The following is a 55237-nucleotide window of genomic DNA, read 5'->3' as shown; positions in this document are numbered from 1 at the left end:
AAGACCAAATTAAAAGGGCTGAGTCCTGTGCAATACAGAACTCAGCCTTTGGCTGCCTAGCAATTAAACCGTCCAACTTTATGGGGTCAGTTCACAATGCCGGCATTTTTATGGGAACTGAAGAATGCCCTGATCAGCCTTCCAGCAGGCTGCGCAGCATCCAGGCATTCTTTTCATGCAGTTGCATACGTTGTGTCAGCAGGTCGGCAGTTGGCTCATCGGCAGCGGCATCGACGGTCGGGAAGATCGAGCGCGCAGTGCGGGTAACGGCTTCCTGACCAGCGACCAGTTGGCGAATCATTTCTTCGGCAGCAGGTACGCCTTCGGCTTCCGGGATCGAGGACAGCTTGGCAAATTCCTTGTACGAACCCGGTGCTGGATAGCCCAGTGCACGGATACGTTCAGCAATCAGGTCTACTGCCAACGACAGCTCGGTGTACTGACCTTCAAACATCAGGTGCAGCGTATTGAACATGGGACCAGTGACGTTCCAGTGGAAGTTATGTGTCTTCAGGTACAGCGTATAAGTATCTGCCAGCAGCTTGGACAGGCCATCTGCAATCTTCTTGCGGTCCTTGTCGTTGATGCCGATGTTGATCACTGCGACGTTCTTTTTTGCCATTGTCTTGCTCCTTGAGGTAATGGAATGCAACCCGGCAATTTTATGCCAAATTTTCTATGCTGTTCTAGTAGATCGTCGATATAGCGAGACGGTGAGTGCGACAGCGCACAGCGCGCCGATGGCGGCGAACAGAAAGACTTCTTCATAGCCGAACTGACCGACGATCAAGCCCGCCAGCGGTCCGGTCACGCCCAGTGCCAGATCAAGAAACACCGAGTAGGCCCCAAGTGCCGCACCACGATTGGAGGCTTCTACCAGACCGACTGCTTCTACGCCCAGCGATGGGAAGATCAGTGCAAAGCCAAAACCAGCCAGGGATGCGCCGATCATGGCAACTTCGGCCGAGCCGGCAAGCCATAGCGTGGTCAGGCCAATCGCTTCGACCAGAAACGAGGCAATGGCGACGCGGAAGCCACCGAAGCGATTGATCGCGTTAGCGAACAGCAGTCGTGAGCCAACAAAGAAGCTGCCAAACAGCGTCAGCGAGAAGGCCGCGTTATCCCAATTGTGGCTGGCGTAATACAGGGTGATGAAGGTGGCGATGGCACCGAAGCCGACGGTCCCCAGCGCCAGTCCCAGCCCATACGGCAGGACGCGCCGCAACACCAGCTTGAATGCCAGCCGTTCACCATGTACCACGGGTACCGAAGGACGTGGCCGTGCTGCCAGATAGCCAATCAGTGCCAGCCCCAGTCCGGCAAAACCAATCGCCGAGAATCCGAACAGATGTTGCAATGCCACGCCCAGCGGTGCACCCAATGCCAGTGCGCCATAGGTAGCGATGCCGTTCCACGAAATCATCCGTGCCGTATGGGTTGCACCGATGCGGCCGATGCCCCAGATGATGGCGCCGGTACCGACCAGACTTTCGGCAACGCCGAGGCAGCAACGGCTGATCAGCAGCAGGCTCAGGCTGAGCCAATGCAGTTCGCTGGTCCATGCTGCCAGCACCAGGAAGGCGCTGCTGATAGCGCAGCCCAGCATGCCGCGCATCACAGTCTGCTTGGGGCCGAGCGTATCGACCATGCGACCTGCCTGAGCACGGGTGGCGAAGGTGGACAGGTAATGCACACTGATTGCCAGGCCAGCGACGAAGGAGCTGTAGCCGAGATCCAGATGGACATAACCCGGCAATACGGCCAGTGGGATACCAATGGTCAGATAGGCCAGGAAGGTGAACAACACAGTCGATAGAATCTGTGAGATGACCGTACTTTGCGGTGCGTTGGTGTCGGGCTGCGCAGATAAAGTCGTCGCAGTGGCAGCTGGCGTAGCAGGGGAAGGGCGTAGGGCTTCGTCGGACATAGAGGTATGTGGTAGTACAGAAGGGACTGCGTGCTGATGCGCCACCTGCAAATGGAGGCAAATGCGGAGGATGCAGGTAAAGCTGTATGACAGCATTTTACTCTTGTTGATACTGGCTTGCAGAAAGCTGACAAAAACGATATCCGTGGTAGGAGCGAGAGTTGTCTGTAGGATGTCTGTATTTCAAGGGTGCAAAAGGTGGCGCTCATATTGAATCCCTCCTTCTTGACAGGAATCACCATGCCCGCTCCTATTGGTAACGCCAACGCTACCACCGTCCAACCGCGTTTTCCGACACATCACAATGCCCGGGGCCCTGAATTGGAACATTTCCTCACGGTGGAAGCTGTCTTCAGCACGATACAGCAACTAGACACCCTTCCGCCGCATGTGACCCGCCAGCCGCAGGTTGAGAGGCTTTTCCCGAATTGTTCAAATGTATGGGGCCCTGAACGGCCCTGTTCCCTCTCGATGAAAGCTGTTTCCAGCATGATGCCGAAACCAGAATTCTCCAAGGCTACCGGTATCCCTCAAGAGAATCCCTTGTTCCATTACGTGACGCCTCCGGGCGGTGAAATTGAGAGCGGCGTGCAGGTACAGGCTGTGCAGCCAGTGTTACCAACTGCAGATCTGCCTGCGGCTCTGCCAGCTGCAGAGCCGGGATGGCACGAGCTGGCGCGTTATATCAACCCGGATAACAGTCTGACGCAGGCGGGTATGGAGTTGGCGGCATCTGCAGAGAGCGAAGCACTGCTTTATATGGGCACTGAGCCTAGGGCGATTAACTTTCCGATCATGCTGGCTTGGATCGTCGAGAGACCGGAGACCATCTATCAGATTGAAGTTTTTCGCGGTCGTCACTTCATCACGTATACTCCCGCTCAATTCGTAGACCCGAACGCAGTATTGACGTCAAAAGGCGTTACTCGGGCATATGAGTATCTGGAAAAACCATTCAAGACCTTGAGGATCGAGCATATTGTCGATCTGATCAACCGACGTTGCTTTCGCCGGGAAGTCTTTACAGAGATAGACATGTTCAAGCATCACGGCGTCAATCCATTTGCATCGCGCCAGATAGTTTCTTTCCGTGCATCAGGCAAATACAGATTCACCGGGCGCGGCTTGCGCTGGATGAGCGAACGCGATCCCAACTTCAATCCGCTCAAGCCGTATCTGCCTGCGCAGTAAAGCGCATCTGTATAGGCATACAGTCGTATAATCGCGGGATGCAAAATCTTCTCCATAATCTCAACGAAGAGCAGCTCGCTGCTGTGACCCTGCCGGCGCAATCGGCTCTGATTCTGGCCGGAGCCGGTTCTGGCAAGACCCGTGTATTGACGACCCGGATTGCCTGGCTGATTCAGACCGGCCAGGTATCGCCTGCTGGTATTCTGGCGGTGACCTTTACCAACAAGGCCGCCAAGGAAATGCTGGCACGGCTGTCGGCGATGATGCCCATCAATACCCGCGGTATGTGGATCGGTACCTTCCACGGCTTGTGTAACCGTCTGCTGCGTGCACATCATCGCGATGCCGGCTTGCCACAGACCTTTCAGATTCTGGATTCCCAGGATCAGTTATCGGCCATCAAACGCCTGCTCAAGCAGATGAATGTCGATGATGAAAAATATCCGCCGCGCAACCTGATGTACTTCATCAACAGTGCCAAGGATCAGGGTTTGCGTGCCAAGGATGTGGAAGCGCACGACGACTATAACCGCAAGTTCGTCGAGCTGTATGAACTTTACGATCATCAATGCCAGCGGGAAGGCGTGGTCGATTTTGCGGAACTGCTATTGCGTAGCTATGAATTGTTGTCCCGCAATCAACCGTTGCGCGAGCATTATCAGCAACGCTTCAAGCATATTCTGGTCGATGAGTTTCAGGATACCAATGACTTGCAGTACAAGTGGCTCAAACTCATGTCGGGGCAGGGACAAATCAACGCCGGTGCGGTTTTTGCCGTGGGCGATGATGACCAGAGTATCTACGCGTTCCGTGGTGCCAATGTCGGCAACATGCAGGCATTCGAGCATGAATTCCGCGTCCAGAACATGATCAAGCTGGAGCAGAACTACCGCTCGCATGGTCATATTCTGGATGCCGCCAATATCCTGATTGCCAACAACAGCAAGCGTCTGGGCAAGAACCTGCGCACCGATGCCGGGCATGGCGAGCAGGTGCGTGTGTTTGAGGCCAGCAGTGATTTGCAGGAAGCGCAATGGATTATTGAACAGGTCAAAAATCTGATTGCCGAGGGTTGGTCGCGTAGCGAGATTGCGTTGCTCTATCGTTCCAATGCACAGTCCCGGGTGCTGGAGCATGCGCTATTCAGTTCCGCTATTCCGTATCGGGTCTATGGTGGTCAGCGCTTCTTTGAGCGCGCGGAAATCAAGCATGCAATTGCCTATCTGCAGTTGATGGACAATCTGCACAATGACTCCGCGTTCCTGCGGGTGGTCAATTTCCCGACCCGTGGTATCGGCGCCAAGGCGCTGGAACAATTGCAGGATGCTGCGCGTCAGCAAGGCTGCTCACTCTACGCGGCGGTGCCCTATGTGGCGGGCAAGGCAGGCTCTTCACTGAACGCCTTTATCAAGCTGATCGAAGGTGCACGTTTTGAAACCCAACATTTGCCCTTGCAGGAAATGGTCAAAGTCGTGCTCGATGCAAGCAGCCTGATCACGCATTACCAGAGCGAAAAAGAAGGTGCGGACCGGATCGAGAATCTGGAGCAATTGGTCAGTGCGGCAACCTTATTCGTGTCGGAAGAAGGGTATGGGCTCGATACCCCTGCCTTCCTCGGACCGCAGGCGCAGGCTGTCGCCGGAACCTCGATTACGACCGCTGATGGCGTCGAGATCATGGATGCTGATGCGCCATTGGCAGCGGTGATGTCGCCGTTGTCTGCCTTCCTGTCGCATGCGTCGCTGGAGGCGGGCGATAATCAGGCGCAGGTTGGCCAGGATGCGCTGCAATTGATGACCGTGCATTCGGCCAAGGGGCTGGAGTTTGATGCGGTGTTCATCACCGGTCTGGAAGAAGGGTTGTTCCCACATGAGAACAGCGCCAAGGAAGAGGGAGGCGTGGAAGAAGAGCGCCGTCTGATGTACGTGGCAATCACGCGTGCCCGCAAGCGGTTGTACATGAGCTTTTCGCAGACCCGCATGTTGCACGGTCAGACCCGTTATAACCTGCGCTCGCGCTTCTTTGATGAATTGCCGGATGAAGCCATCAAATGGCTGTCCCCCAAGATTGCCCAGCAGGCTGGCTGGTTTGCCCATCCCAAGGCTGCCTGGGACGAGGCTCCCGAGTCTGGCAACAATAAAATTGCGCAGAATTTCTCACGGCCTGATTCAGGCTGGCGCATTGGTCAGAACGTGGCACATGCCAAGTTCGGGGAAGGCGTCATCGTCAATATCGAAGGTGGTGGCGGCAGCACCCGGGCCCATATCAACTTCGGTAAATTCGGGATGAAGTTGCTGGACCTGAGTGTGGCCAAGCTGGAAAAACTTTAACAGTCATCAGCCGCAACCCGACTGGTGTTCAGCTGGTCGGGCCAATCAAGGTCTTGGCTTCTTCCCAGGTCGCCGCATAAGCGCCGGCGCGCGCTGCCGACAATGCCGCACTGGCCGCAGCATGGCGCAGGTGGGTCGCCACCGGCGCTTCTGGCTGGCGCAGTACGCTAGCCATCCAGCCGCCCATGGCTGCATCGCCGCAGCCGACGGTGTCAATCACAGTCACTGGATAGATCGCTTGCGTGACGACCTCATTTCCCTTGATCCAGCGCATGCCACCAGCGCCCAGCGTAAGCAGGATTTCTGCCTGTGGTGCCAGTGCTTGCAATGTGGCCAGTGCCTGTGGATCACCGGGGAACAGCTTTTCCAGATCCTCGTCCGAGACCTTCACATAATGCGACAGCGACAATAATTTGCGTAGCAGCGGCTGGTAATGCGGCTGGGCCATCAGCTTGCGCCAGTTCGGATCAAAGGCGATACGCTTACCACGCTGGGCCGCTGTGATCGCGATATCCAGCAGGCGCGAGGCGAGCGGTTCACGGGCCAGGCTGATGCAGCCAAAGTGCAGTATGCGTGCTGCATCGAGCCAGTCTGCGGGTAGCCGGGAAGGGTCAAAATGCAAATCAGCACTGTCGTCGCCGACAAAGAAGTAATCCGGTGGCGTGGTCGAGGTCACCATCGCCAGCAGTGGTGACTTGTCGACCTGTTGCAGATAGCGCATATCGAGTCCGGCCGCTTGCGTGAGGCCACGCAATTCTTCGCCAAACACGTCGCTGCTGATGGCACCTGCGTAGCCGGTCGTCACACCCAGACGCGCGGCAGCGCGCGCAACGTTCCAGCAGGCACCACCAGGGATGGCGCGCCAATGGCCCTCAGGCTGGCGGATGAAGTCGGTCAGTGCTTCGCCGAAGACGACGAATTCAGTGGGGTTGCTCATGGTGTCTCCGTTTATCGGTGTTTTTGGGTTGAACGAGCTAATGGGGCTGATGTATGCATGGCACTGCAGGTTTCAGTCATCCTGCAGTGCAAAGCGTGCGCAGTATTCATCGGTGACCAGCCCGGTCAGCCAGCCGCCGCGCAAAGCGGCGCGCACGGCCACGGCCTTTTTGCGGCCACCAGCCATGGCAATGACCGGCTTGCTGGGTGACTTGCTCAGTGGCGGCGTGGTGATGCGTGCAGCCAGCGGCGAATCAAGCATCCGACCTTCCGCATCAAAGGCGTGGCAAATCAGTTCGCCAACGGCACCTTGCTGCTGTAATTGACGTACTTCGTCACTGTCGATGAAACCGTCTTCATGCATCGCACCTTGCAGGGCGATGGTGCCGATCCCGAGGAAGGTGACATCGGCGCGCTGGGCCAGACCGGTGACGATCTTGTAAGCGCGATGGTTGCACCATTGCCTGCGGTCGGCGTCGCTCTCCGCTACACGCGGTGCGGGCAGCAAGTAGAAGCGGCTTTGCATCTTTTCGGCAGCCTGCAATGCCACGTCGTAGCGGTTGGCTGAGCCATCGGAAGCAAAGGCACCAATCATGGAGACGATCTGGTGTTGCGGCCGCTCCATCTCGGTAATTTTCTCAATGGCTGCCTTGAGCGTACGGCCCGAGCCGACATTAACGATCAAGGGCGCTTCCTGATGCAGATATTGCTCCATCAGTTCGGCACTGGCCACAGCCAGCATGCGCTGCACTTCCTGGGTATCGTCAATACCGTCGATGTCAGCGACATCGCCAGCATCGCTCTGTGCGGCTGCGGCCGGTACCACCCGGCAAACCTCCAGTCCATAGCGTTGCTGCAAACCTTGCGCCAGTTCCAGACAGGATGAGATGGGATGGGTGATCTGTACTTTGACCAGATTGGAGGCAGCGGCATGCGCCACCATCCGTTGCGCCATCTGGCGTGAAATGCCGAGGCGTTCGGCAATTTCGTTCTGGGTATTGCCAGCGACGTAATACATCCATGCAGCGCGTGCTGCCAGGTCGAGCTTGGATGGCGTGGATGACATCGGTTTTCCTCTGCTTCTCTTTTGGGATGGGACGCTGACGTCGCCAAGGTAAAAATCTAGCCGGCATTGTAAAGCGCGCCGCGTCGGTGCAATCAACGGGATTACATCTGCAGGCATTATTTTGTGCCGCGCATTGCAGCCTTATTGCCTCGTTATTGCAGCATTATTGCCAACAATGAGTATTTGCTCAAGAAAAAAGCAAATGCTTGACTTTTTCTGGTCAATGTTTGATTATTTGCTCGCAGTTGGATTTTTTGCTCAAAAACACAATCGAGACGAAGGCCTGCGCTGAGCGCACCTTACGTCCTCATATCATGGAGACAAGCATGAAACTTCGCGCATCTGTTGCACGCATTGCTGCCGCTATGGGCTTTCTGGCCTGTGGACTGGCGCAGACCTCGGTATACGCTGATCCGGTCACTATCAATATCGCATCCATCAACAATCCCGACATGATCGAATTGCAAAAGCTGTCGCCGCAATTCGAGAAGGCCAATCCCGATATCAAACTCCGTTGGGTCACCATGGAAGAGAGCGTGCTACGGCAACGCCTCACCACCGATATCGCCACCAACAGCGGTCAGTTTGATTTGATGACGATTGGTGCCTATGAGGCGCCGATCTGGGCCAAGAAGGGCTGGCTGGCACCAATGACCGGCCTGCCGTCCGACTATGACGAAGCCGATCTGATCAAGACTGTGCGTGAAGGCTTGACCACCGATGGCAAACTGTACGCCTTGCCGTTCTACGCGGAAAGCTCGATGACGTATTACCGCAAGGACTTGTTCGCACAAAAGAATCTGAAAATGCCTGAAAAGCCGACCTGGCAAGATATCGCCAAGTTTGCTGCTGCTCTGCATGATCCTGCCAATGGTGTCTATGGCATCTGCTTGCGCGGTCGCGCCGGCTGGGGTGAAAACATGGCATTGGTCGGGACCATGGTCAATGCCTGGGGCGGTCGCTGGTTTGATGAAAAATGGCAACCACAACTGGATACGCCGGAGTGGAAGCAGGCGGTCGGTTTCTATGTCGATCTGATGCGCAAATATGGTCCACCAGGCGCCAGCTCGAATGGCTTTAATGAAAACCTGGTGCTGTTCTCGGGCGGCAAGTGCGGCATGTGGATTGATGCCACGGTGGCTGCTGGCATGCTTTATCACGGTAAGGATTCCAAGGTCGCCGACAAGACCGCTTTCGCACCGGCGCCGATGGCGACAACCGACAAGGGCTCGCACTGGTTGTGGATCTGGTCACTGGCGGTACCGAAGTCATCCAAGTCGCAGGATGCAGCACGCAAGTTTGCAGCATGGGCTACCTCTACCGAGTACATCAAGCTGGTCGCCAAGGATAGCGGCTGGGCGCTGGTGCCACCGGGTACCCGTTTGTCGACCTATGCCTCGGCTGATTACAAGAAGACTTCACCGTTCTCAGACTTTGTGCTCGATGCAATCCAGAACGCCGATGCCAATCATCCGACCATCAAGCCGGTACCGTACACCGGGATTCAGTTCGCGACCATTCCTGAATTCCAGTCCATCGGCACCATCACTGGTCAGGCGATTGCTGGTGCATTGGCAGGCAAGGGCAGTGTCGACGATGCCTTGCAGACTGCGCAGGCACAGACTGTACGCATGATGCGTCAAGGGCGTTACCTCAAGTAATCCAGGCTTTGCCCGACGATTGTTGCCGGGACTGAGGTCATGCAGGGCGCTTGCCTTGCATGACCCTCCGTACCCGCATCTGATGTAGTTGAATTCCACGCGAGGCCGCTAATGACGTCGCTTACCAATACCTCCCCCATGCCTGCTGATTCCCTTTCTCCAGCCAAGCCAGCGCAGCGTGGCACGCGCTTCCTGCCGGTGCGTCTGTTGCAGACACCGGCAGTCGCGCTGCTGTTACTCTGGATGATCGTGCCGCTGGCGATGACGATTTATTTTTCGGTCAATCGTTACAACTTGATGGCCCCTGATCAGACTGGTTTTGTCGGGCTGGAAAACTATCAGTTCCTGCTGGAAGACCCTTCCTTTTGGCCATCGATTGGCAATACTGCACTGCTGATTTCGTCGGTACTGATCATCAGCGTGATCGGTGGCACCTTGCTGGCGGTCTTGTTTGACCAACCTTTTCGTGGACGCGGAATCGCCCGGCTGCTGGTGATTGGCCCCTTCTTTGTGATGCCAACCGTGGCCGCATTGATCTGGAAAAATATGATCATGCATCCGGTCTACGGCATGCTGGCCTTCGTGATGCGCCATCTTGGCCTGCAACCGGTGGACTGGCTGGCTGAGTATCCGATGCTGTCGGTGATCATTATCGTCTCATGGCAATGGATTCCGTTTGCGTTCCTGATCCTGCTGACTGCGCTGCAATCATTGGATATGGATCAGAAGGAGGCGGCGCAGCTCGATGGTGCTGGTCCGGTACGGATTTTCTTTTACATCGTGCTGCCGCATCTGAAGCGGGCGATCACGGTGGTGATCATGATCGAAACCATTTTTCTGTTGTCGATCTTTGCCGAAATCTTCACCACCACTGCCGGTGGTCCGGGGACGGCGACCACCAATCTGACCTATCTGGTGTATTCGATCGGTCTGCAGCAGTTTGACATCGGCATTGCCTCGGCAGGTGGCATTTTTGCTGTAGTACTGGCCAATATCGTGTCGTTTTTCCTGGTGCGCATGCTGGCGCGCAACCTCAAGGGAGTCAATGAAAAATGAATGTCCGAAAAAGTCCCTGGTGGGTTGGCCTGCTGGCCTGGAGTTGCGCCATTGTCTTGTTCTTTCCGATTTTCTGGATTGCGGTCACGGCCTTCAAGACCGAGCATCAGGCGTATGTGCCGAGCCTGTTCTTCTTGCCGACATTGGATACCTTCCGCGAAGTGCTGGAGCGCAGCAGTTATCTGAGCTTCGTCAAGAACTCCGTGATTGTGGCACTCGGATCAACCTTGCTGTCGCTGGTGTTGGCGGTACCGGCGGCGTATTCGATGGCCTTTTTTCCGACCGGCCGGACGCAGAAGTTATTGTTGTGGATGTTGTCGACCAAGATGATGCCCGCTGTCGGCGTGCTGGTTCCGATTTATCTGCTGGCCAAGAATAGCGGCATGCTGGACTCCGTGACCGGTTTGCTGATCATCTACACGCTGATCAATTTACCGATTGCCGTCTGGATGGCATTCACCTATTTCAATGACGTACCCAAGGAGATTCTGGAAGCGGCCCGCATCGATGGTGCCAATGCCTGGCAGGAGATGATTTATCTATTGTTGCCAACCGCCATGCCGGGACTGGCATCGACGGCATTGCTACTGATTATTCTGGCCTGGAACGAGGCTTTCTGGAGTCTCAATCTGACCAGTGTCAATGCCGCACCGCTGACCGTCTTCATCGCTTCTTACTCGAACCCGGAAGGTTTGTTCTGGGCCAAGCTCTCTGCTGCCTCGTTGCTGGCAATTGCACCCATCATGGCCTTGGGCTGGCTGGCGCAAAAGCAGCTAGTGCGTGGTCTGACCTTTGGTGCGGTGAAGTAATGACGACGATTGCGCAACCCTCCGGTATCACCCATTTGATCTGTGATTGCGATGGCGTACTGCTCGACAGCGAGCGCATTGCCCTGCGTGTACTGCATGCGCAGTTGTTGCCGCTCTTGCCGGCACAACACGATGCAGATGCCTTGTATCAGGCCATTGCGGTGCGGTTGGGCATGTTCACCTCGCAATTGCTGGCGGAGCTTGATCACGATTTTTCGCTGAGATTGACGTCCGCGATTAGCGCCGGGATTCACGAGGCGGTTGGGCTTGCCTGCGCCACGGAGGTTATCGCTGTTCCCGGCGTGGCCGAGGCGCTGCAGCAGATCAGCTTGCCCAAGGCGGTCGCCAGCAACAGCAGTTTGCCTCGCATCGAACAGGGCTTGGCGCGTTGCGGTTTGCTGCCGTTGTTTGCCGGTCATATTCATAGCGCTGATGAGGTCGGCCATCCTAAACCGGCACCGCATGTCTATCTGGCTGCTGCGGCTGGCCTGGGCGTTGATCCGCGTCATTGCGTAGCGATCGATGACAGCGTCACCGGTGTACGTGCTGCCAGTGCCGCTGGCATGCGCGTGATTGGCTTTACCGGCGTGGCGCATGACAAGGCCGGAATGGCCAGCAAGCTGCTTGCCGCCGGTGCTGAACAGGTATTTGAATACATGCATGACTTGCCGCTGTTGCTGGCTGATCTGCTGGCGGTCAATGAGGCCTGAACAGCGACGTTGACGACCGCAATAGCGCAGGCAATGACAACCCCACAAGACCAAAGACAAACTGGAGACTGACATGGCAGCTGTGACCATTAACAATCTTTCCAAGCGCTATGACGATAATGAAGTCATGCGTGACATTAATCTGGACATCGAAGATGGCGAGTTTGTCGTCTTTGTCGGCCCCTCTGGCTGTGGCAAGTCGACCTTGTTACGGATGATCGCCGGTCTGGAAGACATCAGCGCCGGTGACCTGCTGATCGGCGGACGCCGCATGAATGAGGTGCCCGCTGCCAAGCGCGGCATTGCCATGGTGTTTCAATCGTATGCGTTGTATCCACATATGACCCTGTACGACAACATGGCTTTCGGTCTCAAGATCGCTGGTAAATCCAAACAGGAGATTGATCAGGCGGTGCAGCATGCCGCGCGCATCCTGCACATTGATCATTTGCTGGACCGCAAGCCACGCGCCTTGTCGGGTGGGCAACGCCAGCGGGTGGCGATTGGTCGCGCGATTACCCGGCAACCAAGCGTATTCCTGTTTGATGAACCCTTGTCGAATCTCGATGCAGCCTTGCGGGTGAAGATGCGACTGGAGTTTTCCAAGCTGCACGATGATCTCAAGACCACCATGATTTACGTGACCCACGATCAGATCGAAGCGATGACACTGGCCGACAAGATCGTGGTTTTATCCGCCGGCAGGATTGAGCAGGTTGGTTCGCCGCAGCAGCTTTACCATCATCCTGCGAATCGCTTTGTGGCAGGCTTCATTGGTTCGCCCAAGATGAATTTCATTGATGCCAAGGTGGTGGGTACCAGTGCTGCCGGGGCATTGCTGGAACTCACCGGTGGTGGCGTGCAGCTGGCGGCAGTCGATGCCAGCAGCCTGCAGCTGGGCGAGCAGGTCACGCTGGGTGTCCGGCCTGAGCATTTGCGCATTGTCGACACCAACACGACACCGACCTTGCAGGCGCGTTTCACCGCACTGGAATTGCTGGGCGATTTTTCTTACCTTTATGCGGGCAGCGAGGCCGCTGAAGAAGCCCTGATTTTGCGCGTCTCTGACAGTCTACAACTGGCTAGCGGCAGCATCATCGGGATTACGGCTGATCCTGAGCGCTGCCATCTGTTCCGCAGCGACGGCAGTGCTTTGCCACGTCAAATCGCGACACTACCGGTGGCAGCCTGAGTTACTCATACAGTTTCCATTTCATTCGCACTCATTCGTATTCATCCGTATTCACGAGGACACCATGACAACCCGACCTTCACCCAAGGACCTGATCTGGCTGCACATTGGCGCCGGGTCCTTTCATCGCGCCCATCAGGCGGTCTATCTGCATCGCCTGCGGGAGCAGGGTGACGACGAAGACCGTCGCTGGCAACTGGCGCTGGGCAATATCCGGGCCGACATGGCGCCGTTGCTACAGGCGTTGCAACAGCAGGACGGTCGCTACACGCTGGAAACAGTCACGCCGCAAGGCCATCGTGCTTACGAGACGATCAGATCTGTGCGGCAGATCGTTCCCTGGGATGCACAGCTCAAGGCATTGGTGAAGACGGGCGCTGATCCGCGCACACGGGTGATTTCATTTACCGTCACCGAAGCCGGCTACTACCTTGATCACAGCCATCAGCTGGATCCGCGCAATCCTGATCTGGCGGCGGATCTGGAAGGGCAACGCGGCACGATTTACGGTGCACTGGCTGCCATCCTGCAGGCCCGCATGGAAGCGCAAGCAGGTCCGCTGACTTTGCTCAATTGCGATAATCTGCGGCACAACGGCGAACGCTTTTTCTCAGGCCTGCAACAGTTCTTGCGCTTGCGTGCACAGGACGCTTTGCTGGACTGGGTCATGCAACATGTCAGCAGTCCCAATTCGATGGTCGACCGTATCACACCAAGGCCGACACCAAGCGTGCGTCAGCGGGTGCTGGAAGTTACCGGCGTGGACGATCCTTGCGCACTGATGGCGGAATCCTTTATTCAATGGGTGATCGAGGATGATTTCCGGGCAGGACGCCCAGCGCTGGAAAAGGTCGGAGTCGAACTGGTGCCATCGGTGCTGCCGTACGAAGAAGCCAAGATCCGTATTCTCAATGCCAGCCACAGTTGTATTGCCTGGGCGGGTACCTTGATCGGTCTACAGTACATCCATGAAGGCACAAGCAATGCCGCTATCCGGAAACTGGCGTACGACTATGTGACGCAGGACGTGATCGGCTGCCTGTCACCGAGCCCACTGGATCTGGAGAGCTACCGCGACATGACCTTGGCACGCTTCGGTAATCCGGCGATTGAAGATACCAATCAGCGGGTCGCAGCAGATGGGTTTTCAAAAATTCCTGGCTTCATCCGACCGACCATTGCCGATTCTCTGGAGCGTGGCCATGTGCCAAGCAGCACAGCGATTTTGCCGGCCCTGTTTTTTGTCTTCTTGCAGCACTGGGCTGCGGGGCAGTTACCGTACGATTATCAGGATGGCGTGTTCGATCCCGGCGCAGTGCGGCGCATGCTAGCAGCACCGGACCCCTTGCGTGCCTTCTGTGCCGATACCTTGCTGTGGGGGCCGCTGGCGGCAACCCCGGCGCTCGAACAGCTATTGCGTGATGCATTGGCAGTGGTCAAGGAGTGGCTGGTGGCTTCGACTACAATGCCTGCTCATTCATCCTGACCTTAGGGAACATCATGTATCTGGGGATTGACCTTGGTACTTCGGAAGTCAAGGCTGTCGTCATCGACGATGCCGGCAAGCTGCTGGCGCTGGCCGGTACCGCGCTGACGGTATCGCGTCCGCATCCACGCTGGTCGGAGCAGGAGCCCGCGCATTGGTGGGCGGCAAGCTGCGAGACCATCGCCAAGTTGCGTACACAGCTCGGTGAGGCGCGTTTTGCCACGATCCGCGCCATTGGGCTATCAGGCCAGATGCATGGCGCGGTGTTGCTGGATGCGGATAATCAGGTCTTGCGTCCTGCCATTTTGTGGAGCGACTCACGCAGTACCGAGGAGTGCGCTGAATTATCCCGGCGCGCACCGGAACTGCATGCCATTGCCGGCAATCTTGCCATGCCGGGCTTTACTGCACCGAAACTGATGTGGGTAGCGCGCCATGAGCCGCAACTGTTTGCGCGCGTGGCGTGCGTGCTGTTGCCCAAGGACTGGTTGCGCCTGCAAATGACCGGACAAAAGATATCTGATCCTTCCGATGCAGGCGGCACCCTGTGGCTGGACGTGGCGCAACGTGATTGGTCCGATACGCTATTGGCGGCCAGTGGTATGCGGCGCACACAAATGCCGACACTGGTTGATGGCTGTGCTGCCAGCGGTTTTCTGTTGCCAGCGGTGGCGCAGAGTTGGGGTTTGTCGCCGCAGGTTCAGGTGGCCGGCGGTGGTGGCGATGGCGCGGCCAGTGCGGTCGGCATCGGCGCGATCAATCCGGGCGATGGATTTTTATCGCTGGGAACATCGGGTGTACTGTTTGTTGTCAATGACCGTTTCAGGCCCAATCCGGCACGGGCGATTCATGCTTTCTGTCATACCTTGCCGCAGCGCTGGCATCAGATGAGTGTGATGTTGTCTGCGGCTAGTTGTCTGCGCTGGTTCTGTCGTCTCTGCAGCGTGGATGAGCAGACCCTGTTGCAGGAAGTGGCGGCGCTGACGCCTGAGCAGCAGGCGCAGGCACCGTTGTTCCTGCCGTATCTGTCGGGCGAGCGAACGCCGCACAATGATCCCTACGCGCAGGGCATGTTCCATGGTCTGTCGCCCGAGCATCAGCGCGCCGCATTGGCCTATGCCGTGTTGGAGGGCGTCAGTTTTGGCATGGTTGATGGTCTGGACGCCTTGCGCGCAGCCGGTACCGATGTCCAGCAATTGTCATTGGTTGGGGGCGGTGCCCGTAGCACCTATTGGGCCCAGTTGCTCAGCGATGCGCTGGATGTACGTATCGTGACCCACGTCGGAAGCGAAGCCGGTGGCGCCTTGGGTGCTGCACGACTGGCATGGCTGATGGCAGGTGGTAGCGAGCAGGAGGTGTGCAGCAAGCCGCCACAGCAGGATCTCTTCATCCCGCAGCGCCAGCGTCATACGATGTTGCAGCCACGCTTGCAGCGTTATCGAGAGATTTATCGGCGCTGGTCGCCGTTACCTGAAATGGCATGAAAAACGGCAGGGAGCCTATCGCTGCCTGCCGTTTGAGGATGTGGCCCGGGCTGCCGTGAGCAGCTCATGCTTATACGGTTATCGGTGCTGGAACTTGAATACCGAAATAGCCTGCAATAGCCGTGTAGTCTGATCTTCGAGACTATTAGCCGCTGCTGCTGCCTGTTCTACCAGCGCGGCATTTTGCTGGGTACTTTGATCCATGTCGGTCACCGCAGCATGCACTTGCGTAATACCACTGCTCTGCTGCTGGCTGGCAATTGTGATTTCACTCATGATGCCGGTCACACGCTGGACCGAGCCGACAATGTCATTCATCGTGCTGCGCGCATCATCGACCAGACGATTGCCGATATCGACCTTCTCTACCGAATCCTCGATCAGTGTCTTGATTTCCTTGGCGGCACCGGCCGAGCGTTGCGCCAGACTACGTACTTCCGAGGCGACGACCGCAAATCCACGACCTTGCTCACCGGCACGGGCTGCTTCTACGGCGGCATTCAGGGCCAGAATATTGGTCTGGAAGGCGATGCTGTCGATCAGGCTGATGATGTCGACGATCTTCTTCGACGATTCGCTGATTTCACTCATAGTGGTGCCGGTCTTGGCCACCACATCACCACCCTTGACCGCGATGGCGGAGGCAGAGGCAGCCAGTTGATTGGCTTGCAAGGCGCTTTCAGCGTTCTGGCGCACGGTGCCGGCGAGCTCTTCCATGCTGGCGGCGGTTTCTTCCAGATTGGATGCCTGTGATTCGGTACGGCGCGACAGGTCCATATTGCCTGCGGCAATTTCCCGCGTGGCACCGTTGATCGACTCAACATTGGCACGCACGTCGCTGATGATGGCGGTCAGGTTGATGTTCATCTGGCGCAGTGCACGCAGAAGACGACCGATTTCGTCGGGACGATCGGAGGTGATGCTACTCGACAGATCGCCACCGGTGATCGCATAAGTCGCTTCCAGCGCCTGCTTGATTGGACGCACCAGAGCGGTATGCAAGGCCAACCAGATCGACAGCGTGACCAAGATCGCGAGGACGCCGATGATGGCGTTGAACGGGCTGTGGCCGACAGTCAGACTGATGATGGCTGCTGCCACCTGCAGGCTCAACTGCGTCAGCATGGCGGCCTTGATCTTGGTATTGAGCTGCAGTTGATGAAGTTTGCTGATCCAGCCCTTGATGCCGGTTTTGACCACCGCGCCCTGCTCGATGGCGATACCCTTGGCCTTGCCTTTGCGGATATCGGCGTAGAGTTTGTCGGCCGCGGCAATATCGTCCCGGCGCGGCTTAGTCCGTACCGACATGTAGCCGATGATCTGGCCCTTTTCGCGCACCGGAGTAATGTTGGCCTGGACCCAGTAGTGATTACCGCTCTTACACCGATTTTTGACCAGACCGGTCCAGGGAATGCCTTTCTTGACGGTACGCCACATGTCGGCGAAGGCTTCTGCCGGCATGTCAGGGTGGCGCACGATATTCTGTGGTGCCCCCATCAATTCTTCTTCCGAAAATCCGCTGATCTCGACGAAATAGGGATTGACGTAAGTGATATTGCCTTTGAGGTCGGTTTTTGACACGATGGACTTGCCATCTTGCAACAAAGTTTCGATATTGGTTACGGGCAAATTCATGCGCATCTTGGTTCCCCTGAATTACTTGCGGACTTGGCGGTATCAGCCGGCTTGGTCCTCGTGCGCTGTAGATTCTGCGTCGGTTGCCGGCTGATCAAAGACGGCAGTGTAATTCGGATAGAAAGAGCAATATATGACGACGGTCAATATTATCGATAATGGCACCAGAATAAACACGATAATCGACGTGTTATTGAACAGCAAAGCGACGATGGTGCCGAAAATTGCCGGCAAGATAACGCCGATCTGCAGCAAGCTGAGTGCATAGACCAGAAAAGCCTTGCCGCTGCGTCGTACTGCAAAGAAACTATAAAACATGGCCTTGCCTAAAGGCATCTCTTGCCAGAACATCAACGGCGCAGCAAACCAGAATGCCATGGCGGCAGGAATATAGACCAGCGCTGCCACCAGCATGCCAAAGCCCATGCTACCGCCCTCCAGCTCCTGGATATCCAGACCGCCTTGAAACATGACGCGCCAGAACGCCCCGCCATCGACCAGACGCGACAATCCCATCGCAGCGTAGGCAGCGATCGCGTAAAACACGCCCAGCAACAGAAGCGAGCGCAGCGCCGGTGAGCGCCAGCCGACCAGTAGCAGATTGGGATAAACCCGCTTGCCTTGTGCGATGTACCGACTGGCCTGCATGAAAGATAAGCTGAAGACCGGCATCAGTATCAGTGGTAGCAATTGACCGACCACTGGGATAACGCCCAGCAGCAGCATCAGGAACATGTATCCAAGAAACAGGGTAGAAAGCTCTGCCGGTTGTTTCCGGAATAGCGCGAAGCCTTCCTTGATCCAGAGCCAGCCAGTTTTTGCGGGCAGATTTTGCATGGTCAGTTCAATGGCAGATTGGCGCTGTGGACGCGCAATCGCAGAATGCGTTCAAAGTGGGTCGGATCGTGCGGTGTCAGCATTTCGGCTGCGCGCGGCAAGTAGAAATCGTACAGACGAGATACCCAGAAACGCAAGGCCGCAGCGCGCAAAGTCGGATTCCATGCCTGGCGCTCGCTATCGGTCAGTGGGCGTACCCGTTGATAGGCGTCGAGCATGGCATGCATGCGGACGTCATCGATCACGCCGGTGGCAAGGTCAATGCACCAGTCATTGACCGTCACGGCCAGATCAAACAGCCAGGTATCACAACCTGCGAAGTAGAAATCGAAGAAGCCGGTCAGGCGTTCACCGACAAACATGGCATTGTCGCGGAACAGGTCTGCATGCACTGGCCCATGCGGCAGCGTGGCATACAGTGGCGAGGCGGCGAAGGCTTCCTGGACTTGTAGCTCATCACGCAGCAACGTCTGGGTAGCCGCATCCAGATAGGGAAGCACAACAGGCACAGTCTCGCGCCACCACGACAGACCGCGCAGATTAGGCTGGTACAGCGCAAAGTCTTGCGCGGCCAGATGCATGCGCGCCTGCATGGCACCCACCTCGGCGCAGTGCACTGCTTGCGGCTGGGGCTCATATTTACCCTCCAGCTTGGTCACGATGGAGGCTGGCTTGCCATTGAGTGCATTGATGATGCTGCCGGCCTGATTGGGAATCGGCGCAGGGACCAGCACCTGGCGCTGCGCCAGATGGCGCATCAGTTCCAGATAGAAAGGAAGTTGCTCGAAGTTCAGTTTTTCAAACAGCGTCAGGACGTATTCGCCGCTTTCGGTCGTGATGAAAAAATTGCTGTTCTCGATACCGGATGAAATGCCCTTGATCGCCAGGGCTTTGCCGAGCGAAAACTGGGTGATCCAGGCGGAGAGTTCGTCGAGGCTGACCGGAGTAAAAACTGCCATGTGCTGAAGTGAGTGAAAACAATAAAAGCCCGGATAGGAGCAATTCCTAGTAGCTGGTTGCTACATCATCCGGGCGATAGAAATGAACTTTGCTGCCGCGATTACTTGTTGTCGCTGCTATTTTGCTGCGGTGCCTTGCTGCCACCCCAGTCAAATTCCTTGATGACCCACTGAGCGGGCGTTGCCGGACCGCTTTGAGCATCGCCTGGCAAGGCGGTACCAACTTGTTGTGTCGGCTTCAGATAATAGGTGCTGGGGCCTGACTGCACCTTGACTTCGGTGGTCTGGCCATGATCACGGCGCTCGGTTACGCTATTGCCGGTGCTCGGCGCGTCACCCTGCTTCTTGATGGTCACTGCCGGTGGCGGACCTTCTTCCAGCACTTCCAGTTCCGGCGGCGGTGGTGCTACAGCCGGTGCATTCTGTTGTGCCAGTGCCAGCGAGGAGACCAGGCTGGTGGCCGCCAAGGCTGCCAGCAAAGCGGCTTTGAGCCCGACTTGTGCTTGGTTCATGATGATTCTTCTATAGAAGTTGAACAGGATGCCAGCATTGTAACAAACCGCCCCCTGTTACAGAGAGAAGAAGCAAAGAGATCCAAGAAAGGGAGTCGACAAGAAGAACCAGTCAAGGCAGTCAAGGGGGACTGCGTGCATCAGCGGATACAGGGTGGCGGGGTCGGTGATTGCCACCGACCCACGCACCATCAGAGATACATGCCGGTCTGGCGTGCGCTGTCTGGTTCGTCGTCAGGATCGGCCGGTTTGGCGCGCTCAGCGTAGAAACGCTGGATCGCAACGACCACTTCGGCCGGATCATCGATAACCTGCAGCAGGTTGACGTCCTTGGCCGAAATCATACCGTCGTCGACCAGTTGCGTGCGGATCCAGTCCATCAGGCCCGCCCAGAACTTGCTGCCAACCAGAATCACCGGCATCAGACGCGATTTACCGGTTTGCATCAGCGTCAATGCTTCGGTCAGTTCATCGAGCGTGCCAAAGCCGCCTGGCAACACCACATAGGCGTCGGCGTATTTCACGAAGGCGACCTTGCGGGCAAAGAAATGACGGAATGACAAGGAGATGTCTTGCCACGGATTGCCATGCTGCTCATGGGGCAGTTCGATGTTCAAGCCAACCGATGGGGATGCACCGTCGAAAGCGCCTTTGTTGGCTGCTTCCATGATGCCGGGGCCGCCACCGGAGATGACCGCATAACCTGCGTCTGACAGGCGTCGGGCGATATCCACACACAGTCCATAATGTGGATCATCAGGTTTGGTACGGGCGGAACCAAAGATGGAAACTGCCGGGCGCAGTTCGGACAGACGCTCGGTGGACTCGATAAATTCTGCCATAATCGTGAGTACATGCCATGACTCGCGTGCCTTCTTGGCGGTGGCGCGATCGATGTCGCCAACCTCCCGCAGCCGCGGTACATTTTTTCCTCTAGTTTCCATATGCAAAAAACCCTGTTGTTAGTTGATGGTTCCAGTTACCTCTATCGCGCGTTTCATGCCTTGCCCGATATGCGTAACGCAGAAGGTGCACCTACTGGTGCCTTGTACGGGATCATCAATATGTTGCGCCGACTGCGCAATGATTATCCCGCAAGTTACATCGCTTGTGTATTTGATGCCAAGGGAAAAACCTTTCGCGATGACTTGTATGACGAGTACAAGGCGACCCGTAAATCCATGCCGGAAGATCTGGCGTTACAGATCGAGCCGATTCATGCTGCCGTGCGTGCATTGGGCTGGCCAATTTTAATGGTCGAAGGCGTTGAGGCCGATGATGTCATCGGTACCCTCGGTGTGCGTGCTGCCGAAGTTGGGCTCAAGACCATCGTCTCCACCGGTGACAAGGATCTGGCGCAACTGGTCAATGAGCACGTGACGCTGGTCAATACGATGAGCAATGAAACCCTCGATCGTGCGGCCGTGATTGCCAAGTTCGGTGTGCCGCCCGAGCGCATCATTGATTATCTGAGTCTGGTGGGCGATACCGTGGACAATGTTCCCGGTGTCGAGAAGTGCGGTCCCAAGACGGCCGTCAAATGGCTCACCCAATACGACAGTCTCGATGGCGTGATAGCCAATGCTGACAAAATCAGCGGCGTGGTTGGCGAGAACCTGCGCCGCGCTTTGCCGTGGCTGCCGCAGGCACGTGCGCTGGTGACGGTGAAGACTGATTGCGATCTGTCAGCGCATATGGGAACGATCCTTGACTCATTGCCCGTGCAAGCGCAGGACAACGATACGCTGCGCACGCTGTTCGCACGTTACAACTTCCGTACCTGGCTGCGTGAACTGGATGCCGCAGCTAGCAGTGATACGCCAGCAGTGGCGGCAAATACCAGCGCCCAGAGTGAACCGGCGCCATCCGCAGCGCCACCACAGGGCGGTCTGTTTGATAGCACGGCGCATATCGTGACCGAGTATGAAACGGTGCTCACCGAAGCACAGCTGGATGCATGGCTGAACACGATCAATACCGCTGAACTGACCGCGGTGGATACGGAAACGACTTCGCTCATTCCGCTTCAGGCACAACTGGTTGGCATCTCGCTATGCTGTACACCAGGACGTGCGGCCTATATTCCTGTCGCACACAATTATCAGGATATGCCCGCGCAATTGTCGCGTGATCTGGTTCTGGCAAAGCTCAAGCCATGGCTGGAAGATGCCAGTAAAGCCAAGCTCGGTCAGAATCTCAAATACGACAGTCATATTTTCGGCAATCATGGCGTGCAGCTGCGCGGCATCGTGCATGACACCTTGTTGCAGTCTTATGTGTTTGAGTCGCATCGAACGCATGATATGGATAGCCTCGCGCTACGTCATCTCAATCGCACCACCATCAGCTATACCGACGTGTGCGGCAAAGGCGCGTCGCAGATCGGTTTCGAACAAGTCGAGATTGTGCGTGCGACCGAGTACGCTGCAGAAGACGCCGACGTGACATTGGCGTTACATCATGCGATGTGGCCACAGGTGGCGGAGGATGCCAAGCTGCGTTTCATCTATGAAAATATTGAAGTGCCAACTTCGGTCGTGCTGCAAAAAATTGAACGCAACGGGGTACTTGTTGATGCAGATATCCTTGCAGTGCAGTCCGGTGAGCTAGGCAAGCGCATGCTGGAAATTGAACAGCAAGCCTATGCGCTGGCCGAGCAACCGTTCAATTTGAATTCCCCGAAACAGCTGGGCGAGATCCTGTTTGACAAGCTCAAGCTGCCGGTGGTCAAGAAGACGCCATCTGGCACGCCATCCACCGATGAAGAAGTCTTGCAGAAGCTGGCCGAAGATTACCCTTTGCCCAAGGTTCTGCTCGATTACCGCGGTCTGGCAAAACTGAAGTCAACCTACACCGACAAGTTACCGAAGATGGTTGATCCGACGACCGGTCGGGTGCATACCAACTATGCGCAGGCGGTGGCGGTCACCGGGCGACTATCCTCGAACGACCCCAATCTGCAAAACATTCCGATTCGCACTGCTGAGGGCCGTCGTATTCGTGAAGCCTTCATTGCGCCGCCGGGCCGCGTAATTGTGTCGGCGGACTATTCGCAGATCGAGTTGCGCATCATGGCGCACATTTCTGAAGACGCCAACATGCTCAAGGCCTTTGCCGATGGCGAAGATATTCACCGTGCCACCGCTGCTGAAATTTTCGGCGTCGCGCTGGGCGAGGTCACTAGCGAGCAGCGCCGCTTTGCCAAGGTCATCAACTTTGGTTTGATCTATGGCATGAGCGCCTTTGGTTTGGCCGGCAATCTCGGGATTGAACGTGCCGCTGCGCAGATGTATATCGACAAGTACTTTCAGCGTTTTTCCGGCGTCAAGCAGTTCATGGATAACACGCGTCTGGAGGCCAAGTCGCAGGGCTATGTTGAGACGGTCTTTGGACGTCGACTGTGGCTGCCAGAAATCAACTCACCCAACGGTCCGCGTCGTCAGGGCGCAGAGCGCGCGGCGATCAATGCACCGATGCAGGGTACTGCCGCCGATCTGATCAAGCTGGCCATGATTGCCGTTCAGGACTGGCTGGAGCGGGATGGTCTGGGTAGCAAGATGATCATGCAGGTGCATGACGAACTGGTGCTGGAAGTGCCGGAAGCAGAGCTTGATCTGGTGCGCCAGAAACTGCCGGAACTGATGAGCAAGGTCGCGCAATTGAAGGTTCCCTTGCTGGCTGAGGTCGGTACCGGCAAGAACTGGGATGAGGCACATTGAGCGGTCACCAACTGCAGGTTTCTTCTGTCTAGGTTAAATTGACGGCTTTCAACGAGGGAGATGGTGATGGAAGATTTGAAGAACGATATCAACGGTCTGCTTGGCTCTACCACTCTTCTTGAAGGGAGTTCGCGCCGGACTTTCATCAAGACTGCCTTTGGTACTGGCTTCGCCGCTGCCGTGCTGCCGGTGTGTGCACAAACCATAATCAAGACCGATACCGTCGGCCTGACCGCTGGCGAGGTCAGCATCATGGTCAACGGTACGCGTGTGCCGGCCTATCGGGCACAACCTGAGGGCAAGACCAATTTGCCGATCATGATCGTGCTGTCGGAAATTTTTGGCGTGCACGAGCATATTGCCGATGTGGCACGCCGTTTCGCTAAACTCGGCTATCTGGCGATTGCACCGGACCTGTTTGTGCGCCAGGGTAATCCGGCAATTTATCCCACCATCGCTGAACTGAATCAGGCCATCATTTCCAAGGTGCCAGATGAGCAGGTGATTGGCGACATTGACGCCTACGTAGCCTGGGCCAAGGACAACCATGGCAATCCCCACAAGCTGGGTCTCAATGGTTTTTGCTGGGGCGGTCGCTTCGTCTGGCTGTATAGCGCGCACAATCCGAAGGTGAAGGCGGGTGTCGCCTGGTATGGTCGTATCGTTGGCGACAAGAATGCATTGATGCCGCAGAATCCAATCGATATTGCACCTGGCTTGAAAGTGCCGGTACTGGGCTTGTACGGTGGTAAGGACCCCAGCATTCCAGTGCAGACACTGGCGCAGATGGAAGAGGTATTCAAGAAGACCGGGAATCCATCGACCTTTGTGGTCTACCCGCATTCCGGACATGCCTTCAATGCCGATTACCGCGCAAGTTATGTCGAAGCCGATGCCAAGGACGGCTGGAAGCGGGCGGTCGCCTGGTTCAAGGCGCATGGTGTCGTGTGAGATGCACCGGGGTGCCATTTTTTTGGGCACCGTGTGCAGAGTTGTAAAGTAGTTGCACCAGTTTGGTGTCGATGTGTGCGGGAAGGGGCTGGGGAGTATCCCTTTTCTTCCCGTAACACCGGAATTAATATAGCAATCACCGTGATGTTGATCTTGGCACGCTGATTGCTTAATCTAAAAATGAGTAGAAGCGGCTAGCCGTCGATCTGCAATTTATCGACTGTGGGGCATTGCTCGTGACGCTACCGGATCAGACCGGTAGTTCCTGATATTGATGGGACACGACCAATGTTGACACTCACCGCTTCCAGTACTGCTTTCAGTTCCGCTATTAACGCCGACTCCTCCAGTCCAGCGCGTTCTTCCCCGATTCCTTCCGTTGTACCTTCTTTTGTGCCTTCACCTGGTCGTCTAAGACTGTCCTTGCAGGTCTCGACCATCCGCGAAGATGGTCACCTGATTCGCGTCATCGAACTGCGTGCCAATTCTCGCCAGCGTTTGCCGGACTGGTCTCCAGGGGCACATGTGCAGCTCCTCTTACCCAATGGACTCAGCCGTTGTTACTCACTCTGCAATGCCCCTGATGAGGACGACGTCTATCGTATTGCCGTCAAGCGTGAACTCAATTCCCGCGGTGGCTCCGACTGGTTGCACACACACCTGCATGTCGGCGACCGGCTCACGCTGATGGCGCCGGTCAATTTCTTTCCATTGCAAGAGAGCGTGCATACGCCGGTGTTGTTTGCGGCTGGCATTGGTATCACGCCAATCTATTCCATGGCCGCAGCACTGGCGGCACGCGGCCAAGCGTCAGAGCTTCATTACTTCGCCCGTAGCGCCGGTCATGCGACTTTGCTGGGGCCGCTGTCGCAAACACCCATGGCGTCACATTGTCACTATTACTTCGGCCTCGATACTGGTGATATCGAAGTACGGCTGCTGGCCACGCTGCAGTCACTGAGCGTGGTGACGCCACTGTACGTCTGTGGTCCTGCGCCCTTTATTGCCTTGCTGCGCACGCAGGCAAACCAGCTTGGCTGGCGTGACGAGGATATCCATTTCGAACTGTTCGGTGCATCGCCTGTAAAACCAGAGACCCCGCAAGAGAAAATCGTTGATGGCAGTTTTGAACTGATCCTCCAGCGCTCGGGTGTGTATTGCCGCGTGGCGCCGGGACAAAGCATCGTCGCTGCTGCAGCAACCGCTGGCGTGCATATCGGAACCTCTTGTGGCGAAGGTTTTTGCGGCAGTTGTCAAAGCCGTGTCATCGCTGGTGAGGTTGACCATCGTGACAGTGTGCTGACGGCGGCCCAGCGTGCCAGTCATCAACTGCTGATGCCGTGCGTTTCGCGCTGTGCTGGCGAACGACTGGTGCTGGATCTGTAGCTGAATCTGAATCTTTAACAACTACCTGTTCATTCTCTGTTGTACCCACCCACTGAAAGGAAGGCCATGAGCAAGCGAATGACCCTGATCCGACTCGGCGCAGCATTGTTTGGCGCATTGAGCATACAGACAGCAATGACAGCACACGCACAAGATAAAGTGACCTTGTTGAGTAACTGGTACGCCCAGGCGGAGCACGGTGGTTTTTATCAAGCCGTGGCCAAAGGGATTTATAAAAAATATGGGCTCGATGTGACCATCAAGATGGGTGGCCCGCAGGTCAACAATATGCAGATCCTGCTGGCCGGGCAGGCTGACTTCAGCATGGGTTACGACTTCACGGTACTCAAGGGCGTGGAGCAGGGCTTGCCGCTGGTCACGGTTGGGACTTCGTTTCAGTCTGACCTGCAGGGCATGATGACCCATGCGGATGTCAGTGGTCTGGGCGCACTGAAGAACAAGACCATTCTAGTTGCAGGTTCGGGCCAGTCCAGCTGGTGGCCGTGGCTCAAGGCCAAGTACGGCTATACCGATGCGCAGAGCAAGCCGTATACCTTCAATCTGCAACCATTCTTCGCCGACCCCAACATTGTGCAGCAAGCTTATCCCTCGTCCGAGCTGTATCAGGCCGAAAAATCTGGCAGCAAGGCCAAGTTTTTCCTGTTTGCACAAGACGGTTATCCACCGTATGGCACCACCATTATCACTTTGCAGAAAACCATTGCCAGCAAGCCTGATCTGGTGAAGCGCTTTGTCAAAGCTACAGCTGAAGGCTGGAAAAGTTATCTGGAAGACCCTGCACCAGCGAACGCGCTGATCCGCCAGGACAACAAGGACATGACGGATGACCAACTGGCTTATGCGCTCAAGAAGCTGAAAGAACTGAAAGTCGTCACCGGCGGTGATGCGGCCACGCAAGGTATCGGCATCATGACCGACGAGCGCTGGAAGAAGACCTACGAAACCATGGTCGCTACCGGCTTGCTCAAGGCGGATGTCGATTATCACAAAGCTTATACGACACAGTTCGTCAAGGACATGCACGTCATGCCATGAGGCTGTGAAGGCATGCCTGTCCGGAAATGCGGGCAACAAGTTTGGCAGAACCCGGCGAAGGCGACCATGATGGCGCGCCGGCCGGTTGTTGTTCAAGGAGTGACACCATGTTGGTGACAAAACAAAAAGTATTGCGCAAGTTCTGGTACGCCGTCATGCCCATCTCGCATCTGGAAGAGGGCCCCAGGCCGTTCACCCTGCTTGGTGAAAATATCGTGGTCTGGCTCAAGGCACCGGGGCAACCGGCAGCCTTGCGCGACCGCTGCTGTCATCGTACGGCCAAGCTGTCCAAAGGCTTTGTGGAAAATGGCAATATCGTCTGCGGTTATCACGGCTGGACCTTTGATTGCAGCGGCAGCTGTGTGCGGGTGCCGCAAAATCCCGATGGGGCGGTGCCCAACGGTGCCATGGTGCAATCCTATTATTGTCAGGAGCGCTATGGCTATGTCTGGGTCGCTCTGGAAAAGCCGCTGCGTGATATTCCTTTCTTCCCGGAGGAAACCACGCCAGGCTACCGGCGCATCTTCCAGTTCTACGAGCGCTGGAACACCAGTGCGTTGCGCATGATGGAGAACTCTTTCGATAACTCTCATTTCAGCTACGTGCACCGCGCTACCTTTGGTCTCTACGATCAGCCCAAGCCAGAGAAATACGACATTCAGGAAACCGACTACGGTTTTGAAGCCGAGACACTGGTGCCGATCAAGAACGTCCCCGCCAGTTACCGCGTTACCGGCACTACCGCCGATACCACGATGCGGCACATGTTCAATCGATGGTATCTGCCATTCTCGCGGCGCTTCGGTTGTCAGTACCCGGAATCGGGACGGCATCACATCATCTATAACTGCGCCACACCGATTGATGATGGCTCCATCATGTTGGCGCAATGGCTGTATCGCAACGATAGCGAAGACGAGTGCAGCAGCGCCGAACTGATTGCCTGGGATGCGCCGATTCTGGTGGAAGACCGCGAAATTCTGGAAGCCACCGATCCGGATGCCTGCATTGATGTGCAGCGTCAGCAAGAGTTTCACATGGCGTCGGACCGGCCGGGGCTGATCATGCGTCGCATGCTCTTGCAGTTGCTTCAAGAGCATGGCGAGACGGAGGTTTTTGGCAGCAATATACAAGTACCGAGAGAGGCAGACCATGATGAAACGTGATGATCAGGCCATCGCCAGAATGACGCAGATGGCACAGCTCATGGCAGCCGAGGCTGCCACCGCCGACCCGGACGCCGTCCTCAATGCATTGCGGGTCGAAAAAACCTACCGTAATGGCACGCGTGCTCTGGACGAGGTCAGACTGACGATCAAGCGCGGCGAGTTTGTTTCTCTGCTGGGACCATCCGGCTGTGGCAAGAGCACCTTGCTGAAGATGTTCGCCGGACTGGAAGAGCCCTCGCACGGCCACATTCGCTGGTGGGGTAAAAATCTGGCAACGATTGGTACTGAGGGGCATACGCTGGCGATGGTGTTTCAGGAGGCGACGCTGATGCCGTGGGCCTCGGTCGAGCAAAACGTGCGCCTGCCGCTGGACTTGCAGCACATGCCGCGTGCCGAGAGTGAGCAACGGGTCCGGGATGCCTTGAAGCTGGTTGGTCTGGAGCGTTTTCACCAAGCTGCACCACGTGAATTGTCCGGTGGCATGCAGATGCGTGCCTCGATTGCGCGGGCGCTGGCAACGCAACCGAATCTTTTACTGATGGATGAGCCCTTCGGGGCCCTTGATGAATTCACCCGCAACAAGCTTGATGCTGATTTGCGGCGGATCTGGAGCGAGCAGGATCTGACGGTCGTGTTTGTCACCCATAGTATCTACGAGGCGGTGTATTTATCGAGTCGGGTAGTGGTGATGGCAGCTCGTCCGGGGCGGATCATTGCGGATGTGCCGATTGAGGCACCCGGTGCCGGTGGCATGCGTGATGATGCCTTCCGCATGACGCCTGAATTCATGGGGTACTGCAAGATACTCTCCGATTATCTGACACTAGCCAATCGGGAAGGAGGCGCACATGACGCCCTTGATCACTAATCCACGCTTCCTGCAGATTGCCGCGCCGCTGACCATTGGTGCCATGCTGCTGCTTGCCTGGCAACTGATCTGCACCGTCTTTGAGGTGCCGGTTTATCTGGTGCCATCGCCATTGGTCATTGCCAAGACTTTGGTTGCTGACTGGAGCATGCTGTTCGATGCGCTACTGATGACGCTGCAGATTACCTTTCTGGCATTCGCGCTGGCAGTCGTGCTGGGCGTTGCGGTGGCCTTTGTGTTTGTGCAGAGCCGCTTCATCGAGGTCAGTCTGTTTCCCTACGCGATCATTTTGCAGGTCACACCGATTGTGGCGATTGCGCCCTTGATCATTATCTGGGTCAAACAGCCGCTGCTGGCCTTGGTGATCTGCGCCACCATCATGGCGGTATTTCCGATCATCTCCAACACAACGTTGGGACTGCGCAGTGTCAATCCTGGCTTGCTCAACCTGTTTCGGCTGAACAAGGCCTCGCGCTGGCAGACCTTATGCCGCTTGCGCATTCCCAGTGCCTTGCCGTATTTCTTTGGTGGCTTGCGCATCGCCAGTGGTCTGGCGCTGATCGGTGCAGTGGTGGCAGAGTTCGTGGCAGGCACCGGCGGCACCAGTACCGGGCTGGCCTACCAGATTCTGCAAGCAGGATTCCAGCTGAATATCCCGCGTTTGTTTGCCGCATTGTTCCTCATTACCGTGACTGGCATTGTGCTGTTTCTGGGCATGATGATCCTGTCGCGATTGGCGCTATCGAGCTGGCATGAGAGTGAGATGAATTAATCATGATGACTACCCCAACTTCCTTCCTGATCCGCCATCTGGATGCCGTCATGACAGGCATGTCTGGGACCCACGCGCGTCACGCCGGATCTGCCATCCGCGTCACCGGCGGTGTGATCACGGCAATGGGTAACCTGACACCGTTACCCGGTGAAGCGCAGGTCGATGCCAGCGGCTGTGTCGCCTATCCATCGTGGGTCAACACCCATCATCACTTGTTTCAGTCCATACTCAAGGGCGATCCGGCAGGCATCAATGCTTCACTTACCCCATGGTTGGCAGCCACGCCTTATCGTTATCGGGCGCGCTTTGACGACAAACTGTTTCGGCTGGCTGTGCGCATCGGCTTGATCGAGCTGATGCGTTCCGGCTGCACCACGGTGGCCGACCACAATTATCTGTATTACCCCGGCATGCCCTACGACACTTCTGCAATCCTGTTTGAGGAGGCGCAGGCGCTCGGTGTGCGCTTTGTCTTGTGCCGCGGCGGTGCCACCCGCACGCGTCAGCTGGAGGCGGAATTGCCGACCGCACTGCGTCCCGAAACCATGGACGATTATCTGCGCGATATGGAGCGATTGATCCAGCGCTATCACGATCCTGCACCGGATGCGATGCGCCGTGTGGTGCTGGCCCCGACGACACCCCTGTATTCGGCCAGCCCCGAAGAACTGCGCACCATGGCGGCCTTCGCACGTCGCCACGGCGTGCGTTTGCACAGCCATTTGTCGGAGACTGTCGGCTATCAGGAGACGGCACGCAAGGTGCATCAATGTTCGCCGGTCGAGTTTGCCGAGCGCTGTAACTGGTTAGGTCGGGATGTCTGGTTCGCGCATCTGGTCAAGCTGGACCCGGAGGAGATTGCGTTACTCGGCCGCACCGGCACCGGCATTGCCCATTGTCCGCAAAGCAACGGCCGGCTCGGCAGTGGGATTGCGCCGTTGCCAGAGCTGGAACGGGCCGGTGTGCCGATTTCCATCGGCGTCGATGGTGCTGCCTCCAATGAAGCCGCCGACATGATCTCCGAAACTCATGCCGCCTGGTTAATGCAGCGAGCGCGTAAAGGGCAGCAGGCCTTGCCTGATTACGCTGGTGGTCAATTCGAAGGTGGTGCCGATGCCGCCACGGTCGAGGATGTGGTGCGCTGGGGTAGCAGTGGTGGTGCCCGGGTCTTGGGATTGGGCGGGATTGGTACATTGCAGATTGGACAACAGGCCGATATTGCCCTGTATCGGCTGGATGATCCGCGTTACTTCGGGCTGCATGACCCTGCGCTGGGCCCGGTGGTCAGCGCCGGCCGGCCGTTTTTGAAGGCGCTGTATGTGGCAGGCCAGAGTGTGGTTGCAGACGACACGATCCCCGGGCTGGATCTGGCGGAACTGGGCGCGCAGGCGCGCGCAGCGACCCGGCAGCTGCTCAATGCAGACTGAATGCGGGTTAACTACTGACTGGAGGCCGAGCGGCAGCGGTGCAGGGACGGTGACTGGCTAGGGGAAGCCTCGTAAAAATGCTAGAATGTCGTCCATGATCAAGCGACGTTTTGCTCCCCCCGAACCAGTCTCAGACGAGTCTGCCGACCCGACCATTGCTGCTGCAGTCAAGGAAGACTCAGCTCCGATGGCACCCTTGTCACTGGACCTGACCGATCATTTCCTGATTGCAATGCCCTCCATGCTCGACCCGATCTTTGGTGGCACCGTCGTGTATCTGTGCGAACACAATCAGAACGGTGCCCTCGGTGTGGTGATCAACAAGCCGACCGACATGACCATGGATGTCTTGTTTGATCGCATCAATCTCAAACTGGAAATCATTCATGACATGCCCTCGGCAGCGCCGCCGGTGTATCGCAGCCCGGTGATGTTTGGTGGCCCGGTGCAAGTCGAGCGTGGCTTTGTGCTTCATAGCGCCCTAGAAAAATTTTCGTCCACACTGAAGGTGACAGACGGTATTTCTCTGACCACCTCCAAGGACATTCTGGAAGCCGTGGCCCATGGTGACGGCCCGGAACAGGTGCTCGTCAGCCTCGGTTGTGCCGGCTGGAGCGCAGGTCAGCTGGAAGGTGAACTGGGACGTAATGGCTGGCTGACGGTCAAGGCTGATCCCGCGATTATCTTCGAGTTACCGGTAGAACAACGATTCAACGCCGCACTGGCGCTGCTGGGAATTGATCCAGTGATGCTCAGCGGCGATTTCGGCACAGCCTGAGAACGTGTTCTGAGCGCACTTATGGAAACACTACTGGCCTTCGACTTCGGCTTAAAGCGCATTGGTGTCGCGATTGGCAATACGTTGCTGCGACAAGCACAGCCGCTGACCATCATCAGCGCCGCCACCAATGATGCCAAGTTTGCCGAGCTCGGCAAACTGATTGCCGAGTGGGCGCCGAAGCGCTGTATCGTTGGCTTGCCCAGTCATCCGGATGGTGCTGAACACGAGATGACGGTGCGCTGCCGTCGCTTTGCCAACCAGTTGCAGGGGCGCTTTGGCGTCGCCACGGTACTGGTCGATGAACGCTACTCCTCAGCAGTGATCAACCAGCGTCGCGGTGAGCTTATCGATGCCGAAGCCGCCGCCATTATTTTGCAGCAATATTTTGACGACATCCATGAGCACAACTAACACCACGCCGGCACTTGATGCCGAAGCGCTGTACAGCAAGCTGGCGCAGCAGGTCAAAGCAGGTTTGCAGGGCGTTGAGCAGGTCGCCATCGTCGGCATCCATTCTGGTGGTGCCTGGCTGGCCGAACGTCTGGCTGCCGAATTGCAATTGAACGACCGCCTCGGATTTGTCGACGTCTCTTTCTATCGCGATGATTTTGCCGAGAAAGGCTTACATGCGGATGTCAAACCAAGCCAGATTGGTTTTGATGTCGAAGGTGCCACCATCCTGCTGGTCGATGATGTGCTCTACACCGGACGTACCACGCGCGCGGCGATCAATGAGCTGTTTGACTACGGTCGTCCGGCGCGCATTCTGCTGGCGGCGCTGGTAGACCGTGGTGGTCGTGAGCTGCCGATTGCGGCGGACTTTCTGGCCGAAACGATCACACTGGACGATCCATTTTCACTACAACTGCAACGCGCCGATGACGGCCGATTTTCCCTGACGGTGGTCCATGCATAATCCACAACTGAACAAGAACGGCGAACTGCAACACTTGCTGACCATTGAAGGTCTGCCCAAAGCCATCATCACCCATATTCTTGATACCGCCTCCTCGTTCGTCAGCATTGGTGACCGCGAAGTCAAGAAGGTGCCATTGATGCGCGGCAAGAGCGTCTTCAATCTGTTTTTCGAAAACTCTACTCGCACCCGTACCACCTTCGAGATTGCCTCCAAGCGTTTGTCGGCCGACGTGATCAATCTCAACATTTCTGCTTCCAGCGCCAGCAAGGGCGAATCCCTGCTCGACACCATCGACAATCTGGCAGCCATGCATGCCGACATGTTCGTGGTGCGTCATGCGCAATCTGGCGCGCCTTACCTGATTGCCAAGCATCTGATCGATACCAAGCAGTCGCACGTGCACGTAGTCAATGCCGGTGATGGTCGTCACGCGCACCCGACACAGGGTTTGCTGGACATGTACACGATTCGTCACTACAAGCAGGACTTCACCAAGCTGCGCGTGGCCATTGTGGGCGACATTCTGCACAGCCGGGTAGCACGTTCCGACATCCATGCGCTAACCACCTTGGGCGTGCCGGAAGTGCGGGCGATTGGTCCACGGACCTTGTTGCCGACCGGTCTTGAACAAATGGGTGTACGCGTCTTCCACAACATGGAAGAGGGCTTGAAGGACGTTGATGTCATCATCATGCTGCGCTTGCAAAACGAACGTATGAGCGGTGCCTTGCTACCTTCAGCACAAGAGTTTTTCAAGAGCTATGGCCTCACACCGGAGCGTCTGGCGCTGGCTAAGCCGGATGCCATCGTGATGCATCCCGGACCGATGAACCGAGGTGTCGAGATTGACTCTGCGGTAGCGGATGGCACGCAGGCAGTGATCCTGCCGCAGGTGACTTTTGGGATTGCGGTACGGATGGCGGTCATGAGTATCGTCGCTGGTAATTAATCGCTGTATCAGACCGAATCAACGAACTGAATCAACAGACGCGAACAAGAGTGGAATAAGCGCATGAAACTGCACATCAAGAACGGCCGACTGATCGACCCAGCCAATCATATCGACGCGCAACAGGACGTCTTCATTGCTGCCGGCAAAATCGTGGGCATTGGCCAGCCGCCAGCGGACTTCACTGCCAACAAGACCATCGATGCCAGCGGTTTGGTGGTGGCGCCTGGTCTGGTTGATCTCAGTGCGCGGCTGCGGGAACCTGGCTACGAATACAAAGCGACACTGGAATCCGAAATGCAGGCTGCCATGCAAGGCGGTGTTACCAGTCTGCTGTGCCCGCCGGACACCGATCCGGTACTGGATGAGCCAGGCCTGGTCGAGATGCTCAAGCACCGCGCCAAGTCCCTCAATCAAGCCCACGTTTATCCGTTGGGCGCGTTGACTGTTGGTCTCAAAGGGAAAGCGCTGACCGAAATGGCAGAGTTGACCGACGCCGGCTGTATCGGCTTCGCGCAAGCCGATGAGCCGATCCTTGACACGACGGTGTTGTTGAGTGCCTTGCAATATGCAAAGACCTTCGATTACACCGTCTGGCTGCGCCCGCAGGATCCGCATCTGGGGCGCAATGGTATCGCCCACAGCGGACCTGCGGCCTCCCGTATGGGGCTGTCGGGTGTGCCGGTGATGTCGGAGACGATTGCGCTCTACACCATCTTCGAGCTGGTGCGTTCGACCGGTGCCCGCGTGCACCTGTGCCGTATGTCGTCAGCAGCGGGTCTGGAGCTGGTACGCGCTGCCAAGCGCGAAGGCTTGCCGATCACCTGTGATGTTGGCGCGCACCACATCCATCTGTCAGATATGGATATCGGCTTCTTTGATTCCAATGCCCGTATCAACCCGCCATTCCGCTCCCAACGCGACCGCGATGCGATTCGTGCCGCGCTGGCAGATGGCACCATCGACGCGATTTGCTCCGACCATACACCGGTCGACGATGACGAAAAACTGCTACCCTTCGGCGAAGCATCACCCGGTGCAACCGGTCTGGAGTTATTGCTGTCGCTGTCGCTCAAATGGGCTGAGCAGACTGGTGCCGTCAATGCACTCAGTCAGGCGGTTGCCAAGGTATCCAGTGATGCTGCACGCGTCGCCGGTCTGGCAGCTGGCTCGCTGAAGATCGGCGATGTTGCTGATATCTGTATTTTTGATCCAGCGACACAATGGAAGGTAGAAGCCAAGGCGCTGGCCAGCCAGGGTAAACACACGCCGTTCCTCGGTTATGAGCTCAATGGTCAGGTCAAGACGACCATTGTTGCCGGCCATATTGCTTTCGAACGCTAAGCGAGTCACTGAAGATGCTTTTTTTCCGTGCATTGCGCCTGATGGTGCATTTATTCCGAGGCATGGCGATCTGCGCCTTCATTTTTCCGCTGATTGATGCAGCAGGACGGGAAGGACATGTACGCCGCTGGTCGCGGCAGTTGCTGGGCATTTGCGGGATTCAGGTCGTGGTACGTCAAGGCTCAGGTGTCACAGAGCCCTTGCCGCCACGCGCATTGATTGTTGCCAACCATGTTTCCTGGCTGGATATCTTCGTGGTCAATGCGATGCAGCCATGCCGCTTTGTCGCCAAGTCCGATATCCGTAGCTGGCCATTTATCGGCTGGCTGTGCGCCAAAACCGGCACTATTTTCATTTCCCGTGGCAAAGCCAGCGATGTCAGACGGATTTTTCAAGGCTTGGTCACCAGCATCAAGGCTGGTGAGCGCGTAGCCTTCTTCCCGGAAGGCACAACCGCAGCGCAAGGGAAACTGCTGCCATTTCACGCCAATTTGTTTGAAGCGGCCATTGATGCAGCCGTGCCGGTGCAGCCCTATGCCCTGCGTTATCTGGATGCAGAGGGCAAATACCATACGGCGGCTGATTTCATTGGTGACATGACCATCGTCGGCAGCATCGCAGCGATTCTGTCGGCGCGTGCAATGACGGCGGAATTGACGCAATTGCCGTCAATCCCCACAACGGGCGCGCATCGGCGCGAGTTAGCCGTGATTGCCCGTAAGGTGATTGCCGAAGGTCTTGGATACGTGCCGGAAGATCTTATTCAATCTGCTGCGCCTGCGGGCACGACACCTGCAGCAATTCCCGGTCCTCAAGCCGCACCGCAGTAAGCTTGCCGCCCCAGACGCAGCCTGTATCGAGACCGATCAGATTCGGGCGCAGGGTCAGTCCCAACGAGGCCCAGTGACCGAACACGCAAGTGACATCGGTGGTTTTCCTCTCTGGCATATCAAACCAGGGAACATAACCTGGAGGTGCAGCCTCCAGTCCCTCCTTGATCGTGAAGTCAATCCCCCCATCGGGCGTGCAGAAGCGCAAGCGGGTCAGCGTGTTGACAATGCAGCGCAGGCGATCATGGCCTTGCAAGTCATCACGCCAGTGCGCTGGTTCATTACCGTACATGTGCCGAAGAAACTCCACCCAATCCGGCCCGCGCAGCACGGTTTCCACTTCATGCGCCAGCGCCATCGTCTGTTCTGCTGTCCATTCAGGCAATATCCCGGCATGAAATAGCAGGTGCCCATGCTCCAGAAGGGCCAGCGGGCGATGCCTCACCCAGTCCAGCAATTCCTCGCGATCCGGTGCATGAAGAATATCGTCTAGGGTATCCGTGCGATGTTGTTTTCGTATCCCCTGGGATACGGCGAGCAAATGTAAGTCATGATTCCCAAGAACCGCCTTGGCGCGGTCGCCGAGTGCGCGTAGCTGACGGAGGGTTTCCAGCGATTGTGGGCCGCGATTGACCAGATCGCCGACGAAGAGCAATTGGGCGTTTGGTTCGGTTTGATTGATAAGGCTGAGCAGGTTTTGAAGCTGCTGGCCGCAACCCTGAAGGTCGCCGATAGCGTAGGTTGGCATCAAAATAACAATTCTGTTTCATAGAAATAAAAATTATCTCTTAAAAACCGGAGTTTAAAAGAACTCCCTGGGTCGATCTAAGCCGATGCATTGTATGTCGCATTCGTCATTTATCGAGTGGTTTCTAGTATAAAATTCCCCCTGACAAGACCCAGATGCAGCTTTGGTATCCAGAGTCACTTGGATTCTGGCTCTGTTGGGACACAGATGATCAATGCTCGTCCCACGTGTTTCAGCCGTAAGTCATCCGCGCAGTCCTCATTTGATGTGTGTCTTTTTCACCCTGCGGGGTTGTTTATTTACAGGATCTATTGTGGTGCTAGTTTACTTGGTTGCTTTTTGTTGTGTGGTAGGGCTCTCTGTCGGGCAAATTTTGTTCAAAGTAAGTTCCGCGGCGATGGTGTCGAGCGGTTCTTTTTTTTCGCCGAAAGCTTTGCTGCCGTTGTTCATTGCCATGTGTCTGTATGGCGTGATTACCTTGGTATGGGTATGGGTTTTACAGAGAGTCGAATTGGGCCGTGTCTATCCATTAATGGCGCTCGCATTTGTTCTGGTGCCGTTGGGAACGCATTTTATTTTTAATGAGCGCTTTCATACACAGTACTTTGTCGGTGTCGGCGTCATTATCGTTGGAATAGTGATTGCGATCCGGTCGTAATCTCCCTCACCTCTTCGTTCGTCATCATATTTTTTGATTGCCCAGACTATTTATGAGTAACGTAATCTCGCCCGCCGTGGCGGTGGTTATTCCATCCTACAAAGTTAAGTCGCACGTGCTCGCCGTGATAGGTGCTATTGGCAAAGAAGTTTGCAGAATCTATGTGGTCGACGATCATTGCCCTGAGGGCAGTGGCTCGCATGTCGAGCAAAATTGCACTGATGAACGAGTCTGTGTGCTCTACCACGAAGTAAATCAAGGTGTTGGTGGCGCTGTGGTTACCGGTTACAAACAGGCGATTCAGGACGAGATGGATATTGTGGTGAAGGTTGATGGTGATGGGCAGATGGACCCATCAAGTATCCCCCGCTTTATCAGGCGAATAGTCGATGGGCAAGCTGACTATACCAAAGGCAATCGATTTTTCGATATTGCTGGTCTTGCGGATATGCCGCCAGTGAGGCTATTCGGTAATGCCTGCTTGTCTTTTGTCAGTAAAGTATCCAGCGGATACTGGAATATCATGGATCCGACGAACGGATACACCGCAATTCATGTCAATATTTTGCGTAATTTGCCCTTGGACAAAATAGACAAGCGTTATTTTTTTGAAAGCGATATGTTATTTCGACTGGGGATTTTGCGCGCGGTCGTCCATGATGTACCGCTTGTCTCGACTTATGGCCTCGAGGAAAGCAACTTGAATGTAGTGAAGGTTGCATTTGAATTTCCAAAAAAATACATCAGCTGTTTCTTCAAGCGTATTTTTTATAATTACTTTTTGCGTAATTTCAATGTCGGAAGTATTGAGTTGTTAGGTGGGAGTTTGCTGTTTGTGAGTGGCTTGATATACGGACTCGTAAAGTGGCATGAGGCATATATTTCTGGTGTGCCAACGGCCACAGGAACAATCATGTTGGCAATGCTCCCCATATTGCTGGGGTTCCAACTCCTTCTGGCTGCCCTTAACTATGATGTGTCGAGTGTACCTGTAAGCCCGATGCATGAGTTGCTGTAGGCGGCGTTAAGCTTAAAAATACCTACTCGTTTTTGCAGTAGAAAAAATAGTATCAAGTGTAAAAATAATTATAAGTGTCTGCAGATCAATATTGATTGCATGCTGAAAACTAGGGGCTGTAATGTACCGATTTCAAAGTAACAAATTTGTAATTCGATATGCTTTGTTGCTTGTCATTATCGGTATATATCTCCAGCATGCCTGGAAATTCATCCATTTGCCGATTCCTCCCGACGCGGAAATTACTTATATTCCGCTGGCAAAAAAATTGATTGAGCAAGGGTGGCGGTTTTTTTTATCCTCGGACTCAATTCAGGTAGGCCCCGCAATCTACTCATGGTTTGCTATTTTTGGCGCTGATGATTACACGATCAGATACGCAAACATCTTGAGTGGTTGCATCATGGTGTTGCTTGCCTATGGTATCGCTCGTCGCATGCATTCGATTGTCGCGGGCATTTTGGCGGCATTATTGTTTGCTGCATCGCCGTTGATTGTCTCGTGGATCCCCCGCTCATTATCGGAAACGCCGTTTTTCCTGTTTACCTTAATGTGGATATGGGCTCTTGGTGAAGTTATTGCCTTCAAACGCTGGGCTATACCGGTCGCTGCAATAGCACTTTCAATATCGATTTTACTTCGACCGGTGTGGTTATATCCGGTGATTCTGTTACTGGTAGCTTTATCATTTTCCTTTCTCTTTAGTCCGAAGTCTCGAGCTGTGGTCGGGAAGGTATTTTGGGTTCATATACTTGCGCTATTGTTGCCGGGCCTGTTTGTCGTGAAAAATTTGCTTTTGTTTGGGACGCCCAATATCGCCGAAGGTGGCGGAGGCGCTCTGTACTATGGCACTAATTTGCTTACTGGCGGATTTGAGCCGCCCTTGCTCGGAATGAATTACCAGGGATTGACAAGGTCTATCTTTACCGTTGCCGGCAATCATGACTATGGAATAGTAGCCGCAGAATTTTTAAAGCATAGGTCGTTTTCTGGGTTGCTGGAGTGGTTTTTCCGAAAAATATCCTGGGTGACATTCTTTACTCCTTTAGAGGCGAGCGCGAGAATGTCCTGGTTCAGAGTTGTCGAACTGGCAATGGCAGTGACAGCGGTCGCGTGGGGCTTCCGCGCAAAGCGACTTTTAGTCATTCTTGTGGGCGCTGGTATTTTGCTGCAAGTGCTGCAAACCGCACTCGTTCTTTACAATATTCGTTATAGCGTAGGCAATGTTGAGTTGCTGCTGGTCCCGCTTGCGGCGGTTGGTATCGCACTCATGTTTGAGCGGACCAAGGGCGACCAGGGAAATGCTTACACGGCGCCTGGGACGTGGATTAATCGACACGTTGATAGGGCAACAGGTATTGTCCTTCTGTGTGCATTTATATCTATGTTTTATCTACGAGTCATCCCTCGTATCGGCGAGTCTCCTGATATTCCAGTGCGCATATTATTTGAAAAATTCTTTGGTAAAAGTGATGTTTCTGCTGCTTTCGTTCAAGATGCAGGCAAAAAAATATCGCGATTTACATTGGATATTCCCTCGCTGGATGTATCTAGAAAAGGTGGTAACTTGCTTTGGCAAGTTAGTCTGATGCCAGCTTCGTCCGTGACTGAAAATAAAGCGTGCAAGCAGGCGTCCATATCTTATCTACCCAATGGAATGGCACCTCGTATCCCAGTCGATTTCTCATTTGTTGGTAATGGCGACTATGCTTTTGGTACGGCGTATGATCATTCAATACTATTGCCTGATACGCCTGGGAAGCTAGTCATTGAAGTGAAATGCTTTTTAGCCTCGGGAATCGCTGTACGAAAAATAGCATTTGTCGAGTCAACATTGACTGAAGTATATGAGCCTTATCGTAAGCCCGTTCAATAAGTAGCATTTACATGCGGATAAACTAGCAAGTCCATTTATTTGATTGGCAGGTTATGAATGCAGACTGATTGTATTTATATTATGTGCCTTTTTAAATTTGACCACTATTGAACTAATTTTAGTTTATTCTTCGGCAAAAAACGGTGAGCAAAGGTTTAAAAATGACCGCAACTTTAAAGTCCCGACGCAAAGGAATTATTCTCGCAGGAGGCTCTGGAACGCGACTCTATCCTGTTACCCTAGCTGTTTCGAAGCAACTGCTGCCGGTGCATGACAAGCCGATGATTTATTACCCTTTGACAACGTTAATGTTGGCAGGGATTCGTGAAATTCTAATTATTTCCACTCCGACTGACTTACCTCATTTCAAACGTTTGCTTGGAAACGGCAGTCAGTGGGGATTGGAAATTAGTTATGCAGAACAACCATCACCTGATGGTTTGGCGCAAGCGTTCACCATCGGTAGAGAGTTTGTCGATGGCCATCCTTCAGCCCTGATTCTGGGCGACAATATTTATTACGGAAATGAATTTGAATCGCAATTGAAAGTAGCGGATGCCCAAAAAGAAGGGGCGTATGTATTTGCCTATTACGTCAACGATCCGGAACGATATGGCGTGATTGATTTTGATGAGCAGCGCCGAGTCATCAGCATTGAAGAGAAACCGGTCCATCCGAAATCGAATTATGCCGTTACTGGCTTATATTTTTATGATGAGTTGGTCTGCGATATCGCTACCCACATCAAGCCCTCTGCGCGCGGCGAATTGGAAATTACTGACATCAATCGCGTCTATCTGGAGATGGGGAAGTTAAATGTTGAATTGATGGGGCGTGGTATGGCATGGCTCGATACAGGAACACATGATTCCTTGTCAGATGCTGGCCAGTTCATCGCAACCATCGAGAACCGTCAGGGGCTGAAAATTGCTTGCCCAGAAGAGATTGCGTTTCGTAAAAAATATATTACCTCTGAGCAGCTTGAGGCATTGGCTCAGCCATACAGCAAGAACAAATACGGGCAATATCTGATGCGCTTATTGAATGCCAAAATGTTTTGAGCAACATCAGCAAACCTGTTTTTATCTACTAGCAGAACCTGGGAAATGTAATGAATAAAGTTGCACTGATCACTGGCGTCACCGGACAGGATGGCGCATATCTTGCGGAGCTCCTTCTGAATAAGGGCTACGAAGTCCATGGTGTAAAACGTCGTACGTCACTGATCAACACTGATCGTATTGACCACTTGTACCAAGACCCGCATGAGCAAAATCTCCGATTCAGGTTGCACCACGGAGACCTTACTGATTCGACAAGTCTGATTCGTATTATTCAGCAGGTACAGCCTGACGAAATCTACAATCTAGCAGCACAAAGCCATGTTGCGGTGTCATTTGAAGAGCCCGAATACACGGCAAATTCAGACGCGCTCGGAACCTTGCGTATTCTTGAGGCGATTCGTATTCTTGGCTTGGAAAAGAAAACCCGCTTCTATCAGGCATCGACGTCTGAGTTGTATGGTTTGGTGCAAGAAGTCCCGCAAAAAGAGAGCACGCCGTTCTATCCGCGTAGTCCATACGCCGTTGCAAAATTGTACGCCTACTGGATCACCGTCAACTATCGGGAAGCCTATGGCATCTATGCATGCAATGGCATCCTTTTCAATCACGAAAGTCCTATTCGTGGCGAGACTTTTGTGACGCGCAAGATTACACGCGCGTTGGCGCGTATCAAACTTGGCTTGCAGGAATGTGTTTATTTAGGAAACCTGGATGCCAAGCGCGATTGGGGACATGCGCGCGATTATGTTGAGATGCAATGGTTGATGCTGCAGCAGGAAAAGCCGGAAGATTTTGTCATCGCCACAGGCGTCCAATATAGTGTCCGGGATTTCATCAATCTGGCTGCCCAAGAGATTGGCATTAGCGTTCGTTGGGAAGGGCAAGGCGAGAACGAGAAGGGTTACGACGCCAATGGTAAATGTATCGTCGCGGTTGATCCGCGCTACTTCCGTCCGACAGAGGTGGAAAGTTTGTTGGGCGATGCCAGCAAGGCGAAGCAGAAACTGGGATGGACGCCCAAGACAACTTTCACTGAGTTGGTTGTCGAGATGATGCGCGAGGATTTGAAGTCGGCGGAGCGTGATGAGCTTGTCAAGCGCCACGGCTATGCAGTTATGGATCGGCGGGAGTGAGTGCATGATGAGCGCACTGTCTAGAGACGCTAAAATTTTTGTCGCGGGTCACCGTGGCATGGTGGGTTCTGCCATCGTCAGACGTTTGCAGGCCGGTGGGTACACCAATATTCTGACTCGCACGCATGGTGAACTCGATTTGCTGGACCAGGCAAAGGTGCAGGAATTCCTGTCCGTTCAGAAACCTGATTATATTTTTCTGGCCGCAGCCAAAGTCGGAGGGATACACGCCAATAACACTTATCGTGCCGATTTCATTTACCAAAACCTGCTGATGGAGGCCAATGTGATTGGTGCTGCCCATCAGGCAGGAATCAGGGATTTGATGTTCCTTGGTTCGTCGTGTATCTACCCCCGGGATTGTCCACAACCGATCAAAGAAGAGTATTTGTTGACCGGACCGCTGGAACAGACAAACGAGCCATACGCAATCGCAAAAATTGCCGGCGTGAAATTATGTGAATCTTATAATCGTCAATTTGGTACGCGTTACGTTTCTGTGATGCCGACCAATTTATACGGACCGAACGACAATTACGATTTGAATAACAGCCACGTGTTGCCTGCATTGCTGCGAAAGGCGCATGAAGCCAAGCTCCGAGGCGATCGGAAACTAGTAGTGTGGGGTTCGGGCAAGCCAATGCGCGAATTTCTTTATGTCGATGATATGGCCGATGCATGCGTTTTCATGATGGAGAACGCTATCGGTACTGGCTTGTTCAATGTAGGGACAGGTACTGATGTGACTATTTGTGAGTTAGCCGAATCGATTATGAGTGTAGTCGGATTTGATGGTGTCATCGAATTCGATAGTAGTAAGCCTGATGGTACGCCCCGGAAGTTGCTTGACGTATCGCAATTGGAGAACAGGGGCTGGCGTGCTAGCACTTCGCTTATTGACGGGCTAAAAAAGACGTTTGCCAATTATTTGGCATCAAATGCTGCGGGCGTCCCCAATTGAATGAATGCAAGTACACAATCGTACGCAATTTTATTGAAAGTGAATTGAAATGAAAGTACTAGTCACGGGGGCGGATGGTTTTATCGGATCGCACCTTACAGAGACTTTGGTGCGTGAAGGGCACGAGGTGCGTGCATTTGTCATGTATAACTCATTTAATTCGTGGGGCTGGCTTGATGATTGTGCGCCGGACGTGGCAGGGAAATTTGATGTGTTTGCTGGAGATATTCGGGATCCATACGGCGTGAAGAAAGCGATGCAGGGTTACGATGTGGTGTTGCATCTGGCGGCGTTGATCGCGATTCCTTATTCTTATCACTCGCCTGATACCTATGTCGACACCAATATCAAGGGGACATTGAACATCGTACAGGCGGCGCGTGAGCTGGGCGTCGAGAAGGTTGTGCATACCTCGACCAGTGAAGTGTATGGTACTGCTCGGTTCGTTCCGATTACGGAAGAGCACCCTCTGCAAGGGCAGTCTCCCTATTCCGCCAGCAAGATTGGCGCAGATCAAATTGCGCTATCGTTTTACAATGCATTTGATACTCCTGTATCAGTAATTCGGCCCTTCAATACCTATGGCCCGCGGCAGTCGGCCCGTGCGATTATTCCAACTGTGATCACGCAAATTGCGGCAGGGCAGCGCCGTATCAAATTAGGCGCATTGCACCCAACCCGGGATTTTAATTTCGTGAAGGACACTGTCCAAGGATTCTTGTCCGTTGCACGCTCTCCACGCACAGTTGGTGAGGTCATCAATATCGGTAGCAATTTCGAAGTTTCAATTGGTGAGACAGTGCGGATGATCGCTGAAATCATGGGAGTTGAAATTGAAATTGAAACGGAGCAGATCCGCATGAGACCTGATAAAAGTGAGGTCGACCGTTTGTGGGCTTCGAACGCCAAGGCGCATGAACTTACCGGTTGGGCACCTGCATATGGAGGTAAGGATGGTTTTAGACGCGGTCTGGCTGAAACAATCGCCTGGTTTACTCAGCCTGAGAATTTGAAGACATATAAGACCAGTATTTACAATGTATGATCACACACCCGTTATCAGCCATGTTTAAAATAGATTCTGCCGCGATTGTTGAAACCCTGCGGGCGGTGTTAGCCGTTCGGGACGAGCGTGTGTCACTGCATGAGCCCCGTTTCAGTGGCAATGAATGGGCCTACGTTAAAGAATGTATCGATACTGGATGGGTCTCATCTGTCGGCAAATACGTTGATCGTTTCGAGCAGGATTTGGCGGCCTATACTGGGGTTAGACATGCGGTTGCCGTCGTCAATGGCACTGCAGCATTGCATGTCTGTTTGCTGCTAGTTGGTGTGGAGCATGGCGATGAAGTGCTAATGCCAGCGTTGACATTTATCGCGACTGCCAATGCGGTCAGCTATTGCGGTGCAATTCCACATTTTGTCGAAAGCGACGCAACGACACTGGGGCTGGATCCGCAAAAGCTCGCTGAATATCTCGATGATATTGCTGAGATTCGCGGCGAATATTGTTTCAACAAGCAGACTGGCCGCCGTATCAAGGCCGTGGTGCCCATGCATACATTTGGACATCCAGTAGATTTAGATCCGTTAGTGGCGCTGTGTGAGCGTTATAGAATTGACTTGGTCGAGGATGCTGCCGAATCGTTGGGCTCTTATTACAAGGGGCAGCATACGGGTAACCTGGGTCGCGTTTCGGCATTGAGTTTCAATGGTAATAAAATTATTACTACCGGTGGCGGTGGCGCAATTCTCACCAATGACCCTGCACTGGGGAAACTGGCGAAGCATCTTACAACGACAGCGAAAATACCGCATAAATGGTCGTTCTCGCATGATCAGAAGGGTTTTAACTACCGTCTTCCGAATATCAATGCAGCATTGGGATGTGCTCAATTGGAGCAACTTCCAGATTTCATCCTCGCCAAACGTCGTCTGGCGCAAACGTATCAAGAGGCGTTTGCCGACATGCCCGGCGTATCTGTGTTTAAAGAGCCTGCATACGGACAAAGCAACTATTGGTTGAACGCGCTTCTAATTGATCCCAATTGTGCGCAACAGCGTGATGAGTTGCTGGAATATAGCAATTCAGAGGGCATCATGACGCGTCCCGTCTGGACGCTCATGCATGAGCTTGACATTTATAAAACGGCACCTCGAATGCACAACCTCAACGTTGCAGAGGATATTGAGCGACGCTTGATCAATATCCCTAGTAGCGCGAGTTTTGGTATGAGTTATGGCAATCGCTAAGAAAAAGATTTGCGTTGTTACTGGCAGCCGAGCTGAATACGGTTTGTTGTATTGGGTCATGAAAGAGATTGATCAGGATCCTTCCCTCGAGTTGCAATTAATCGTGACGGGCATGCACCTTGCCCCTCAGTTTGGCCTAACCTATCGAACGATTGAAGAGGATGGATTTTCAATCGATGCCAAGGTCGATATGTTGCTGTCCAGTGATACACCGGTTGGCATTGGAAAATCGATTGGATTGGGTGTTATCGGTTGCGCCGATGCTTTAGAGCGTTTGCGGCCAGATGTTCTTCTGGTGTTAGGTGATCGCTATGAAGTATTGGCGGCAGCCCAGGCGGCATTGGTTGCGAGAATTCCTATAGCGCATATCGCAGGCGGCGATACGACGGAGGGCGCCTTTGACGAAGGAATCCGTCACAGTATTACTAAAATGTCGCATCTTCATTTCGTCACGAATGCTGAAGCAGCGCGAAGAGTCCGCCAATTAGGTGAAAATCCCCAATACATTTTCAATGTGGGTAGCCCTGGTCTTGATTTCATCCGTCGGATGACTTTGATGGACCGGGCAGCACTCGAGCAATCCCTCGATTTCCGGTTACGTGAAAAAAATCTATTGGTGACATTTCATCCAGTTACCTTGGAAACACAGTCTGTATCGGTGCAGTTTGGTGCCGTGCTGGCGGCACTTGATTCCTTGGGGGACGAGTTTGGAATCGTTTTTACTAAGCCCAATTCTGACACTGACGGTTCCTTGATTGTCGCTCTGATCGATGATTTCGTCGCCCGTCGCCCGCACGCCAAAGCCTATACGTCTTTGGGGCAAATCAGGTATTTGAGCTTGATGGCGCAAGTTGATGTTGTCGTTGGAAATTCGTCTAGCGGTTTGTACGAAGCGCCGTCGTTTGGCAAGCCAGTGGTGAATATCGGTGATCGCCAAAAAGGTCGATTGCAGGCTGCATCGACCTTCAATTGTGGTGTGACTGAGCCAGAGATTGTGAGCGCTCTGAAGGCTGCTCTTGCTGCAGATTGCAGCGATGTCGAGAACCCCTACGGTGATGGAAAAAGTGCGGGGCGTATCTGTGATGTGTTGAGGCAGCTTGTTGACCCGCAAAGCTTGTTGAAGAAGCATTTTTTTGGATTGGATGATGGCCATGCGTAATAGTGTTTATATCATCGCGGAAGCCGGCGTTAATCATAATGGTTCGCTGGAACTGGCGAAAAAATTGGTTGAGGCGGCGGCATTCGCCGGTGCCGACGCGGTCAAGTTTCAAACATTCAAAGCCAATAAGTTAGTTAGTCGTTCCGCGCCTAAAGCCCAATATCAGTTGTCTACGACCGATGTGCAGGAATCGCAGCATGAAATGATTCGTAAACTTGAACTGAGCGAAGCCGATCACCGCGCATTGATTGCGCATTGCGCGACTCACAATATTGAATTTCTCTCAACGCCATTCGACCATGAGAGTCTGCAATTGCTTGTCGGTAATTTCGACATGCCTCGCGTCAAATTATCGTCTGGCGATATAACTAATGCGCCTCTTTTGTTGGCTGTGGCACAAACCGGCAAGCCGGCGATTGTGTCAACGGGCATGAGTACAATGGATGAAATCAAGACAGCGCTTAGTGTTCTTGCATTTGGATATATTCAAGGCAACGTGCCAGATAGATTGCCATCACTGGCTGCATTTGAATCTGCGTATATAACGAGCGAGGGGCAATCTTTGCTTCGCAAAAATGTGACATTGCTACATTGCACAACGGAATATCCTGCGCCATTCGAAGATGTGAACCTGCATGCGATGAATACCATTGCGTCGCAATTTGGTCTGTCGGTCGGCTATTCAGATCATACTGTTGGTATCGCCGTTCCGGTCGCAGCGGTGGCACTAGGGGCCACGTTGATTGAGAAACACTTTACGCTTGATCGTAGCCTTCCGGGGCCGGATCATAAGGCTTCATTGGAGCCAGATGAGTTGAAAGCAATGGTGCAATCGATACGCGAAGTTGAGTTGGCATTGGGCTCTTCTATCAAGCAGCCGGCAAGCTCAGAATTGAAGAACCGTGCGATCGCACGGAAAAGTCTTGTCGCTGCCGTTGATATTGCACAAGGTGAGCTCTTTACGATCGATAATTTGACCGTCAAGCGCCCTGGTGATGGAATAGCTCCAATTAGATATTGGGATTACATCGGAAAACCTGCTGATCGAAATTACTTGGCAGACGATAAGGTGCTGTCTTGAGCAAACCTATCATTATCTTGGGGGCAGGTGGTCATGCACGGGTGCTTGCTGATGCCTTGCTTCCGCTTGAAATATCAGGATTCACCGATAGCAATCCATTAAAGGTCGATTCACCGCTACATCATGCGGCTGTGTTAGGTGGCGATGATGTTGCGCTCGCCTATTCGCCGGACGACATACAACTCGTCAATGGTGTTGGCAGTGTTGGTATCGCTATTGGCAAAAAGGGTGCTGCGCTCGATACCCTTGGCAGGGTGACCTTGTTCAAGCGTTTCAGGTCAGCAGGATATCGCTTTCTTGATGTGATTCATCCATCGGCTATCATTGCGCCCGATGTTGCCCTGGGAGAGGGCGTACAGATCATGGCAGGTGCGGTACTGCAGACCGGCACCAGTATTGGAGACAATACCATCGTCAACACACGTGCATCGATAGATCACGATTGTCATATTGGCGCACATGTTCATATTGCACCTGGTGCAGTCTTATCCGGAGGGGTAACGGTTGGCGATTATGTGCATGTTGGTGCAGGCGCCACGATTGTTCAGGGTATTCATATAGGTGCGAATTGCATGATTGCCGCCGGTGCTGTTGTGATCAGGGATATACCCGCTGGCGAGACTGTGATCGGTGTGCCAGCTAAAGAGGTGAAAGATGAATAAGTGGAAAGAGGTTCTGGTATCGCAGGATGTCTCGATCAAGGATGCAATCCAGATGCTGGATCGCAGTGGTATGCAGATTGTCTTAGTAGTCGATGGCGATGGTCGGCTGCTTGGCACTGTTACAGACGGCGACGTGCGCCGCGGAATCTTAAAAGGATTGGCTCTCTCTGAGCCCGTTGGCTTGATTATGAACCGGCATCCGAATGTAGAGCATTTCAATGCCGGGTATGACACGATCTTAAACGCGATGAAGCGTAAAGGCGTGCATCACATGCCACTGGTCGATGATGATCGCATCGTCGTCGGCCTGGATACTTTGGACGGTTTGATTCAAACCTCGAACAAAAGCAATTGGGTTGTCCTCATGGCGGGCGGGCTCGGGAGCCGCCTCCGACCATTGACTCAGGATTGCCCAAAGCCGATGCTCAAAGTTGGTAACAAGCCATTGCTTGAAACCATTTTGACAAATTTCATCGACTATGGTTTCCGACACTTTTATATCTCTGTAAATTATATGGCAGATATGGTGAAGGATTATTTTGGCGATGGCTCGCGCTTTGGCGTTGAAATTCGGTATCTGCATGAAGACGAGCGGCTAGGTACAGCAGGTGCGCTTAGCCTTTTGCCCGAACGACCGGCTGAACCATTTTTTGTCATGAATGGTGATTTGCTGACAAAAGTGAATTTCAATCAAATGTTAGATTTTCACGGGAAGCAGAATGCCGTTGCGACCATGGGTGTGCGTGAATACGACTATCAGATTCCGTACGGGGTGGTTAACGTTGAAAGTCTTCGGATTGTTGGTATCGAAGAAAAGCCGATCCAGCGGTTTTTCGTGAATGCCGGTATATACGTTCTGGATCCGAACGCGCTTGATCTGATACCGCAAAATACGTTTCTCGATATGCCTACGTTATTCAATACATTGATCGATCGCAAGGATGAAGCGGTTGTCTTTCCTGTTATCGAATATTGGATGGATGTGGGGCATCTTGCCGATTACGAAAAGGCCAACGGCGAATATCATTCGGTATTTTCATGACCACGGCGCTGATAGTCGGGTTTGGCTCTATCGGTGCCCGTCATGCCCGGATATTGGCCGGGTTGGGACTGCGCACGGTGGTAGTCAGCAGGCGTCCGATCGAATTTCCTATACGTTATGCTCTGTTGGAAACGGCGCTGCAGAACGAGGTGCCGGATTACGTTGTCATCGCCAGTAGTACGGACGAGCATCATCTAGTGCTGGATAAGCTGCTTTCCTTGAATTTTTCGGGAAAGATTTTGGTTGAAAAACCCTTGTTTGATCACGTCCGGCATATTGAAGTCGCAGATTATTCACGGGTTTTCGTCGCCTATAATTTGCGCTTCCACGCCGTGCTGCAGCGGTTGCGGCAGATATTGGCTGGCGAACAGATTTTGGCTGCGCAAGTCTATGCGGGCCAGTATCTTCCTGACTGGCGGCCTGGCACGGATTATCGTACTAGCTATTCTGCGGATCGTGTACGCGGAGGCGGCGTATTGCGTGACCTGAGTCACGAAATCGATTACGTGCTCTGGCTATTTGGAGGATGGACTCGGGTCGCTGCGCTGGGAGGTCAACTCAGTGCCCTGGAAATCAACAGTGACGATTCATTTGCCTTATTACTGGAAACCCCAGCTTGCCCGATTGTGACTGTGCAGATCAATTATTTAGATCGCCCCGGGCGCCGTTCTATTGTGGTTAATACAGCCAAACTCACCGTAGAAGCAGATTTGGTCCGAGGTACGATTTCATGCAACGGCAATATGGAAACCATTGCGAGTGAGCGTGACGAAAGTTATATCTCAATGCACCGTGCAGCTCTTGCGGCGAATGCCCACTGCGACCAAGGGATGCTGTGTACCTTTGCTGAAGGAAATGAAACAATGCGATTGATCGATGCTGCGGAAGTGGCGGTACAAACTTCGCAATGGGTTGCGCGATGAGGCGTCTTTGCACGATATGCGCGCGCGGCGGCTCCAAAGGCGTTAAAGGGAAAAATGTTCGCCTATTGCAGGGAAAACCATTGATCGCATATACCGTGGAGCAAGCTCGCGCATCAGGTTTGTTTGACGCAATTGCAGTCAGTAGCGACTCAACCCAGATATTGGATATCGCGCAATCACTTGGCGTCGATTACCTGATTCGACGTCCTGCCGAGCTGGCGACTGATCATGCAGCAAAACTACCGGTGATCAGGCATTGTGTTGCTGAAGTCGAGCGACTTTCAGCCAAGCGCTTCGAGACTCTGGTCGATCTCGATGCAACCTCGCCACTGCGGCTCTCCGAGGATATTGAAGGGGCGGTCGCGCTGCTAGAGGGCAGTGGTGTTGCTAACGTCATCACCGCTATGCCGGCGCGCCGTTCACCGTACTTCAATCTGGTCGAACTCAATGCTGCTGGTTTCGTCGGTTTGTCGAAGCCTCCGGCGGCTAGCATCGTTCGACGGCAGGATGCACCACCGTGCTATGACATGAATGCGTCCATTTATGTTTGGCAGCACGATGTTTTGTTTGCTACTGATTCTGTCTTCAATCCAGATACTAAATTGTATGTGATGCCGGAAGAGCGCTCGATCGATATCGATTCCGAAATTGATTTCAAACTAGTCGAGCTACTGATGCAGGAGCGCATTGCCGGATCGAGTCCCATTGCGACATAAAGTTGGAGAAAATGGAATGTTGAAAGACAAAATTGTTGTCGTAACCGGGGGGGCAGGTCTTATCGGTCGCTCGTTCGCCAAGACCATTGCCGAGCAGGGTGGTGTTGCAGTCATTGCTGATCGTGATGAGTCTGGAGGCCGTGCCGCTGTGGAAGCAATTCAGTCCCAGGGATATTCAGGGCAGGTTATTTATGGGAAGCTCGATATCACGTCGAAACAATCGATTAATGACTTGATTGCCGATTTGCATCAGCGATACGGAAGCATTGACGCAGTTGTCAACAATGCCTACCCACGCACGAAGCAATATGGTCGCAAGTTTGAAGACGTGACATTTGAAGATTTTAACCAAAATGTGTCGTTGCACTTGGGTGGGTATTTTTTGACCGCTCAGCAATTTGCTGCCTATTTCAAGACTCAGGGCAGCGGGAATATTATCAATATGGCATCCATCTATGGAGTGATCGCTCCGCGTTTCGATATTTACGATGGTACCGCCATGACTATGCCGGTCGAATACGCGGCGATAAAGTCAGCTGTCATTCATCTGACTAAATATATGGCGAGATATTTTCAGAGAGATAATATCAGGGTAAATTGCATTAGTCCTGGAGGGATCCTGGACGGCCAGCCGACTGAATTCCTTGAACGCTATAATAGCCGCGCTTCGTCCAAAGGGATGCTCGACCCAGCCGATCTTCAGGGTGTTCTGTTGTTTCTTTTGGGAAATATGTCGACATATGTAAATGGTCAAAATATCGTCGTGGATGACGGATGGTCTTTATAATGCTGCTTTGTCTCTATAATATGAAATTGTTTGCATGCTAATTCGGTGCAAATCAACAATCTGACAGTAGTTAATTTTTAGAACAGATAATTGGGGTTATATGAAAATATTGGTTACCGGCGGTTGTGGTTACAAAGGAACAGTACTGGTTCCAAAATTGCTCAAACGAGGCTACGCAGTTGAAGTGCTGGATACCCAATGGTTTGGCAACTTCCTTGAGCCTCATCCCCAGTTGACAGTCACCAAGGGTGACGTCCGCGATATCGACAATATCTCGCTCGACGGTGTCGATACCATCATTCATTTGTCCTCCGTCGCAAACGATCCCTGCGGCGATCTCGATCCGAAACTGACGTGGGAGATCAGCGCGCTAGCAACGATGCAACTGGCTGATAAGGCCGTTCGCAAAGGTGTCAAACAATTCATTTATGCATCATCCGGTAGCGTTTACGGCGTCAAGGAAGAGTTGCAAGTTACTGAAGACCTGGAACTCAAGCCAATTTCCGAGTACAACAAGACGAAAATGGTCTCTGAGCCTGTGTTGATGAGCTACAAGGATCGAATGATCGTGCAGATTGTCCGTCCCGCAACTGTCTGCGGCTATTCGCCGCGCATGCGTCTTGACGTTTCCGTTAATTTGCTGACGATGCAAGCTTTGTCGAAAGGCAAAATTACTGTCTTCGGTGGTACTCAGGTCCGTCCGAACATTCATATTGACGACATCACTGACGTCTACCTGCATTTGATTGATCACCCTGAAGTTACGGGCGTGTACAACGCTGGATTCGAAAATATTTCGATACTCGATATTGCAAAAATGGTGGCGAAACATTTGCCGGTCGATATTGTTGTTACAGAATCCAACGACCCACGTTCTTATCGCGTCAATTCGGACAAGCTGTTGGCGACAGGTTTCAAACCATCCAAGTCGGTTGAAATTGCGATTGCAGAGATTATTGAGAAATATCGCAGCGGCGTATTGAAGGACGAAGACCGTTATTACAACTTGAAATGGATGGAGCAGACTGTATTGGCTCCGAAATAACGATGAAGACAAGTCATTTATCGATCGAGAGTTTTCGCGGCTACGCAAGTCGCATGCAGGAAGTGCTGTCGCGTTCCGATTGGGATGGCGTGGCTCAACTGGGTCAAGCAATGCGTGAGTGCTGGATTACCGGTCACCAGGTGTTTTTTTGTGGTAACGGTGGCAGCGCAGGTAACGCCATTCATTTAGCCAATGACTACTTGTATGGCATTGCAAAACGAACCGGTGGCGGTATGCGTGTTTCCTCGCTGTCTGCGAATGCAGCTGTCATCACTTGCTTGGCCAATGACGTTGGCTACGACAGTATTTATTCCGAGCAGCTTGCAGTCCAGGCGCAGCCGGGCGACTTGCTGATTGTCTTGTCTGGAAGCGGCAACTCGCCCAATATTCTGAAGGTGCTGGAACAAGCCAAAGTCATGGGTGTGACCTCCTGCGCTATCCTTGGCTACACCGGTGGAAAGGCGAAAGCCTTGGCCGACATTCCGATTCATTTCGATGTCAATGACATGCAGATCGCCGAAGACATGCAACTTGTGGTCGGTCACATGCTCATGCAGTGGCTGTACGAAAATCAACCTGTAGCGAAATAAACATGGCGAATAAATATTTTATTATCGGAAGCAATTCGTTTTCCGGCGCTAGCTTTGCCGACTCCCTGCTGCAGCAGGGGCATGAGGTTATCGGTACTAGTCGCTCTGCTGAGCCGCATAGCGCATTTTTGCCTTACCGCTGGAGTGGCAAGGATGCGAATTTTCGTTTTTATCAATATGATCTGAACAATGATCTGGCGCCTATGATGGCATTGATAAAACAGGAAAAACCAGGCTACGTTGTCAATTTTGCGGCGCAAAGCATGGTTGCGGAAAGCTGGAAGAACCCTGACCAGTGGTTTGCCACAAATGTTGTCGCGACAGTCCGTTTGCACGAAGCCTTGCGCCATTGCGATTTTTTGGATAAATACGTGCACGTCACGACGCCGGAAGTTTATGGCAGCACAGATGGATTTATCAAAGAAGATACGCCGTTTAATCCGAGCACGCCGTATGCTGTGTCGCGTGCTGCCTCGGATATGAGCTTGAAGACATATTTTGATGCCTACGGTTTCCCAGTTGTATTCACCCGTGCGGCAAATGTCTATGGCCCGGGTCAACAGCTTTATCGCATAATTCCCCGTACTATCCTGTCGATTTTGACTGGGAAGAAATTGCAATTGCATGGTGGTGGACATTCGCGTCGTTCATTTATCCATATGCGTGATGTCTCCAGCGCGACCATCAAAATTGCCACCGAGGGCGTTGCTGGACAGACCTACCATATTTCGACCGACGATATTGTCACGGTGCGGGCGTTGGTAGAGAAAATCTGTGCGAAGCTGGAGGTTGATTTCGATACGTGTGTTGAGGTAGTCGGTGAGCGCCTGGGTAAGGATGCTGCCTACATGCTCGATAGCACCAAGCTGCGTAGTACTCTGGGGTGGAAGGATCAGGTCGGGCTCGACGACGGACTTGACGATTGCATCGAATGGGTTAAGAAGAATCTTGACGAGATGAAATCCATGCATTGGGACTACGTCCACAAACCATAGCGCCAGCTTGTTGGGTCGCCGTATTTTTTTGCCCGCTTTGCCGGGCGCTGTTGAGAATTAGCACTGATGACTACTGACATCTCCGAGTTGAAAAATATTGCGAGCCGAATTCGCGGGCGCATTATCGCGACTTCGCACCAGACACATACCCCGCATTTGGGTTCCTGCCTGTCGTGCGTCGATATCCTGATTGCTGCGTATTTCAGCACTTTAAAAATTGATCCTGCGAAGCCTTCAGATCCTGAGCGCGATCGCTTTATCCTCAGCAAGGGCCATGGCGCGGCGGCATTGTTCCAAGTGTTGGCGTTGAGAGGTTTTTATCCCGAAGCGATGTTGGAGTCATATGGTGTGGATGGTGGTATTTTTGCGGAGCATCCTCCGACGCCGGATCATTTGCCTGGAATTGAAGCTGCGACAGGATCGCTCGGACATGGTCTGCCGATTGGATTGGGCATGGCGTTGGCTGGCCGTATCAAACAGCAGGAATACGACGTGACAGTGTTACTTGGCGATGGCGAGTGTAACGAAGGTTCGGTTTGGGAGGCCGCAATGATGGCGGCC

The 55237-nt window shown here is 53.9% G+C and carries 51 protein-coding genes and 1 pseudogene (1 of these 52 cut by a window edge); 42 read left to right on the top strand and 10 right to left on the bottom strand.

Going from position 1 to position 55237, the window contains the following annotated elements:
• Positions 1–133: 133 nt before the first annotated feature.
• Positions 134–622 (bottom strand): Dps family protein, encoded by a 489-nt coding sequence (locus FHW66_RS11325; RefSeq protein WP_183379893.1) that lies wholly within the window; start codon positions 620–622, stop codon positions 134–136.
• A gap of 54 nt (positions 623–676) precedes the next feature.
• Positions 677–1927 carry an MFS transporter gene (locus FHW66_RS11320; RefSeq protein WP_183379892.1) on the bottom strand — a complete coding sequence of 417 codons (1251 nt, stop codon included), beginning with the start codon at positions 1925–1927 and terminating at the stop codon, positions 677–679.
• Positions 1928–2167: 240 nt separating this feature from the next.
• Here FHW66_RS11320 and FHW66_RS11315 point away from each other — a divergent pair, with 240 nt between their 5' ends.
• Complete coding sequence (locus FHW66_RS11315; RefSeq protein WP_183379891.1) at positions 2168–3118, top strand: hypothetical protein; 951 nt, start codon at positions 2168–2170, stop codon at positions 3116–3118.
• Between the two features lie 38 nt (positions 3119–3156).
• The gene (locus tag FHW66_RS11310) at positions 3157–5448 is read left to right on the top strand and encodes a UvrD-helicase domain-containing protein (protein WP_183379890.1); all 2292 of its coding nucleotides are present in this window, start codon (positions 3157–3159) and stop codon (positions 5446–5448) included.
• 28 nt (positions 5449–5476) lie between these two features.
• Here the strand turns inward: FHW66_RS11310 and FHW66_RS11305 are convergent, their stop codons facing one another.
• Together FHW66_RS11305 and FHW66_RS11300 are read right to left on the bottom strand one after the other, a co-directional pair.
• On the bottom strand, positions 5477–6385 hold the full coding sequence (locus tag FHW66_RS11305) for a carbohydrate kinase (protein ID WP_183379889.1): 909 nt from the start codon (positions 6383–6385) through the stop codon (positions 5477–5479).
• 72 nt (positions 6386–6457) lie between these two features.
• Positions 6458–7450 (bottom strand): sugar-binding transcriptional regulator, encoded by a 993-nt coding sequence (locus FHW66_RS11300; RefSeq protein WP_183379888.1) that lies wholly within the window; start codon positions 7448–7450, stop codon positions 6458–6460.
• Positions 7451–7776: 326 nt separating this feature from the next.
• Here FHW66_RS11300 and FHW66_RS11295 point away from each other — a divergent pair, with 326 nt between their 5' ends.
• The 7 genes and pseudogenes from FHW66_RS11295 (at position 7777) to xylB (ending at position 15848) form a co-directional block, all read left to right on the top strand.
• The gene (locus FHW66_RS11295; RefSeq protein WP_183379887.1) at positions 7777–9111 is read left to right on the top strand and encodes a sugar ABC transporter substrate-binding protein; all 1335 of its coding nucleotides are present in this window, start codon (positions 7777–7779) and stop codon (positions 9109–9111) included.
• A 138-nt stretch (positions 9112–9249) separates the two neighbouring features.
• Complete coding sequence (locus FHW66_RS11290; protein ID WP_255458932.1) at positions 9250–10167, top strand: carbohydrate ABC transporter permease; 918 nt, start codon at positions 9250–9252, stop codon at positions 10165–10167.
• A 26-nt stretch (positions 10168–10193) separates the two neighbouring features.
• Positions 10194–10976: pseudogene (locus FHW66_RS11285) on the top strand (carbohydrate ABC transporter permease); the annotation flags it as partial.
• A complete protein-coding gene (locus FHW66_RS11280) occupies positions 10976–11686 on the top strand; it encodes an HAD-IA family hydrolase (RefSeq protein ID WP_183379884.1) in 711 nt (236 codons plus the stop codon). The pseudogene FHW66_RS11285 and the gene FHW66_RS11280, both read left to right, overlap by 1 nt.
• 73 nt (positions 11687–11759) lie before the next feature.
• Positions 11760–12878, top strand: a complete 1119-nt coding sequence (locus FHW66_RS11275) for an ABC transporter ATP-binding protein (RefSeq protein WP_183379883.1) — start codon at positions 11760–11762, stop codon at positions 12876–12878.
• 64 nt (positions 12879–12942) lie between these two features.
• Positions 12943–14364, top strand: coding sequence for a D-arabinitol 4-dehydrogenase (gene dalD / locus FHW66_RS11270; protein ID WP_183379882.1), 1422 nt, complete (start codon positions 12943–12945; stop codon positions 14362–14364).
• Positions 14365–14378: 14 nt separating this feature from the next.
• Positions 14379–15848: a xylulokinase gene (gene xylB / locus FHW66_RS11265; RefSeq protein WP_183379881.1), complete on the top strand. Its 1470-nt coding sequence runs from the start codon at positions 14379–14381 to the stop codon at positions 15846–15848.
• A 78-nt stretch (positions 15849–15926) separates the two neighbouring features.
• Here xylB and FHW66_RS11260 read toward each other — a convergent pair whose 3' ends face one another.
• From FHW66_RS11260 to FHW66_RS11240, 5 genes are all read right to left on the bottom strand, one after another.
• Positions 15927–17489, bottom strand: a complete 1563-nt coding sequence (locus FHW66_RS11260) for a PAS domain-containing methyl-accepting chemotaxis protein (protein ID WP_183379880.1) — start codon at positions 17487–17489, stop codon at positions 15927–15929.
• A 36-nt stretch (positions 17490–17525) separates the two neighbouring features.
• Positions 17526–18320 (bottom strand): BPSS1780 family membrane protein, encoded by a 795-nt coding sequence (locus FHW66_RS11255; RefSeq protein ID WP_183379879.1) that lies wholly within the window; start codon positions 18318–18320, stop codon positions 17526–17528.
• Positions 18321–18322: 2 nt separating this feature from the next.
• A complete protein-coding gene (locus tag FHW66_RS11250; protein WP_183379878.1) occupies positions 18323–19279 on the bottom strand; it encodes a homoserine kinase in 957 nt (318 codons plus the stop codon).
• A gap of 101 nt (positions 19280–19380) precedes the next feature.
• A complete protein-coding gene (locus FHW66_RS11245) occupies positions 19381–19791 on the bottom strand; it encodes a DUF2782 domain-containing protein (protein ID WP_183379877.1) in 411 nt (136 codons plus the stop codon).
• A 191-nt stretch (positions 19792–19982) separates the two neighbouring features.
• Positions 19983–20735 carry a TIGR00730 family Rossman fold protein gene (locus FHW66_RS11240; protein ID WP_183379876.1) on the bottom strand — a complete coding sequence of 251 codons (753 nt, stop codon included), beginning with the start codon at positions 20733–20735 and terminating at the stop codon, positions 19983–19985.
• Here FHW66_RS11240 and polA point away from each other — a divergent pair, their 5' ends adjacent.
• From polA to FHW66_RS11170, 14 genes are all read left to right on the top strand, one after another.
• A complete protein-coding gene (polA, locus tag FHW66_RS11235) occupies positions 20736–23510 on the top strand; it encodes a DNA polymerase I (RefSeq protein WP_183379875.1) in 2775 nt (924 codons plus the stop codon).
• A gap of 66 nt (positions 23511–23576) precedes the next feature.
• On the top strand, positions 23577–24461 hold the full coding sequence (locus FHW66_RS11230; protein WP_183379874.1) for a dienelactone hydrolase family protein: 885 nt from the start codon (positions 23577–23579) through the stop codon (positions 24459–24461).
• Between the two features lie 288 nt (positions 24462–24749).
• On the top strand, positions 24750–25847 hold the full coding sequence (locus FHW66_RS11225; protein WP_183379873.1) for a PDR/VanB family oxidoreductase: 1098 nt from the start codon (positions 24750–24752) through the stop codon (positions 25845–25847).
• A 66-nt stretch (positions 25848–25913) separates the two neighbouring features.
• Entirely contained in the window at positions 25914–26903 is a 990-nt protein-coding gene (locus tag FHW66_RS11220; RefSeq protein ID WP_183379872.1) for an ABC transporter substrate-binding protein, read from the top strand.
• A gap of 107 nt (positions 26904–27010) precedes the next feature.
• Complete coding sequence (locus FHW66_RS11215) at positions 27011–28069, top strand: aromatic ring-hydroxylating dioxygenase subunit alpha (RefSeq protein ID WP_183379871.1); 1059 nt, start codon at positions 27011–27013, stop codon at positions 28067–28069.
• The gene (locus tag FHW66_RS11210) at positions 28056–28940 is read left to right on the top strand and encodes an ABC transporter ATP-binding protein (RefSeq protein ID WP_183379870.1); all 885 of its coding nucleotides are present in this window, start codon (positions 28056–28058) and stop codon (positions 28938–28940) included. Before FHW66_RS11215 ends, FHW66_RS11210 begins: the two co-directional genes overlap by 14 nt.
• Positions 28921–29712, top strand: a complete 792-nt coding sequence (locus FHW66_RS11205) for an ABC transporter permease (protein WP_183379869.1) — start codon at positions 28921–28923, stop codon at positions 29710–29712. The genes FHW66_RS11210 and FHW66_RS11205 overlap by 20 nt, the downstream gene beginning before the upstream one ends.
• Positions 29713–29717: 5 nt before the next feature.
• Entirely contained in the window at positions 29718–31142 is a 1425-nt protein-coding gene (locus FHW66_RS11200) for an amidohydrolase family protein (protein WP_183379915.1), read from the top strand.
• 85 nt (positions 31143–31227) lie between these two features.
• Entirely contained in the window at positions 31228–31920 is a 693-nt protein-coding gene (locus tag FHW66_RS11195; protein ID WP_183379868.1) for a YqgE/AlgH family protein, read from the top strand.
• A gap of 21 nt (positions 31921–31941) precedes the next feature.
• Positions 31942–32334 carry a Holliday junction resolvase RuvX gene (ruvX, locus tag FHW66_RS11190; protein ID WP_183379867.1) on the top strand — a complete coding sequence of 131 codons (393 nt, stop codon included), beginning with the start codon at positions 31942–31944 and terminating at the stop codon, positions 32332–32334.
• On the top strand, positions 32321–32839 hold the full coding sequence (pyrR, locus tag FHW66_RS11185) for a bifunctional pyr operon transcriptional regulator/uracil phosphoribosyltransferase PyrR (protein ID WP_183379866.1): 519 nt from the start codon (positions 32321–32323) through the stop codon (positions 32837–32839). Before ruvX ends, pyrR begins: the two co-directional genes overlap by 14 nt.
• A complete protein-coding gene (locus FHW66_RS11180; protein ID WP_183379865.1) occupies positions 32832–33791 on the top strand; it encodes an aspartate carbamoyltransferase catalytic subunit in 960 nt (319 codons plus the stop codon). Before pyrR ends, FHW66_RS11180 begins: the two co-directional genes overlap by 8 nt.
• A 63-nt stretch (positions 33792–33854) precedes the next feature.
• Complete coding sequence (locus tag FHW66_RS11175) at positions 33855–35135, top strand: dihydroorotase (protein WP_183379864.1); 1281 nt, start codon at positions 33855–33857, stop codon at positions 35133–35135.
• A 14-nt stretch (positions 35136–35149) separates the two neighbouring features.
• The gene (locus tag FHW66_RS11170) at positions 35150–35965 is read left to right on the top strand and encodes a 1-acyl-sn-glycerol-3-phosphate acyltransferase (protein WP_183379863.1); all 816 of its coding nucleotides are present in this window, start codon (positions 35150–35152) and stop codon (positions 35963–35965) included.
• Here the strand turns inward: FHW66_RS11170 and FHW66_RS11165 are convergent.
• Positions 35895–36713 carry a symmetrical bis(5'-nucleosyl)-tetraphosphatase gene (locus FHW66_RS11165; RefSeq protein ID WP_183379862.1) on the bottom strand — a complete coding sequence of 273 codons (819 nt, stop codon included), beginning with the start codon at positions 36711–36713 and terminating at the stop codon, positions 35895–35897. The genes FHW66_RS11170 and FHW66_RS11165 overlap by 71 nt on opposite strands.
• A gap of 214 nt (positions 36714–36927) precedes the next feature.
• Here FHW66_RS11165 and FHW66_RS11160 point away from each other — a divergent pair, with 214 nt between their 5' ends.
• From FHW66_RS11160 to FHW66_RS11070, 19 genes are all read left to right on the top strand, one after another.
• Positions 36928–37371, top strand: coding sequence for a 4-amino-4-deoxy-L-arabinose-phospho-UDP flippase (locus FHW66_RS11160; RefSeq protein ID WP_255458927.1), 444 nt, complete (start codon positions 36928–36930; stop codon positions 37369–37371).
• Between the two features lie 52 nt (positions 37372–37423).
• Entirely contained in the window at positions 37424–38389 is a 966-nt protein-coding gene (locus FHW66_RS11155; protein ID WP_183379861.1) for a glycosyltransferase family 2 protein, read from the top strand.
• Positions 38390–38510: 121 nt separating this feature from the next.
• Positions 38511–40265, top strand: a complete 1755-nt coding sequence (locus tag FHW66_RS11150) for a glycosyltransferase family 39 protein (RefSeq protein WP_183379860.1) — start codon at positions 38511–38513, stop codon at positions 40263–40265.
• Between the two features lie 161 nt (positions 40266–40426).
• Positions 40427–41326 carry a glucose-1-phosphate thymidylyltransferase RfbA gene (gene rfbA, locus FHW66_RS11145; RefSeq protein WP_183379859.1) on the top strand — a complete coding sequence of 300 codons (900 nt, stop codon included), beginning with the start codon at positions 40427–40429 and terminating at the stop codon, positions 41324–41326.
• 50 nt (positions 41327–41376) lie between these two features.
• A complete protein-coding gene (gmd, locus tag FHW66_RS11140; RefSeq protein ID WP_183379858.1) occupies positions 41377–42462 on the top strand; it encodes a GDP-mannose 4,6-dehydratase in 1086 nt (361 codons plus the stop codon).
• A 7-nt stretch (positions 42463–42469) separates the two neighbouring features.
• Positions 42470–43423, top strand: coding sequence for a GDP-L-fucose synthase (locus FHW66_RS11135; RefSeq protein WP_304607811.1), 954 nt, complete (start codon positions 42470–42472; stop codon positions 43421–43423).
• A 49-nt stretch (positions 43424–43472) separates the two neighbouring features.
• A complete protein-coding gene (locus tag FHW66_RS11130; RefSeq protein WP_183379857.1) occupies positions 43473–44468 on the top strand; it encodes an NAD-dependent 4,6-dehydratase LegB in 996 nt (331 codons plus the stop codon).
• Positions 44465–45676, top strand: a complete 1212-nt coding sequence (locus FHW66_RS11125) for a LegC family aminotransferase (protein WP_255458926.1) — start codon at positions 44465–44467, stop codon at positions 45674–45676. Before FHW66_RS11130 ends, FHW66_RS11125 begins: the two co-directional genes overlap by 4 nt.
• Positions 45663–46835 (top strand): UDP-N-acetylglucosamine 2-epimerase, encoded by a 1173-nt coding sequence (gene neuC / locus FHW66_RS11120; RefSeq protein ID WP_183379856.1) that lies wholly within the window; start codon positions 45663–45665, stop codon positions 46833–46835. Before FHW66_RS11125 ends, neuC begins: the two co-directional genes overlap by 14 nt.
• Complete coding sequence (neuB, locus tag FHW66_RS11115) at positions 46828–47916, top strand: N-acetylneuraminate synthase (protein WP_183379855.1); 1089 nt, start codon at positions 46828–46830, stop codon at positions 47914–47916. Before neuC ends, neuB begins: the two co-directional genes overlap by 8 nt.
• Positions 47913–48578: an acetyltransferase gene (locus FHW66_RS11110; RefSeq protein ID WP_183379854.1), complete on the top strand. Its 666-nt coding sequence runs from the start codon at positions 47913–47915 to the stop codon at positions 48576–48578. The genes neuB and FHW66_RS11110 overlap by 4 nt, the downstream gene beginning before the upstream one ends.
• A complete protein-coding gene (locus tag FHW66_RS11105) occupies positions 48571–49620 on the top strand; it encodes a nucleotidyltransferase family protein (protein ID WP_183379853.1) in 1050 nt (349 codons plus the stop codon). Before FHW66_RS11110 ends, FHW66_RS11105 begins: the two co-directional genes overlap by 8 nt.
• On the top strand, positions 49617–50543 hold the full coding sequence (locus tag FHW66_RS11100; protein WP_183379852.1) for a Gfo/Idh/MocA family protein: 927 nt from the start codon (positions 49617–49619) through the stop codon (positions 50541–50543). The genes FHW66_RS11105 and FHW66_RS11100 overlap by 4 nt, the downstream gene beginning before the upstream one ends.
• Positions 50528–51259, top strand: coding sequence for a cytidylyltransferase domain-containing protein (locus tag FHW66_RS11095; RefSeq protein ID WP_370543448.1), 732 nt, complete (start codon positions 50528–50530; stop codon positions 51257–51259). The genes FHW66_RS11100 and FHW66_RS11095 overlap by 16 nt, the downstream gene beginning before the upstream one ends.
• Positions 51260–51275: 16 nt before the next feature.
• Complete coding sequence (locus FHW66_RS11090; RefSeq protein WP_183379850.1) at positions 51276–52046, top strand: oxidoreductase; 771 nt, start codon at positions 51276–51278, stop codon at positions 52044–52046.
• 100 nt (positions 52047–52146) lie between these two features.
• Positions 52147–53091, top strand: a complete 945-nt coding sequence (locus tag FHW66_RS11085; protein ID WP_183379849.1) for an NAD(P)-dependent oxidoreductase — start codon at positions 52147–52149, stop codon at positions 53089–53091.
• A 2-nt stretch (positions 53092–53093) separates the two neighbouring features.
• Positions 53094–53681, top strand: coding sequence for an SIS domain-containing protein (locus FHW66_RS11080; protein WP_183379848.1), 588 nt, complete (start codon positions 53094–53096; stop codon positions 53679–53681).
• Positions 53682–53683: 2 nt separating this feature from the next.
• Positions 53684–54676, top strand: a complete 993-nt coding sequence (locus FHW66_RS11075; RefSeq protein ID WP_183379847.1) for a GDP-mannose 4,6-dehydratase — start codon at positions 53684–53686, stop codon at positions 54674–54676.
• A gap of 66 nt (positions 54677–54742) precedes the next feature.
• Positions 54743–55237, top strand: the 5' portion of a protein-coding gene (locus FHW66_RS11070) for a transketolase (protein WP_183379846.1). Its footprint extends 333 nt past the window's final position; only the first 495 of its 828 coding nucleotides appear in the window; it begins with the start codon at positions 54743–54745; the stop codon falls past the right edge of the window.

The sequence above is a fragment of the Herbaspirillum sp. Sphag64 genome (assembly GCF_014192645.1).
Lineage (GTDB): Bacteria > Pseudomonadota > Gammaproteobacteria > Burkholderiales > Burkholderiaceae_D > Herbaspirillum.
Note: the sequence above shows the minus strand (reverse complement) of the source record. Positions and strands in the feature narration are given on the sequence as shown.

Bases quoted from the DNA above. Each gene is read 5' to 3' on its own strand.
- FHW66_RS11325 (WP_183379893.1), bottom strand. From the start codon at position 622: ATGGCAAAAAAGAACGTCGCAGTGATCAACATCGGCATCAACGACAAG.
- FHW66_RS11320 (WP_183379892.1), bottom strand. From the start codon at position 1,927: ATGTCCGACGAAGCCCTACGCCCTTCCCCTGCTACGCCAGCTGCCACT.
- FHW66_RS11315 (WP_183379891.1), top strand. From the start codon at position 2,168: ATGCCCGCTCCTATTGGTAACGCCAACGCTACCACCGTCCAACCGCGT.
- FHW66_RS11310 (WP_183379890.1), top strand. From the start codon at position 3,157: ATGCAAAATCTTCTCCATAATCTCAACGAAGAGCAGCTCGCTGCTGTG.
- FHW66_RS11305 (WP_183379889.1), bottom strand. From the start codon at position 6,385: ATGAGCAACCCCACTGAATTCGTCGTCTTCGGCGAAGCACTGACCGAC.
- FHW66_RS11300 (WP_183379888.1), bottom strand. From the start codon at position 7,450: ATGTCATCCACGCCATCCAAGCTCGACCTGGCAGCACGCGCTGCATGG.
- FHW66_RS11295 (WP_183379887.1), top strand. From the start codon at position 7,777: ATGAAACTTCGCGCATCTGTTGCACGCATTGCTGCCGCTATGGGCTTT.
- FHW66_RS11290 (WP_255458932.1), top strand. From the start codon at position 9,250: ATGCCTGCTGATTCCCTTTCTCCAGCCAAGCCAGCGCAGCGTGGCACG.
- FHW66_RS11280 (WP_183379884.1), top strand. From the start codon at position 10,976: ATGACGACGATTGCGCAACCCTCCGGTATCACCCATTTGATCTGTGAT.
- FHW66_RS11275 (WP_183379883.1), top strand. From the start codon at position 11,760: ATGGCAGCTGTGACCATTAACAATCTTTCCAAGCGCTATGACGATAAT.
- dalD (WP_183379882.1), top strand. From the start codon at position 12,943: ATGACAACCCGACCTTCACCCAAGGACCTGATCTGGCTGCACATTGGC.
- xylB (WP_183379881.1), top strand. From the start codon at position 14,379: ATGTATCTGGGGATTGACCTTGGTACTTCGGAAGTCAAGGCTGTCGTC.
- FHW66_RS11260 (WP_183379880.1), bottom strand. From the start codon at position 17,489: ATGCGCATGAATTTGCCCGTAACCAATATCGAAACTTTGTTGCAAGAT.
- FHW66_RS11255 (WP_183379879.1), bottom strand. From the start codon at position 18,320: ATGCAAAATCTGCCCGCAAAAACTGGCTGGCTCTGGATCAAGGAAGGC.
- FHW66_RS11250 (WP_183379878.1), bottom strand. From the start codon at position 19,279: ATGGCAGTTTTTACTCCGGTCAGCCTCGACGAACTCTCCGCCTGGATC.
- FHW66_RS11245 (WP_183379877.1), bottom strand. From the start codon at position 19,791: ATGAACCAAGCACAAGTCGGGCTCAAAGCCGCTTTGCTGGCAGCCTTG.
- FHW66_RS11240 (WP_183379876.1), bottom strand. From the start codon at position 20,735: ATGGAAACTAGAGGAAAAAATGTACCGCGGCTGCGGGAGGTTGGCGAC.
- polA (WP_183379875.1), top strand. From the start codon at position 20,736: ATGCAAAAAACCCTGTTGTTAGTTGATGGTTCCAGTTACCTCTATCGC.
- FHW66_RS11230 (WP_183379874.1), top strand. From the start codon at position 23,577: ATGGAAGATTTGAAGAACGATATCAACGGTCTGCTTGGCTCTACCACT.
- FHW66_RS11225 (WP_183379873.1), top strand. From the start codon at position 24,750: ATGTTGACACTCACCGCTTCCAGTACTGCTTTCAGTTCCGCTATTAAC.
- FHW66_RS11220 (WP_183379872.1), top strand. From the start codon at position 25,914: ATGAGCAAGCGAATGACCCTGATCCGACTCGGCGCAGCATTGTTTGGC.
- FHW66_RS11215 (WP_183379871.1), top strand. From the start codon at position 27,011: ATGTTGGTGACAAAACAAAAAGTATTGCGCAAGTTCTGGTACGCCGTC.
- FHW66_RS11210 (WP_183379870.1), top strand. From the start codon at position 28,056: ATGATGAAACGTGATGATCAGGCCATCGCCAGAATGACGCAGATGGCA.
- FHW66_RS11205 (WP_183379869.1), top strand. From the start codon at position 28,921: ATGACGCCCTTGATCACTAATCCACGCTTCCTGCAGATTGCCGCGCCG.
- FHW66_RS11200 (WP_183379915.1), top strand. From the start codon at position 29,718: ATGACTACCCCAACTTCCTTCCTGATCCGCCATCTGGATGCCGTCATG.
- FHW66_RS11195 (WP_183379868.1), top strand. From the start codon at position 31,228: ATGTCGTCCATGATCAAGCGACGTTTTGCTCCCCCCGAACCAGTCTCA.
- ruvX (WP_183379867.1), top strand. From the start codon at position 31,942: ATGGAAACACTACTGGCCTTCGACTTCGGCTTAAAGCGCATTGGTGTC.
- pyrR (WP_183379866.1), top strand. From the start codon at position 32,321: ATGAGCACAACTAACACCACGCCGGCACTTGATGCCGAAGCGCTGTAC.
- FHW66_RS11180 (WP_183379865.1), top strand. From the start codon at position 32,832: ATGCATAATCCACAACTGAACAAGAACGGCGAACTGCAACACTTGCTG.
- FHW66_RS11175 (WP_183379864.1), top strand. From the start codon at position 33,855: ATGAAACTGCACATCAAGAACGGCCGACTGATCGACCCAGCCAATCAT.
- FHW66_RS11170 (WP_183379863.1), top strand. From the start codon at position 35,150: ATGCTTTTTTTCCGTGCATTGCGCCTGATGGTGCATTTATTCCGAGGC.
- FHW66_RS11165 (WP_183379862.1), bottom strand. From the start codon at position 36,713: ATGCCAACCTACGCTATCGGCGACCTTCAGGGTTGCGGCCAGCAGCTT.
- FHW66_RS11160 (WP_255458927.1), top strand. From the start codon at position 36,928: ATGCTCGTCCCACGTGTTTCAGCCGTAAGTCATCCGCGCAGTCCTCAT.
- FHW66_RS11155 (WP_183379861.1), top strand. From the start codon at position 37,424: ATGAGTAACGTAATCTCGCCCGCCGTGGCGGTGGTTATTCCATCCTAC.
- FHW66_RS11150 (WP_183379860.1), top strand. From the start codon at position 38,511: ATGTACCGATTTCAAAGTAACAAATTTGTAATTCGATATGCTTTGTTG.
- rfbA (WP_183379859.1), top strand. From the start codon at position 40,427: ATGACCGCAACTTTAAAGTCCCGACGCAAAGGAATTATTCTCGCAGGA.
- gmd (WP_183379858.1), top strand. From the start codon at position 41,377: ATGAATAAAGTTGCACTGATCACTGGCGTCACCGGACAGGATGGCGCA.
- FHW66_RS11135 (WP_304607811.1), top strand. From the start codon at position 42,470: ATGAGCGCACTGTCTAGAGACGCTAAAATTTTTGTCGCGGGTCACCGT.
- FHW66_RS11130 (WP_183379857.1), top strand. From the start codon at position 43,473: ATGAAAGTACTAGTCACGGGGGCGGATGGTTTTATCGGATCGCACCTT.
- FHW66_RS11125 (WP_255458926.1), top strand. From the start codon at position 44,465: ATGATCACACACCCGTTATCAGCCATGTTTAAAATAGATTCTGCCGCG.
- neuC (WP_183379856.1), top strand. From the start codon at position 45,663: ATGGCAATCGCTAAGAAAAAGATTTGCGTTGTTACTGGCAGCCGAGCT.
- neuB (WP_183379855.1), top strand. From the start codon at position 46,828: ATGCGTAATAGTGTTTATATCATCGCGGAAGCCGGCGTTAATCATAAT.
- FHW66_RS11105 (WP_183379853.1), top strand. From the start codon at position 48,571: ATGAATAAGTGGAAAGAGGTTCTGGTATCGCAGGATGTCTCGATCAAG.
- FHW66_RS11100 (WP_183379852.1), top strand. From the start codon at position 49,617: ATGACCACGGCGCTGATAGTCGGGTTTGGCTCTATCGGTGCCCGTCAT.
- FHW66_RS11095 (WP_370543448.1), top strand. From the start codon at position 50,528: ATGGGTTGCGCGATGAGGCGTCTTTGCACGATATGCGCGCGCGGCGGC.
- FHW66_RS11090 (WP_183379850.1), top strand. From the start codon at position 51,276: ATGTTGAAAGACAAAATTGTTGTCGTAACCGGGGGGGCAGGTCTTATC.
- FHW66_RS11085 (WP_183379849.1), top strand. From the start codon at position 52,147: ATGAAAATATTGGTTACCGGCGGTTGTGGTTACAAAGGAACAGTACTG.
- FHW66_RS11080 (WP_183379848.1), top strand. From the start codon at position 53,094: ATGAAGACAAGTCATTTATCGATCGAGAGTTTTCGCGGCTACGCAAGT.
- FHW66_RS11075 (WP_183379847.1), top strand. From the start codon at position 53,684: ATGGCGAATAAATATTTTATTATCGGAAGCAATTCGTTTTCCGGCGCT.